Origin of the sequence: Psychrobacter sp. NPDC077938 (assembly GCF_044542635.1) — a bacterium.
Taxonomy (GTDB): domain Bacteria; phylum Pseudomonadota; class Gammaproteobacteria; order Pseudomonadales; family Moraxellaceae; genus Psychrobacter.
The window spans coordinates 57,672-115,342 of record NZ_JBITUW010000006.1 but is presented as its reverse complement, the minus strand read 5'-3'; the positions used below and the strand labels follow the sequence as shown (position 1 = coordinate 115,342).

Below are 57,671 nucleotides of genomic sequence, written 5' to 3'. Positions count from 1 at the left end.
CTCATGACACGATCGACATCGACTCGCGTTGAGCGCAACTCAAGGACGATACGGCAGGCATTTTCGTGATCTGATTCATCATGAATGTCGGTCACCCAAGGCAGCTTTTTATCGGTCATAAGCTTAGCAATTTGCTCTTGGATTTTGTTGCCCGAGACTTGGTAAGGAAGCGCGTCAATGATGACGAGATTTTTTTCTTTAGGGTCAACATGAAAGGTTGCACGCATCTTATAACTGCCGCGTCCAGACTCGTACATCGCTTGCAGATCTTTTTTGCTAGTGATGATTTCCGCTGGCGTTGGCAGATCAGGTGCGGGTATCGATTGGGTAAGCTGCTTAACTGATAGCTCTGGGTTTTTGAGCAAACGAATGGCCGCGCGTACCACTTCATTAAGGTTATGTGGCGGAATATCAGTTGCCATACCAACAGCAATACCTGTCGTACCGTTTAATAAAATATTAGGTAAGCGGGCAGGTAAGGTAGTTGGTTCTTGCATCGTACCATCAAAGTTATCTTGCCAGTCGACTGTACCTTGTCCCAATTCTGCGAGCAACGTATTGGCATAAGCCGACATTTTGGCTTCGGTATAACGCATCGCAGCAAAAGATTTCGGATCATCTGGGCTACCCCAGTTACCTTGACCAGTGATAAGCGGATAGCGATAACTGAACGGCTGTGCCATCAGTACCATGGCTTCATAACAAGCGCTATCACCATGCGGATGGTATTTACCCAATACGTCACCGACCGTACGCGCGGATTTCTTGGCCTTAGCAGAGGACTTTAGCCCAAGCTCGCTCATGGCATAGACGATGCGACGCTGGACAGGTTTTAGACCGTCAGCAATATTTGGCAGCGCCCGATCCATGATGACGTACATGGCATAGTTGAGGTAGGCCTGCTCAGTGAACTCTGCGACTGAACGAGTATCCATCGGCTCATTGGGAGTAATTGGGGCGATCGTATGATCAATAACATCAGACATAAAATAGGATTCACTTATCAGTTTTAATAGGTATAGATAATTGGTTCAAGCATACAAATAGGATAGTGCTATCGTAAAGGATATTGCACTAATTAAAAAGACGTATGTCAGAATATACGACATCTCGTGACGTGCTTAAAACAAGCGCTTATAAGGGTCTTTTATAGTGTGGTGATTCATAGCTTTTATAGATTAAGTTAAGTATAGTAAATCTAATATTTGTTTTTTATATGGTTAATAGATGTTTTAAGGTTGAATCCTTTTTATTTAAGATATTTTGTCTATCATCAATCCAAAAACAGTAGGTTGAGAATAGTTTTGATGCAAAATTAATAACTGAAAGTATGACAGCTAATAGACTAAATAAGGCGGCTGATTTGCCTATTTAAATAGCGTTAACCATATATTGACACGGACAAGTCGCTACTGAATATCTTACAATAAGGAGTTTCTGTTATGTCATTTGACCCTTTATCTAAAATTTCAGCCTCTACCATACTAAAAAACGAAAGTAAGTACCTAGGGAAAAACGCTACTAGAAATGTGCTGTTGATTACTGCTATAGCCAGTCTAGGATTGACAGCCTGTAGCCCCTCACAAATGAGCAAAACGCTACCAGCCGAGACAAGCAGCACAGTCAATCAAGATGCAGCAGTGGTGTCAGAGTCTATCATGGCGTCACCCAGTGTTAAGCCCTCAGTCATCAGCCAACAGATGATGATACGTTCTGCGGCGCAGACAGGTATCGTACGCCCATTACCGAGCATCATAGTCACGCCAGAGGCAAAAGACAACTATCAAAAAAACGCAGCCAATCCTGTACATCGAACTACGGATATGGCGGTATCCACTTTGTCTATCGATACCGATACGGGCAGCTACGCCAATGTGCGCCGCTATTTAAACGAGGGTCAACTACCACCTGTTAATGCCGTACGGGTAGAGGAATTGATTAATTATTTTAACTATCAATTTGATGATGGCAAACGCTTAGGTAGTGCCCCGTTTATTGTGTCAACTGAGGTAGTAGACTCACCTTGGGATAGAGCAGATCAGGATAATAAAATCGTCAAAGTCGGTATCAAAGCCGTTGATGGTAGCTGGTCGCAAAAAACAGACAAGCAATCTATGCCACCTGCCAATCTCGTATTTTTAGTAGATGTCTCAGGCTCTATGTCGTCGCGCGATAAGCTGCCACTGGCACAGTCTTCGCTTAAGCTGTTGACAGAGCAGATGCGCGCCCAAGACAGCATCAGTATCGTGACCTATTCAGGTCGTACTAGTGTGGCGTTGCCTGGGACCAATGGTGACCAAAAAGCAAAAATATTGGCTGCTATCGAGGAGTTGAATGCCTCAGGCTCAACCAATGGGGAAGACGCTCTGAAATTGGCCTACAGGCAAGCTGAACAAGGACTAAAAAAGAACGGTATCAATCGAATCATGATGTTAACGGATGGCGATTTTAACGTTGGTATTAGTGATGTCGATGAGATGCTTGATTTGGTCAAAGCCAATCGCGATCGCGGTATCTCTTTGTCTACCGTTGGCTTCGGTCGTGGTAATCTGAATGATCACATGATGGAACAGATGGCGGACAACGGCAATGGTAATTACAGCTATATTGACAGCTTAACTGAAGCAAAAAAAGTCTTTGGGGATGAATTAGCCGCGACATTTAACACCGTCGCTAAAGACGTAAAAGTCCAAGTTGAATTTAATCCTGATGTGGTGAGTGAGTGGCGCTTGATTGGTTATGAAAATCGCGTACTGGCTGAAGAAGACTTCAATAATGACAAAATTGATGCAGGTGAGCTTGGGGCAGGTAAAGCAGTTATCGCTTTGTTTGAAGTGACACCAAAAGGTCAAAAAGGGTTATATAGCGATCGCCGTTATGCTAATAGCAATACCAGTTCAGATAATAAACAGAACTCTAATGAGCTTGGCTATCTAAAAATTCGTTATAAAGCACCGACAGGTGATAGCTCCAAACTGATTAGCCAACCGATTAATAAAGTTAGCCGCGCTTTAAATAAAGCCAGTATCGATACTCAGTTTGCGATGGCAGTAGCAGGATTCGGCCAACGCTTGACTCAAAGCGATTATGTTAATGACTGGCAATACAGTGATAGCACTAAGCTTGCCAAAAGTAGTATCGCAGATAGTCCAAGTAGCGATACTGATGGTACTCGTCGCAACTTTGTGACGTTGACTGAGCTGGCGAGTGCGCTAAAAAATAGCCGATAGTGAACAGTTATCGTGTCGGGATGGTCATTAGGGAGCAGAAGTCAAGGGTCATATTTTCTAATAGCTTGACTGATATTTTATATCTAATATATTGATATTTATAGAGATATTGAGCGTCAAGCCTATTTGAGAACTGGTATAGCAATCTTTTGTATTGAGTACTATGTATAAAGTGTGTATGTTAATGAACAAAGGGCTATTTACCGCTATATTGTTCGCTCAGCACTATACAAATATGTCGCAGCCTTGCTTTTTATCATAACGATAGGCAAGACTCTGACGTTTTGTATATTTATCACACTGTGATTGGCGTGGGTTGACGGTAATGTATTATTACTAGGAGAGAAAAGATTATGGAAAATCAAGGAAACTTAACCCGTCGTGACGATAAAGTTTGGCTAAAAACGTATGAAGAACTTGGTCTGGAGTATGACATTGAGTTGCCAGCCGACAATACGTCACTTATCGATATTTTCGAAAAAAGCTTCGCTGAAAATGCTGATAAAACTGCCTATATCTGCATGGGTTCATCGTTAAGCTTCCAAGAAGTAGATTTATACAGCCGTCAAATGGCCGCTTATCTACAGTCATTAGGATTGGTCAAAGGCGATAAAGTTGCGGTCATGATGCCCAACATTTTGCAGTTACCAATCTCTGTCATCGCTGTACTACGTGCAGGCTTTACCTTAGTTAACGTCAATCCTCTGTACACTACCAGAGAGCTTGAGCATCAGTTGACTGATTCAGAAGCCAAAGTGCTAATCATGGTCGAAAACTTTGCCAAAACCTATCAAGACATCGGTCGCAATGTAGTCGATAAAGTCGTGATTACAGGTATGGGCGATTTGATGGGTACGCTCAAAGGCTTTATGGTCAATACGGTCGTCCGCCATGTCAAAAAAATGGTGCCAGACTACAGTATTTCTAATAGCATCAGCTTCAAAACGGCATTAAAGCAAGTCACCGCTAGTAAATATAAGCGCCCAACCAATATCACGCTTGATGATATCGCTGTCCTACAGTATACCGGTGGTACGACAGGTGTGGCGAAAGGTGCGATGCTAACGCACAAAAATTTGGTAGCAAACTTAATTCAGTCTAATACCTTTTTGGGCACCGCTTTTGATGATTTCGACCAAAGAGGTGAACAACCTGTAATTATGACGGCATTGCCGATGTATCATATTTTCTCATTCACCGTATGTGGCATGTTCGGTCTGTATCGCGGTTGTGTTGTATTATTGGTACCAAACCCACGCGATCTTGATAGCTTGTTAAAAGCATATAAAGCCAACCCACCAGCGTTTTTCCCAGCGGTCAACACGTTGTTCAACGCGCTTGCCAACAACGAAGAATTTATCGCGATGGATCATAGCAAGCTGCGTCAATCGATGGGCGGCGGCATGGCAGTACTAAGTCCAACAGCAGAGAAATGGCGTCAAGTCACTGGTAATATTATCATTCAAGGTTACGGCCTGTCTGAAACAGCACCAGTAGCGACTTCTAACCCTAGTAACAGCAAGACATTCACAGGTACCATTGGTGTACCGATGCCAGCAACAGATGTGGCAATTTTGGATGATGCAGGTAATGAAGTAGCACTTGGTGAGCGCGGTGAGATTAGTGTTCGTGGCCCACAGGTCATGAAAGGTTACTGGAACCGTGAAGATGCTACTGCCGAAGTTATGACAGCAGATGGATTCTTCCGTACTGGTGATATCGGTATCATGGCTGACAACGGATATGTAACCATCGTCGATCGCAAAAAAGATATGATTTTGGTGTCTGGTTTTAACGTTTATCCGAACGAAGTCGAAGAAGTCATGGCTGGCCATCCTAAGATTTTAGAATGTGGTGTCATCGGTATCGAAGACGAGAAAAGTGGTGAGATTCCTAAGATCTATGTTGTCCGTAACGATCCTAGTCTGACTACCGAAGAAGTTCTTGAGTATGGTAAAGAGAACCTAACAGGTTATAAGCGTCCTCGTCGTGTTGAGTTTATTGATGAGCTACCAAAATCGAACGTTGGTAAGATTTTGCGTAAAGATCTACGCGTACTTGAAGAAAAAAACCACGGTTAATTTACTGATACACGCACCTAGAGAGTTGTTTGATAGATGCGTGTATCAATCAAAGACGCATGTGAAAGTATCGCTCGATTAGATACTGTAGCAACTAAAGTAGTAACCAAAAATGATAAGGCTGCAACCATGCTGTCTTATCATTTTTTTGTCTTTATCGCTTTTGACATTTGTGGATGACAGCTACTATTAATAGAGAATATCTATTAAAACTGCTATAGTGCCCATCGACGTATTTTTGTTTTTATCCAAAAAATCGTACTGGTTTTACTTAAGGTAACTGGTGAAATCATGGTAGTAAATATCGTTTTCGACTGGTCGTGCTGAGTGGTAGTATTATTTATCATAGACCCAGTAACACACTTTAATTTGCAAAGCTTATGAATGACAAACCCGATTATACTTATCTATTTCTTATTCATAAGCTTCTGCTGTCAGCGATAATCATAAAAAATGGTGTTTCCATTAGCATATTCAATGTTTTTAACAGTAACATTTAGGGAAAATTATGACGGATAATATTAATAAAAAAACGACAGATAATAGCGCTGCAACTGATGATAAAGCCAATACTACTAACGACGTTTATCAAAGCAATGTGTTTCCTACTATGCCGACCATCGACAGTGATAGTCCGTGGCTGAGCGCTTATGAGCGCTATAGCATCGATGCTACTATCGAGATGCCAGAAGACAATACCTCTTTACTTGATGTGTTCGAGCGTAATTTTAGCCGTTATGGCCAAAAACCTGCCTATATCTGCATGGGCTCATCGATTACTTTTAAGCAATTAGATCTATATAGTCGCCAGATTGCTAGCTATTTGCAGTCAATAGGACTGGTCGCAGGCGATAAAGTTGGGGTCATGATGCCCAACGTCTTGCAGTATCCAGTAGTTGCTTTGGGTATCATTCGTGCAGGGATGGTGTTGGTCAATGTAAATCCTCTATACACAAGTCGTGAACTGTCACATCAATTGCATGACAGTGGTGCTAAAGCGCTATTTATCGTAGAAAACTTTGCCAAGACCTATCAAGAGGCCGAAGACAAAGGTCAGGTAGAGCATGTAGTGGTGTGTACCATTGGCGATATGCTAGGTACGATTAAAGGAGCCGTGGTCAACCTCGTGGCTCGTCATGTTAAAAAGATGATCCCTGCTTATAGCATACCGAATAGTGTGAGCTTCAAGCATGCTCTGAATGCGGAGTCAGCCAGTAAGTACCAGCGCCCTGAGTTGAACTTGAGCGATGTGGCCTTGCTGCAATATACCGGTGGTACGACAGGAGTAGCGAAAGGCGCGATGCTGTCTCACGGCAATCTAGTCGCCAACATGCTACAGGTCAGTGCGCTGATGAACAGTGCATTTGATGACGATATAGATGGTAGAGATGTGATTTTGACCGCACTGCCGCTATATCACGTATTCTCATTTATGGTCTGCGGTATGTGTAGTATGTATCAAGGTTATGCCTCGCTACTCATTCCGAATCCGCGCGATCTTGATGGGCTTATCAAAGAGATGGCCAAGTACAAGCCAGCGTTTATCCCTGCGGTGAATACTTTGTTTAATGGCTTAGTACACAAAGATAACTTTGCTGATTTGGACTTTTCTAATCTAAAAGCGTCTATCGGCGGCGGTATGTCAGTATTGCCTAGCGTAGCGAAAGAGTGGCACAAAATCACTGGCCTGCCTATCGTTGAAGGTTATGGTCTATCTGAGACTTCACCTGTTGTAGCATTTAATCCGATGACTATTGCGGAATTTACCGGAAAAATCGGTATTCCTGCGCCTAGTACGGATATCGTACTCATTGATGATGACGAAAATATAGTAGCCATGGGCGATCGCGGTGAAATCTGCGTAAAAGGTCCACAGGTTATGATTGGTTATCAGAATCGTCCGAAAGAAACTGCTGAATCCTTTACGGCTAGCGGTTACTTAAAAACGGGCGATATCGGCATCATGGACGAAAAAGGCTTTATCAAAATTGTCGATCGCAAAAAAGACATGATTTTGGTATCTGGTTTCAACGTCTATCCAAACGAAATCGAAGAAGCGATGAGTGAGCATCCAGCAGTCGTAGAATGCGGTGCTATTGGTGTTCCGAACGATGATCGCGGCGAAGAACCAAAACTGTTTGTGGTCAAAAAAGGCGACGTGACTGAAAAAGAGCTACTAGAATATGGCAAAAAACAACTGACTGGCTATAAGCGCCCACGTCATATACAGTTCGTTGACGAATTACCAAAGTCGAACGTTGGCAAAATCCTACGTAAGGAATTGCGTAAGATGGAAGGGTTAGAATAGTTTATATCTGACATTCTGTTGATAACGGTGGCGTAATGGCAGGTGCGAATCTTGCTATTGCGCCGTTGTCACGTTAGGATATCTTAAGATTTTAGTCGACTACATATCTATCAATGTGTTTACTAACGACTGATAGGTATTTTTATGACACTGCTTTTATAACATTGTACTAGGAATTTTTATGCGTATTGACAATCGTGAGCTTGACCAACTTCGCTCGATCAGCTTTGAGCGCCATTATACGAAGCATGCTGAAGGGTCAGTACTGGTAAGTTTTGGCGATACCAAAGTACTATGTACTGCCAGTGTAGAATCTGGTGTGCCGCGCTGGCTCAAAGGTAAAGGCAAAGGTTGGATCACAGCTGAGTATGGTATGTTGCCACGCGCGACCAACACGCGCAATCAGCGTGAAGCGGCTCGCGGCAAACAGTCAGGTCGTACGCAAGAGATTCAGCGTTTGATTGGTCGTAGCTTACGTGCCATGATTGATCTGAGTAAGCTTGGTGAAAACACTATCTATCTAGATTGCGATGTGTTGCAAGCGGATGGTGGTACTCGTACGGCGAGTATCACTGGTGCTGCAATTGCACTTATCGATGCGCTAGAGAGTATCCAAAAGGCCAAGAAACTTAAAGCAGATCCACTAATCGGATTGGTTGCTGCGGTTTCTGTTGGTATGAAAGATGGCGAAGCATATCTTGACCTAAACTACGAAGAAGACTCTAGCTGCGATACCGACTTGAACGTTGTGATGACCCAAAAAGGTGAGTACATTGAGCTGCAGGGTACTGCTGAAGAAAAGCCGTTCACTCGTGCTCAAGCAGATGCTATGCTGTCATTAGCTGAAAAAGGCATCGCTGAATTGATTGAAATGCAACAGACGGCGCTTGGCTGGTAGGCTACCATTTAGATACAACACACTGTCTTTGTTTTTAGTGTCAATAACTGCCTGTTAGCTGCTAATAGGCAGTTTTTTAATAGAAAATATTCGTACATTACGTAATAGGTAACAACACATGCTCAAGCTAACTGATGATGGCGCCAAAATCACCTTACAAGGGCAAGCAAATGCTGCTGATAATGGCATGTTTTGGTTTGGTTCTGCATTATTGATAGGGGCAGTCGCAGTCGCCATGGCGATGAGCTTGTTGCCTGAGCGTTTAGCCATCGGTGCACTTGCACTGCTTATCATTGGTAGCTTTATTTTTAATAAAAAGCGCCAACAGCATAAAAAAGCCATGAGCGGTATGATTAGCAGTGGCACATTGTGGGTAAGGGCTGGCGAGCTGGTACATGACAATCTAGGTAAGCGTGAACATATTCATTTAACGGATGGCGATAAGATAACGCTGATTGGCGAGCAATTACAGATTGTCGATAGCAGTGACGTTCGCAAATATCGTATTACTGGTTTCGAGAGTGCTCAAGAAGCAAAAGCTGCTAAAGCTATCTTAGAAGGGCAAGCGCTAACGAAACGCCATGTAAATATTAAAATGAAGAGTAATTAATATCTTTTCTTAATTTCATACTTTACCAAAGCATAGCTATTGTCTTCATATTATCTAAACTCCTAACTCAAGTGTCATTTTAAATTTCACTCGACGTGCCTCTCCAATATTGTCATCTATCAGTATATTTATACCGTCTATCATCTATCGCAGGCGAATAGTGCTTGCAGATTTGTGGCTAAATGGTTTATAAGTAGGATTATAAAATTTGTCTTTCTTATTATTGATACTGTCATTGAGATTTAGTTGACAAGGAGTTAGTCATGTCGCGTTTGTCTATACCGTCAGTCGCCGCGTCGTGCGGTTTTTTACTATTTACCTGCAGCATGGTAGGGCAAGCCCATGCAGATAGTATGAGCATGCTTATCGCCCAAAAATCTATTCAACCAACGACGAATACATCCTATCGTTATCCTGAGGTACAGCGTTCAGCACCTACAGTCTTACCAGCGTTTTTATCAGGCAACTATGACAATGTCGATAGCGAGTATCTACCGCTATTAAGCAATGCCGAGACGCAGAGTAGTATGGCAGCACGTGAGGTGGTTAGTACCGCCCGCAAAATGGCACTTAACGAGCGCACGATTATTCAAGGTGGCTGCTGGGACTATTTAAATGCTGTATTTAATCGGGCAGGGGTATCGCGTAATACCATACACAAAGGCACTTATGCGCAAGGGCCCTATGCTAGTAGCAGTGAGATTGAAGCAGGCGACTGGCTCTATTATATCAATCATGGTTACAATGGCGTCGAGCATAGTGGACTGTTTGTCGGTTGGGTCGATGAGCGTGCCAAGCAGGCATTGATACTGAGTTATGCTGGCGAAAATCGCCGTGAACCAGCTCGTTATCGCGTTTATGATTTAAGCAATGTTTATCAAATTATGCGTCCGAGCGTTTAGTGCTCTATATCTTCAGTTTGACAACACGGCCTATAATTGAATAAAAAAGCGTCCGCAACTCATTGAAGTTACGGACGCCTTTATTTTGCATGTCTAATTGGTTTTCTTATGCTAAAACGGTTTTACCACAACGAGAATGACGATAATCACTAAGGCGAAGACAGGCACTTCATTAAACCATCGCCAGAATTTATGCGTTTTATAATGTGGATTATCTATCAGCTTTTTACGATAAAAGCCGCAAGCGCCATGATAGCCTGACAGCAACACTACTAATAGCAATTTGACGTGTAGCCAGCCTTGGGTTTTATAGACATCCCAGCCCAACCCTAACATCCATAGACCAAAGATCCATGTCGCTATCATCGATGGGGTCATGATGCCGCGATACAGCTTGCGCTCCATAATGACAAAGCGCTCATGACTGATGCTATCGTCGCTCATCGCATGATAGACAAACAGGCGCGGCAAATAAAATATCGCCGCAAACCAGCAGACCATCGAGATAATGTGCGCCGCTTTAATCCAGTTAAAATAATCTGCCATCGTAGTTTCTCTTGCTTAACTTGTATTTTTTAGCTTTGGCTTAATCTGCCAATACAACTTGTGTTTGATGACCATTCATCGCATTCAATACAGGCAGTACTTTAGGTGCTCTTGGTGCGGCAAACTGTTTGGTTAGGCCAAGCTCACGCATGAGTCTATCGTCGCCTGATTGACTTGCATTACCAGTGGTAAGAAGCTTGTCACCATAAAAGAACGAGTTAGCGCCTGCCATAAATGCTAATGCTTGCTCAGAGTCAGATAGACTTTCGCGGCCAGCAGATAGACGCACGTAGCTAGTCGGGCAGCAAATACGGGCGACCGCAATAGTACGAATCCACTCAAGTACAGACAGCTGACCTTCAGCTAATACTTTGTCCCCAATCGGTGTACCTGCAATAGGCACCAGTAAGTTGACTGGTATTGATTCAGGCGCTTTTGGCATTTTTAGCAGCTCAAGTACCCAATCGATGCGGTCATCACGGCTTTCGCCCATACCAACGATATTACCGCTACAGACATTAATGCCAGAGTTACGCACGTTTTCTATCGTGTCTAAACGCTCATCATAGCTACGCGTGCTAACGACTTGTTCATAGTAACTGCGCGAAGTATCTAGGTTATGGTTGTAGTAATCTAACCCTGCATCGGCCAACTGTGTCGCTTGATTGGTATCGAGCATACCCAGTGTCATACAAGTCTCAAGTCCCAATGCTTTCACTTCTTTGATCAGCTCAACCACATAAGGCATGTCTTTAGCACTTGGGTGTTTCCACGCGGCACCCATGCAGAAGCGTGATGAGCCACTGTTTTTGGCGCGTTTGGCCGCTGCGATGACTTTATCAACTTCTATGCGCTTTTCTGCTTGTAGTTTGGTGGTGTCGCGATGATGGCCTGACTGTGAGCAGTAGCCGCAATCTTCAGGGCAGTTGCCCGTTTTGATAGAGAGTAGCGTGCTGATTTGCACTTCATTGGCAGTGAAATGCTTTCTATGGATGGTCTGTGCTTGTAACAGCAAGTCCATTAGAGGTAAGTCAAACAATTGCGCGATTTCTTCACGGCTATATGTCGTAGCTACTTTACTATCAGTCTGAGTCGCGTCTGTAGCTAGATTGGCCAAAAAATCACTGTTGGTAGTATCTGGCTGAGTGGCTATATCAGTTGGCTGGGTGGCGTCAGGTTCGGAGATGCTAAGCAATCCTGCCATAAGGTAAGTCCTTTTATAAGAATTAGAGGGTATTAAATAAAACCAATGTTTTTATCTATTGTCATTTATAAGGTAACAAAAAAGGTTGCCGTATAGTATACCGCAACCTTTTTAGAAAATCAGAACACTGCTAGACAGTATGTATAATTGTCACAGTAGCGCACATAAATAGTAACTATACGTTTGGCTATTTAGTTCTATATCATCCATTCTACCAATGACTACCGCTCAGTGCACTATTCTTTTTATTTACCAAGTTTATGCTTGGCAATACCAACCCAATGCTCAGCAAATTTCTGTGCTTTATAAGCGTAAGGTTTGGCTTTTTGGATATATGGTTTGCACTCTTCTGGGATAGCTGGAACGATATGCTTAGCAAGTTTGTTAAACCACATCATTAGGCTATAGTCGCCTTCGATGCTCAAGTTTCCTTCTTGTACAGCAGTCATAAAGGCAGGCAAGCTACCTTTGGTTAGCAGTCTAACGCCAGTCATAGAGTCTTTGAAAGTAATGGTTAAATCGGCTTCTTTTGCATGACCGCTTTGTTGACTAAACTGTCCATTATCAAAGCTCAAAGAACGGGCGATATCAGACTCAGTACTAGCAAACTCAATCGTAACTTGGCGATCAGCGAATAACGCTTTGACATCTTCGTTATCGCTATCAGCTAACATAGACAAACGATAGCCAACAACAGCCAATAAAGCATCTAATGGATCAGATTTAATATCTAATACAGGAACAGTAAACATAGCAGAACTCCTAAAGAAATGAGGCATAAAAATAAATCGTACTTTATACCAGTTTTTATGACAAATATATAACTGGATTATAAACTATCACAGTGCGTCAACTCTTTAGGAGTTAAGTAGAGAGCGTTAAGTATCTTGTAACATTCAATGTCACTGACGTAAGTAAGGTGTTGATATAGACAAATATAGGTATAAATAGGACGGTTTTAACGGAAACGTGGCTGATAGTTATCATCGTAGACAGGAGTGTGTTCGATATAGCGTGCGGCTTCTAGCTCACGTTGCTGGCTAACTGTCTGACTCACGTCATCATAGCGCAATGCTCGATACAGTACCCAAGCTGCCAACGGTAACCAACTGATACCCATAGCGATGATATAGCGATGCCATGATGATAGCTCCATCAACATAGGACGACCGGCTAATATATTTTGAATCAACTCAACGGTGAACCAGTAAGCCATACCGCCAAACAAATATAGCAGTAGCCAACGATATGACGACAAGGCGAGCACCACTACTAAACTGGCTAGCAGTCCATAACCAAGCCATGCCGCGCCGCTCCATGCCTCTACACCGATAAAAGAAAATATAGTTATTAACATCATTCATCTCGCTATTCATAAGGTGAATTCCAATGAGACTATTATGAGAGGTTATTGAGTAAAGCTGAAGAGGGTACAGGCGACTTTGCGACAACCGTTGACGTTTGGTTTTTTGGCTTGTTTTGCGATATTTGATGGCTAGATGTTAGGCTAAGCGCCGTGAGCAGTGGCGCTTATTTTGAGTGATACGGAAATGGTTTTTCTAGTCTAGGACGACGTTTATTAGCTAGCAAACCATGCCAAACTAGCAAATAGGACTGACAGTTCGTTGAATACTTAGACTCGATTGGTACGATTACCCCACCAAGATAATAGCGAAACTAAGATAGCACCGAGTAGCATAAGTCCTACTGTCGTTGACCACTGTGCGCCAGTAGGGTATTGCCACGGCATGACATTATGGACAGCTTCAGTGTTGAGCGAGCCTAGCGCATCTACTTTCCATGGCCATACTTTTATTAGAGAGCCTGCGATAAAGCCTGTCAGCAATGCTAAGGTAGCCTGATAATAATGCGAGAGTAGCCACTTAAGTGCGCGCGTGAATAGTAATAGCCCAGTCGCCATACCTGCAATGACTGTGAAAATGGCACTTAGATTCATCGTGTCGACCGCTTCTAATACCGCATCGTAAGCACCTAGCAATAGCAAAATAAACGACCCTGATATCCCTGGTAGGATCATGGCACAAATAGCAATTGCCCCTGCAAAAAACAGATACGGTAAGCTAGGCGTGGTCGTGAGTAACGGCATACTACTAATGACCACAGCGGCAATAAGCCCAGTCGCAAACAGTGCGACACGTCCTATATTCCAGCGCTTAATTTCACTAAGCAAGATAAATACCGTTGCGACTACCAGTCCAAAAAAGAACGACCAAATAAGCAAAGGTTGGTTGTCCAATAAATGCTTAATGATACCAGCTAAGGTCGCAAAGCTAGTGGCAATACCCAGTAGCAAACATAATAGAAATGTCGCGTCTACTTGTCGCCAAATTGCAGCGAATCCTTTGATGCCACCTTCTTGACGGAATATCGTCCAAAGATTGGGGCCGATACTACCAAGTGCGTTAATCAAGCGCTCGTAAATCCCTGCAATCAGCGCAATAGTGCCGCCAGAGACACCGGGCACGATATCAGCTGCTCCCATGGCCATTCCTCTGACATAAATACCTACCAGCTGTTTTGGGCTATCGGTACGTACAGGTACCGTATCTGGCTCTAATGGTGTTGGCGTTGGCGCTGACGGCTGAGTTGGCCGTGGAGATTGTGGTGCCGTCATGGGCATTCCTTTATCGTTTAAAAATAAATGTTATCTGAAAATAAGCATTAGATGAAAACAGGCGTGAGCTAAACATCAGCGTACATAGCAGATTTTATTAATTATCATCACGTACTAAGGCATGTCTTCAATTCATTTGTTAGTCGTTTAACTGAACTAAGAATGGCCAAATTTTACCAGACATCGTCAAATAGCTAGTTAATATATCGGTACTATCTACGCTACTTTTATGTTTTAAGCCATGCCCTAAAGCATAAAAGCCAGATTAATGATGAAACATTAACCTAGCTTATGAAATGGTATAAAGCGTTCTGCAATTACTCAGTAGGCACCAGTGCAGGATAGCCAAGAGCGTACAAAGTACCTTCAAGCCCTGTCACGTTGATAGCGGCATCAGCACGTGCTTGAACAATTGGTTTGGCATGATAGGCCACACCAAGATCGGCCAGTGCCATCATCGGTAAATCATTAGCACCGTCACCGACACAGACCACTTGTGACATCTCAATGCCTAAGCGCTCAGCGGTATGCTCAACGATAGCGGCTTTTTTGGCACCATTGACAATAGGCCACTGTACATGACCAGTGACTTCACCTTCCTCGATATCTAGAGCATTGGCATGCACTTCATCGATACCAAGCTGCTCAGCGATGTAACGAGCAAAATAAGTGAAGCCGCCTGATACTAGCACCGTATGATAGCCCAATGCTTTTAGCGCACTGATCGTCGTGCGCGCACCAGTCGATAACGTTAGACGACTACAGATATCATCCAGCACATCAGTAGAAGTGCCTTTTAGCAAGGCCACACGCTGAGCAAACGATTCATCAAAGTCAATCTCACCGCGCATTGCTGATTCAGTGATGGCTTCGACTTCTTCGCCAATCCCAGCCGTTTTTGCCAGCTCTACGATGACTTCTTGCTCGATCAAGGTCGAGTCCATATCAAAGCAGGCAAGTTTGTGTGTCCGCAGCATATGACCGACAGACAGGATATGACAGTCCACGACGTTTATGTTGCCTGTGCTATCTGCACTGCGTGTATTGTTATATTCTTCAGTTAGGTCACGACGCAGGCGAGCGGTCAGTTGATCATCAATGATGTGAGCGGCTGCGGTTTTTTTGCCAGGGTGCATTAGTGTGTCAGTGACTGGTACTAGCAGATAACGGTACACCTGAGTATGGGTAAAGGGTAGGCGCTGTGCGTCCGCTGCTGTAGGCTCTGTATCAGATACCGTGATATTGACGAAGCTAGCGTCAGTATCTTCGGCAACCGTCACTAGATGCCAGCTTGGCTGCTCATCGACCCACGACTGAACGTACTGATGAATATCTAATGCAGATACCTGAGTCGGCAGTACTACGATGAGCGCAAAAACAGGTAGCGACTGTAGCGCATCAAAGTCTTGCAAATTGGTATCTTCGGGTAATAATGCCGCAATAGAATCAACGGCTTGTTGCCATGCTTTGCTGTCTTTTGGTAACGAATAAGATGTATTTTTTGGCATGGCTCAATTGTCCCTTGTATGCTCATATAAGATTAGGAATAATAACAGTTTTACTGGGCAGCGCCTATAGATGACGCGCAAAGTAACAATGATGCTAAAAAACAGATTTTATGGCGTAAGAAGCCATAGAAAATGCAATAAAGTTATTATGATAAATTTATAAAGTGCTCACGCTATAAGGCTTATTATGGTGATATAGTAGATGAGATAAGCTGGCTGTTTATCAACGGTGCTTTCTTATTAACGATGCCTTCGCAAAAGATTGCGAAGCTGGCAACAATATTGGTACTGTCGATAGTCGTTAATAATCAGTACTGCTTTATCACTATGTGCGCACTACAATTGGCGCACATCACAATTGTTTAAAAATTAGCCAAAAAATGAGCAGTAGCCTCGTTTTTTAATTTCTTCTCTCCAAAAAAGTTTAACATATCATGACGTATTTAGCGCCGCGGCAAGGGTTGTTTGCCATTATTCTTCTGGTTAGTTTTTGTTTGCAGACGCTGTTATTGGTCATTAGTACTGACCAACAGCTGAGCAATAGTCGTGCGTTAAAAGGCGAGCAGATGGTCGCCCAGCTGATTGATGAAGCAAGGTTGTCTTTAGAAAATAAAGACCGTGTGAGTTTAAGCGTTATTGCCAACCGCTATACCAGCGAGCAAGACGTCACACGGATACTGATTAAGGACAACAACGATGATATCTTGGTGCCAGTAGGCAATGCGCCGATGCAGCAAGGTGACACCATTCGTCAAATCGCCACCAATGGCGATGCAGTCATCGGTAGCGTTGCACTGACTTTGAAAGACGTCAGCAAAGGCGAGATTATCGCCATGCAATGGCCGTTTGTCATCGGCACCATGCTGCTACATTTACTGCTTTGGTTGATTTATGGTTACCTCGCTCGTCCAACCAAAGAGCAAATCAATGCATTAAGTCGAGATATCCAAGAATTGTATCGTGACCAATACAGACCAGTCGATCAACGCGGCTATGACCGTGAACTTGAGCGCCAGTCAACGGGTCAGTCAGCGCCTCATTTAGCAGACAGTCAAGTAGCGACGGATAATACGGTTAATGCCACAGATGACGAAGTGACTAATGCCCGCAAGTTTAATGTGCATAATGAAGTGAACGAGTATCTTAGAACCCAGCAAAACCAAGAGACAGGTAACGATACTGACAATCTAGTGAGTGCAGGTGAAGGTAGCGAAATAGCGGATACAGACGGTGTTGCTTCTCAAGCTGCCAGTCATACGTCTAAACTGTCTGCCACACGGTCCGTTGATAGCGTCAAAGTTCAAATTGTATTCCATGATGAGTTCAATATGCTTGAACGCCTTGCACCTGCGCAGCGTCTTCCGTATTTAGCACTCTGCACTCAGCTGCTCAATCAAGCCGTGACTGAGCTACTAAGACAGCCATTGCTGTTGGGTGTGAGTGCGATGAATGAAGCGCATTTCGAAGATAATGGCGCAAGTGTGGTACTAAAGGCTGATAATAGCCATGCAAAAGTGGCACTCGCAGGCGTAATGCTTGCCAAGCTATATTTAATGCTCAACAAAATTATCCACGACAAGCACATTGAGCTGTCGCGCTTTGCTTTGCCAGCGAAAGCGGGCGTGAGTGATGACGCGCAATCGGAGCCAATGACCCATTTGCTCCAGAGTATCGGCAAAAAAGAGCAGCTATTAATATTATTGCCAAATGCCGGCCTCAAGCAAATCAGCAATCATGTACAAGTACATAACATCATGCGCCCAACCACTGTCTATGAGCGTGAGTGTGCGATATTTGATGGGGCTAACGACTCATTGATTCAGCGTTTGGCTGATGTGCGCAACGCGGTTCTGATGATTGAAGATGAAGATGAGCTACACATTTAATGCCGACTGTATTTGGTCATTTATATTACAATTGTCTGTTATATAGCCTACTGGACTATCTTAATCGTAGAGTTGAAATGTACCATATTGCGAAAAAGGATTGACAACATTCAATAGAGACTTTATAAGGCATATATATATTGATGTATTCTTAATACCCTTGCCTAAAAATGATAGGAGTTTGTCATGAGTGACGCTGATATTGACGACGATTTTGATGATGATTTTGTCGACGATGATGATGCAAAGATGGTTGAAGAAGCTGAGACGAGCGTACGTACACGTTTAAGTAGTCTTGAAAAACGTCGGCTAATCGATAACTTGCTAGAAGAAAAGCGTTTGGCTAAAGAGTTAAAAGACGATCTAGACGATATAGACAACTTCGATGAAGATGGCGATGATTGGGATGATGACGATTTTTAATTTATCGTCGTCAGTCTTTTAAGCGGACTAAAGTGCTTTAATGATGAACCATTAACTGGGTTGCCTGCTGTTTGGTGTTTTTTCTGCTCGCTCGCATCCAGTTATGTTCCATACTACTTACCTGATAGAGGTTGCTTAGCTTGAATGAGTTGAGCAGTCTTTACCCTCAAATTACCCGCCATCTGTCATTTAACCGATCGCTCATTGTGATTGACGACATCTATCTTTTAAGGAATACCAAATTATGAGTAACCAACTAAGTTTTGATGAATTACTGGACTATTTGGACAATCAAGAAAGCCAGTTCGTGCTAGATAGTGTCGCAGCGCATGGTTTTTTGACAGCGACAGTCATCGGTCGTCCATTGCCTAACTGGATGGATGCCCTGTTCGAAGGTCACGTGAGTGAGATTCCAGAAAACGTCATCGACGGTATCAAACGTTGGCGCGATTCAATCATGGCTGAGCTAAAGAACGAGACACCGATCGAATTACCGTTTGGTGAAGATGCTGGTAACGAAGAAGTGGCAGTTGATTTCTCTGACGAGTCAGACATCGTTGCTTGGTCAATCGGTTTTGTCGATGCCATGTATGGTGATGAAGCAAGCGACTGGTTCGAAGATCAAGAAACGGCAGAAGACGTAGCAGTATTGACATTGCCTATGATCGTACTTAGCGGTATCGATGATGAAGATCCAGAGCTGTCTGAGATGCGTAAAGACGAAGATAAAATGGTACAGATGGCCAATAGCATCGAAGGTAATTTGACTGAGCTGTTCTTATTGTTCCATACCAACGATTAGTAAGGCTAAGAAACAGCGTTGCTACTAGCAGTGCTGTTTCTGTCTTGTTTTGTCTATGCTGTATCGCAGCGCTTTGGTTTACTATATATTTTATAAGTCACCGATAAGGTCATCCTATGACTGTGCAACTCTCTAATCTTGAACACTTACCTAACTATCAAATTACCGAACGCCTAGACGTGGTGTACGGTAGTACTGTGCGCTCAAAGCATGTGGGTAAAGACTTGTTCGCTGGGTTAAAAAACATCGTTGGCGGCGAGCTGACGGCTTATACCGAGCTATTAGAAGAGTCACGCCAAGAAGCAATCGATCGCATGATTGTCAAAGCAGAGGCGCTAGGGGCTGATGCGGTGGTCGGTCTGCGTTTTTCAACTTCTAGTATTGCCCAAGGTGCCTCAGAGCTGTTTGTCTATGGTACAGCGGTCAAGGTCGCGCCGATATCACAGCAGCAGTATCAAAACCCGCCAAGCGATGGACACAACCATTCTAGTCAAAATGTGAGTACTCAGACCCAAGTCGCACCCGATGATTTACCGCGTTTCAATCCTTTTGGTTGATTCTATAATACTAAAAGCTAAAATACTAAAAACTACAATACCAAATCCTATAATGCTAAAAGCACCGATGCTTTTTATGATGAGAAACGTGCTATGAATGATTCACTCACGCAAGTGCTCATCAATTATGGGCCGTTTGTCTTCTTATTCGCGGCTGGCTGGTTCTTCGGGTCACGCCATGAGCGTCAGCATTTGGCACAGCTAAGCGTAGCAGAGCAAGCATTGGGCGATATCACTGTCTCAAGCGAACGTCTATACCGTCCCAAGTTAGCAGTGGGTAGTGAAGGCGAGCTGGTACTTGGTAGTGTCGTCATCGCTCAAGATTACTTCAAAATGATCATCGCTCGCGTATTAAGTGTCTTTGGCAAAAACTTAACCACCTATGAGACTTTGCTAGATCGTGCCCGCCGCGAGGCCATCGTTCGTATGCGGACTGAGGCAAAAGCCAAAGGCCACACGCATATCTACGGGTTACGTCTTGAGGTAACCAATGTCAATCAACTAGGCAGTATGGTCGAAGCCATTGCCTACGGTACGGCAGTGATTAGTATTGACCATATTAAACCTACATCTGCTGTAAATCACAAAATCCCCGCTTAAATCATTTCTACTTTTTTATCAAGTGTAAAAACCTATAATTGACTGACGAGTAGTCAGAAAAATCAAAACCATACACTTTTACAACGATATACTGAATTTTGCCGTTCCGTTATTATTTCGGTTCGTAGTAACCAGTTTTATCAAAAATTGTCGGTTTAAAAAACACGACTGTATGGAAAATTGTCATATAAAGAGCTGACAACGTCGGTGGCTTTTACCCAAGATATCAGCAGGATTGGCTGATTGAGCATGACGAGGTTGTCATAAACCTGCCCGTGTAAGGGCTCTATCTACAAGGATGTAGTTATGGAAGGTGTTGAGTTAGTCACGTTTATAAATGCAAAAGTCATTCCCATTAGTATCTTTTTGATTATGATGGGAATGGGATTGTCCTTAGTTACCAATGATTTTAAGAGAGTCGTCAAATACCCTAAAGCAGTCGCCATAGGCTTGACCAATCAGCTAATATTCTTACCGCTCGTAGGTTTTGCTTTGGCAACCACCATGTCTCTCGAGCCAGAGTATGCCGTTGGGGTCATGTTGCTGGTATTGTGTCCTGGTGGCACGACATCAAATCTATTTACCTATTTAGCCAAAGGTGACGTCGCTCTTTCGGTCACCATGACCGCTATTGCCAGTGTCATTACCGTATTTACCATTCCTATCGTCCTCAGTTTTTCGCTCGTATACTTCATGGGTGCTGGTAGTGAGTTTCAGTTGCCAGTGGTCAAGACCATGATTAGCCTAATTGCTCTGACTATCTTACCCGTCAGTATTGGTATGTTGATCAAACGCTACGCCCCTAATGCTGCAGACAAGGGACAGGTGATGGTGTCTCGTTTTGGCGTGATATTTTTGAGCTTCTTGGTACTTTTCTTAAGTTATGTGCAACGAGACATTATCGTTGAAGCGTTAATCGCTACTGGCCCTGTGGCATTGATATTGAACGTATCGACGATGGCGCTTGGTTATTACACCAGTAAATGGTTCGGTCTAAATCCTGCGCAAAGACGCTCGATTACTATGGAAGTCGGCCTGCAAAACAGTACGCTTTCAATGTTTATGGCACTGACGCTATTGGCCAATTATAAGATGTCAATGACGCCAGCCATTTATACGCTAATCATGTTCTTGACCGCTGGTATCATGGTCAGAGTATTTACTGCCCAGCACAATAAAGCCAAAAGAACCGAGATAGAAAACAGTGTATTGGCAGCACGTAGAATGTAAGAGGTTTAAGATAACCGTAGTAACGCATTGTTGCGCAGTTGAGACAGTACTTGGTAAAAAATCAACAGTGTATGGTTTAGTAAAAAAAGCCCGTAATCCGCTTTATATAATGAAGCGTGTTATGGGCTTTTGCGTTTAATGCTCGTTTTAACCCAAACCAGTTTAGCTCAAACCAGTTTTATCTCAAGTCTAAAATCTTCGTCTGTCCATTTTCGCTCTTGCCTCGGCAGCTTGCTCTTTCACTTTTTCAATTTCAAATAAGAACGTACGATTTTTGAGTACCGCGACGAATACAACGCCGCCAACCGTATTGCCCACCAGTACCACGACTAAAAATACCAAGTAGCGCCAGAGACTGACGGTATTGCCATATAGTAATGCTGAAAATACCTCGATATTGCCCACGATACTATGATGCAAGCCTAAAAACCCAATGCTACCAGTGATAAGCGTCACCAGTACGATACGGCTAAGCGTATCTCGTGCAGAGGTTACTAGCCATGCGGCCACGCCCATCATCCAGCCTGCCAGCACGGCGCTACCAAAGATAACCCACCACTCAAAGCCTAAGATATGCTCGGCATAAACATCAATAGCATGGTCTGTAAACAGATGCATATGCAGCCCCAGACCGATCATTAATGCTGCAAATATACAACCGCCAACGATATTACCAGCGATGACAATTCCCCATAGCCGCAGCAGTTTATGTAGCGGCTCAATTTTATTTAAGACAGGCAAGCTCAAGAGGGAAGTCTGCTCAGTAAATAATAACGATTGACCAATCACCACGATAATAAAGCCGATCGGATACAACAGTGACGACAGCACCATGGCATAGCGACTTGGCATCACGTCATTAAGTAAGGCAAACGCTGATAAAATCATAAAAAAGCTGATGCCAATCTCTAGCCCAGCCGTAAAAGCACTGGTAAATAGCGAGCCAAGTGAACGCTCAAAGGTTTCTTTGGCGTGGATAACTTGCTCGACTAAGATACTGGCGTAGCTTTTCGCTTGGCTTAGATTGTCGTCGCTGGCGACCTTTTTGATGGTTTCTTTGTCTTCGTCGCTGATTTCTTCTGGCAGGTCGTCATTTTCTAAGTCTTCGGTGGCTTTGATAGGTTCGTCTGCATCGTTGTCTGTAGTTTCATCTACGTCACTATTTGTAGTGTCGTCTGCTTCCTTTTCTACCTCAATGTCTTTAGAAGAATCGCTGCTTTTTTCTAGCGTATCGTCACCTTCAGGCACAGGAGGGGTGGTGCTCGCGTTCACACGCTCATCGTTTGGTCGATTAGCCTGAGAATCATGGTCATGCTCGGTATCTTGGGACACGGTTGGCTCGCTGGTTATAGGCTAATGATTTTGCTGCATAAGTAATCTCTATTATATTTCCCATTCTTCGGATTGCTGTTGTTAATTGATTAACAATTTGAGTAATAAATCGCCTTCAGGCTTTATAAATTGCCTTACCATCTAACAAAATCTGCCTATCTGCGTTAAAATCACACTATCAACTATTTTTCCTGTTTTTATAGCGTTTTGCGCTATCTCATTTTGACCACATTCATTATCAACAATAAGATCACCCTATTATGAGCAATCCTAATACCGATACCAGCATTGATAGCAATGCGAAAACCAATTTGACCCAGTCGATCCAAGCGGCGCTAAGCCAATTAGAGAGCGCCTATAATCCTGCGGAAGTTGAAGCAGGTATGTATCAAGGCTGGGAAGAAAGCGGCTATTTTCAGCCGACTTTTGATAAAGACGAGTCATTTTCTATTGCGCTGCCACCGCCAAACGTCACGGGCTCGCTACATATGGGTCACGGTTTTAACAACGCTATTATGGATGCGCTCACCCGTTATCACCGCATGGATGGCGACAATACGCTTTGGCAGCCAGGTACGGATCATGCGGGTATCGCCACCCAAATGGTCGTTGAACGTCGTCTAGAGGCGCAAGGTATCAAGCGCCGTGATATGACACGTGCAGATTTCATCGATAAAGTATGGGAATGGAAAGAAGAGTCAGGCGGCAATATCACTAGCCAGATTCGCCGTTTGGGTAGCTCGGTTGACTGGTCGCGTGAGCGTTTTACCATGGATGATGGTCTGTCTAACGCAGTAAAAGAAGTGTTCGTACGCCTGTTCGACGATGGTTTAATTTATCGTGGTAAGCGTTTGGTTAACTGGGATCCAAAGTTCCAAACCGCGCTATCTGACTTAGAAGTAGAAAACCACGACGAAAAAGGTAGCTTGTGGCATTTCCGCTACCATTTCACAGATAAAGACTTAACCACTCAAGACGGTAAAAACTATCTGGTCGTCGCCACCACACGTCCTGAGACTTTGCTTGGTGATACGGCTGTCGCTGTCAATCCTAGCGACGAGCGTTATGAACATTTAGTCGGCAAAACCATTACCTTGCCAATCACTGGTCGTGTTGTGCCTATCGTCGCTGATGATTATGTCGAAAAAGACTTCGGTACAGGCTGTGTCAAAATCACCCCAGCACATGATTTTAACGATTATGAATTGGGTCGTCGTCATAGCTTGCCATTGATTAATATCCTTGATGAGCGCGCCAATATCCTACCAGCGATGGAAGTCTATCCTGACTTGCAGACGCGTGAGCCAGAGCTAGAGACTACGCCTAGCGAGTACGCAGGACTTGAGCGTTTTGCCGCGCGTAAGTTCCTCGTTGAGCAAGCAGGCGAGCAGGGCTGGTTAGAAGATATCGAAGACTATGCGCTAAAAGCCCCGCGTGCTGAGCGTGGCGGTACGATCGTTGAGCCGTGGTTGACCGATCAATGGTATGTCGCGGTCAAAGAACTTGCCAAGCCTGCGATTGACGCGGTAGAAGACGGCAGCATTGAGTTCGTCCCTGCGCAGTACAAAAACATGTATATGGCGTGGATGACCGATCTACAAGACTGGTGTATCAGTCGTCAGCTGTGGTGGGGACATCGTATCCCTGCATGGTATGACGATGCGACAGGTGAAATCTATGTCGCCCGTGACGAAGCTGAAGTACGCACTAAATACAATCTAAGCGACGATGTAAAACTGCGCCAAGATGATGACGTACTCGATACGTGGTTCAGCTCTGGTCTATGGACATTCAGTACGCTTGACTGGGCAGACGTCAACGCCGATCCACGCGTGATGGACACTTTCCATCCGACCAGCGTGCTCGTGACAGGTTTTGACATTATCTTCTTTTGGGTTGCCCGCATGATTATGATGACCATGCACTTTGTGAAAAACGAAGACGGCACGCCGCAAGTACCGTTTAAGACAGTTTATGTGCATGGTCTGGTACGTGATGGCAATGGTCAAAAAATGTCAAAATCGAAAGGTAACGTCTTAGATCCGATTGACCTAATCGACGGTATTGAGCTAGAAGCGTTGGTCGAAAAACGCACCAGCAATATGATGAATCCAAAAGACGCGGCCAAGATTGAGAAGCAAACGCGTAAAGAGTTCCCAGAAGGTATCCCAGCGTATGGTACGGATGCACTGCGCTTTACCTTTACCTCACTAGCCAGTACTGGTCGCGATATCAACTTTGATCTAAAGCGTGTCGAGGGCTATCGCAACTTCTGTAATAAAATCTGGAACGCTAGCCGCTTTGTACTGATGAACTGTGTCGATGGCGAAGGTAGTGCCAAGCCTATCGACCAAGCGGCAAACCCTGATGTATGGGAACTACCAGAAAAATGGATTATGAGTCGTCTGAACTCTACCATTACTGATATCCATCAGCATTTCGCTCAGTATCGTCTCGATATGGTCAGCCAAGATATTTATGAGTTTATCTGGAACGAATACTGTGATTGGTACGTTGAGCTTGCCAAAGCCAGCCTAAATGATGACTCGGTATCGGATGAGCGTAAAGCGCAAATCCGCTATGTGCTACTGCACGTACTAGAGACGGCGCTACGCTTCACCCATCCAATCATGCCGTATCTGACCGAGCAAATCTGGCAGACCATCGCGCCGCTACTAGGTCGCAAAAACACCGACAGCATCGTGGTCGCTGACTATCCACAGACCGATGCCAGCCAAATCAGTGAGCAGACTGAAGCGGATATGGCATGGCTACAAGAGCTCATCGCGAGCGTCCGTAACATCCGTGGTGAGATGAAACTGGGTAATGCGGTACGTCTGCCAGTGCTACTACAGAATGTCTCTGCCGATGAAGAAGAGCGTCTATCTCGTATCAAAAACCAGTTCAAAGCGCTTGCCAAAGTCGAGAGCTTAGAGATCGTCAAAGAAGGCGATGAAGTACCATTATCGTCATCAAGCATGGTTGGTCAGCTGCGCGTACTTGTACCAATGAAAGGACTAATCGATCCAACGGCTGAGCTGGCGCGTTTAGGTAAGTCATATGATAAGTTGAAAGGTCAATCCGAAGGCATCGCGCGTAAACTCGGTAATGAAGGCTTTGTTAGTAAAGCACCTGCGGAAGTGGTCGATGCTGAAAAGGCTAAACTGGCTGAGTTAGAAGGGCAGTTGACGGCGATGACGGCGCAGATGGAGCAGTTGAAGGCGTTGTAAGTAAAGCAAAAGCTTAAAGAGCATAGCCTCAGCATCGGAGTCCTTTAATAAGGGGCAAATATGCGATGCATGGGACGGTGCTCTTTAATAGCTTAGCTCAGCGCTCGTCCCTCGCGCAAAAGTAAATAACAAGAAATACACTGCCATTTTTATGGTGGTGTATTTTTTTATATGTAAGCTCATTTTGTATATAAGTGCCAATTGTTTCTTGTAATAATATAATAAAGTTGAACTTACTTAAAACGAGATAGTCTTATGAAGGTTTGCACCGTTTATCTAGACCAAAACGTTCTGACTGAACTGCGAGTCTCTAAGATAAGAGAAATAGGTTCTAATTTCGCAAGTTTACTTGAAGTATTGAAGAGACCAGACTTCCAAGTTATTTACTCTGAATATACACTTATAGAAATCAGTAAAGTAAAAAGCGAAGAGTTTGTTGTTGAGCATTTGAATGTTTTAAATATGCTCAACGCAATATATTGGAATAATCAGTTTCCACATAAATCCCCTGATTCAAAAATAGTCTATAAGGATTATTTTGAATCGAAGAATTCTTCTTTATCTCAAAGGCTTGATTACAAAAATAAAAAGCTTATTCAGAGCTTGAATGGCATCGATACAGGAGCTACGGCTCAAAAAAGATTTGATTCGCTTATTGATGAGCTTGTTTCAACACCGTTTTCTTTGTTATCAAAGAAGTTACCTATTCTAAAACGACCTATAGATAAAATTGGTGAAAAGGTTTCTCAGTATGCCAGTAAAAAACTTAATCCCTTGAATGAAATCGAAGGTTATTCAGTCTTAAATCTAATTCCCGATTTACGAGAAATTATAAATGATTCAAGTTATGAGAGTATTGAATCATACTCACCTAAAGAGGTCTTTAAAGAGGTTGAACGCCGATTGTTCAATCATGATCCTAACCTTCCGGTTTTACTGTCTCATAATGTGGCGGGTATCGAGAACAAAATTGAATTTCTATTTCTACTTTTAAATTGGGTAGCTTATTTTCCTGATAGGTTTCAAAATATAACTAATAAAAAAGGTTTGCATAATGCCTCTATGCTGGATGCTAAACATGCCTCATTAGCTTGGCATTTCGATTTCATTATATCTACTGATGAAAAGTTCAGAAAGAAGGCGCTAGCTTGCTACTATTTTAGAGGCTCTAAAGCTCAGGTTTTATCTGTAGAAGAGTTCTTAAAAGTATTTATATAGATAACATTATTAAAATTTATATAATATGTATAAATAATTAAGTAGCTATAAAACAAATAGAGATAACCATGAAAACTGATGACATCATAAAGTTTATAAAAAATAAGACATTTGATGATAAAGTACTTATTCCTAGTGAAATAAATGCTTATGAAATAATGAATATTTCAGATATGAGTATTCTAAAAGAGATAGCAAAACATATTGATAAATTTGAGGTTCTCAAAAAGACTGAAACGTGGCCAAAAGACAGTTCAAGGCAATACATCTTAGGTTCAATGGATAAGCTTAATACTTTTCTAAATGATATTGCTGAAGGTGTTTGTCGATGTTCAAAATATCGATATGTTAAATCTACACCAGAAGGGCAAGAAAGTCTGGGACTGATAGAGATATTACAGAAAGTCCAGCATGTTTCTTATCCTGAAACTAACTATGAATGTCGATGTACGCTATGCCAGACTGTTTATATCTGTCATGCTCATGAAGTTAGGTTTGGAATAGGTTATTATTGGATGAAAAAGAAACATTCGGGCTAATTAGTTATCTAATATGGGAATAAAGTATTGTGCAAATTCGCATAATATCTGTAAAATATTTTCGATTAGATGGTTATTCATTCTTAGTAAATAGCATTAAGTTGCCTGCTTAGCTAAAATAAAAAACCGCTTCCGCACTGGCTTTAGCGGTTTTTTAATGTCAGTAATTAGTCTATTATCTTTAAAAGAATAAAACTCTCATGTAAGGAACACCATGAACCATCTCACCGTCGGACAACGCGCACCTTTAAGCAATCTTGCTATTGATGATACCGCACCCATCACGCTTAAGTTCACTCGTCAAAGTCCGATAGAAATGGACATCAGCTGCTTTGCCTTAGACGCAGCGGGCAAACTGATCAATGATGATTATATGGTGTTCTATAATCAGCCGACCTCACCGTGCGGGCAAATCAAGCTCACCCATTACGAGTCGCAAACAACGGCAAATAAAGGCATCCAAGCCGAATTTGAAGTGAATTTATCCAAACTGTCTGCGAACATAGACAGCTTGTTTTTTGTATTATCAGCCGACACGCCGCTCAATCAAATTCAATCGTTAGAGATTGGCATTTGGCAGCAATCGCAAAAGGCACAGGCAGAATATCAAGCAGTAGATTTTGCCCAACAGCAGGCCAGTATGCTCATGCAGCTTTATCGTAAGAGTGGCGTTTGGCGAGTCTCCAACGTCGCGCAAGGCTTTAATGGAGGACTTGCCGCCATCGTGCAGCATTTCGGTGGCGATGTAGAAGAGGGCAGCCCACAAGCAGTAGAGGCGACCGTCACGCCAGTGCAAGCAAAACCATCGCTAGAAAAGGTCATGCTAGACAAAGCGCCAAAACTGGTCAATCTGGCCAAAAAAGCCACGATATCGCTTGAGAAACGCCAGTTGCAGCAATTAACCGCAAAAGTGGCGTTGGTGCTAGATGCTTCAGGCTCAATGAACAGACAGTACAAAAAAGGCCGCGTGCAAGAGGTAGTCAATCGCATATTGCCATTGGCAGTGAGCTTCGATGATGACCAAGCGCTAGACTGTTGGGCGTTTGCCCGAGATCCGCAGTATTTGGGCGAGATTGGGCTGAGTAACTATGACGGTTTTATCAATAACGCTCATGGTGGCTGGCGCAAATGGGCACTTGGCCCGCGCATCAACAATGAAGCAGAGGTCATGAAAGCCGTGACGGAGTTTTACCAAAAAGACGGCTTAGATGTGCCTATCTACGTGCTATTTATCAGTGATGGCGGGGTGAATGACAATCGCGGTATCACGAAAGTCATGACGGAAGCCGCGAAACTACCGATATTTTGGCAGTTCGTGGGCTTGGGTGGTCGTGGTTATGGCATCCTAAAAAAACTAGACGATATGACAGGGCGCGTGATTGATAATTGTGACTTTTTTGAACTTGATGACTTGGATGACATTAGCGAAGAAGCTTTGTATGAAAACATGCTAGAAGAGTTTCCAATGTGGCTAAAAGAAGCCAAGCAGCTTGGTATCGTGCAGTAATAACCTTGTCAGTCTATTAACCATAAAAAACCGCCACAGCAAATACTATGGCGGTTTTTTATTATTCAAAATAGTTTATTTCTAAATTCTCTACAGTTCCCACAGCGATTGATACTGCTCATCAGTCAAGGTCACGATATCGATCTCGGCTAGCATATCACGCAGTTCTTCCCACTTATTTGCATCAGGCTTGATCGGTGTGATCAATCTGCCCAGCGTATTATCAATGATCGCATCCATCAACGCATCGGCCTCGGTTTTACTATAGTCATAATACATACGATGAGCAGTCTCTGGCTCGTTTTTGCACAGTTCTGTCATCTGGTTGGTCACTTGGATAAAGGTCTCTATCGCGTCCTTTTTCGCGCTATAGATCTCATCTGTCGTCAGAATCTCTAAAGCCGAAAAGTTCGGATAAGGTGACAGGTGTTGATCGATAAATTCAAAGTCCAACTCTTCATGAGTCGCTTCAACGCCTTCAAAGTTACAAAAGCATAGCCATGCACCATCTAGGCTTGGGTCTTCTTGCAGGTTTTTTATATGATAAAAGTCTTTTTGCACAAAAGTCACATTATCACGGCTGATACTAAAGCCGTTTTTTTTGGCATAGCGCGTCAATATCTCAAAGCCAATACGATTGGTTTTTTCTTTAGCAGCAGGGGTACAGATGCGAATCGGTTGATTGTTTTTTAATTTATCCATGCTAGCGCGTTGCATCAATATGCCGCCATCGGTCTCAAAAAAGCAGCCTAGCGCACGTAGATTAGGCGCGTAATGTTCAAACAGATGGATAGGCTCATTCACATGCAGGTCGATACTTTGGTTTTGTAATTCGGCAAAGCCATCATAGTGGTCATCTGGCTCGATAATGGTGATATCAAGCCCTGCCTGCTCATATGCGCTCGTGGTCACACCCGCGATAAAAGGCAGATGATCAGGGTTTAAAAACCATTCGAGGGTCAGAGTAAGTTTGGTGGTCGGTTGCATGGTTGTTTCCTTTTTAGGTATGGAAAACAATCAGACTGATACTATTAAGGTAAAACAAGAAAGGCCAAATAAGAAAGGTCAGGTCTCGATGCTAACTGTCAGATGCTCAGCGTTTAAGATGGTTATCACCAGTACATCGTCTATAGACTGCTCTTATTTATAGACCTCTGAGGGTATGTCACGCTTGTTTCCTACGTCAGTGCTAACTGCTTCAGGTTCACGGGTGTGTCTCAGCGATGATGTGGGCTGTGTCTACAGCGTTAAATCAAAGCACCCCGACAAGATTGATTGGTATTATATTATTTTCGATCAGTACTGCTAATGAATCCGTACTGCTAATGGCTACTATCGATAGCTACTGCGTCATCATAGACGACTTACAAGATGGGATGCAAGCATATCGGGAATGACGATGGCAGATGATGACTGATGTTCGATAGTCGCTCTTTATGATAGCTGTTATTTATCACGGCTACTGATAGTTATTTCTAGCGACGGATTAATAAAAAAGTGCAGCATTTGTCATTGGTACTTACCCAATTACTAACCAAACATACCTATCAATAGCAAAAACCTTATATAAATAGTCTTGTGCACAGACGAGTGATATTGCATGATTAGCCTTCTATGCCGCTGCTTATATAATAGGCGCTACTCTAAACAATTGACAATCGACATTTGGCATAACTGACAACTTACACGACCGACAATTTATATGACCGATAATAAAAAAGCGTTCTATTACCGACCTAAGACCGATCAATCCAACAGCCCAATGCTGCGTTGGACCTTTGTGACGCTTGGTTGGCTGTTTTTTATCTTGGGTATTATCGGTATATTGTTGCCAGTGATGCCCACCGCGCCTTTTATCTTGCTAGCAGCAGGTTGCTGGGCACGCAGTTCTCGACGTTTTCATTTTTGGCTGATTAATCATAAATATTTTGGCAAATTTGTCCGTGATTGGGAAGAAAATCATGCCGTTCCGCTTTATGCCAAGTGTTTAGCGACGGTTATGATGGCAGCATCAACAATTATGTTATTTTATCGTTTGCCTGCCGATATGATGTGGATGGCATGGGCGGTAGCCGCTGTCTGTAGTGGGGTAGCGATATATTTGTTCCGTTTACCAAATGCCTAAATCCGTTGCAATTTGCGCCAAAATCAGCCAATAAACGGCTCTGGTTACACGAAACATGAGATAAGACTTGCGATACTGGGATGTACCCCTTATAATACGCCCAAGCTTAAGAGCAGTTCTGCACCAAATCATTACCTCGTAGTATTAGTTATAATCCTTCGTTTTAATATTTATCGTTCAGTAGCTATTTGCAAGCGTTACCGGTCACTAGACCATTAATAAATTTAAAAGTAGGATTATACTATGTCAGACGTTCAAAAAGGTACAGTTAAGTGGTTCAACGAAGCTAAAGGCTTTGGTTTTATCGCTCCAGAAACTGGCGCAGACGTTTTTGCTCATTACAGCGAAATCACTGGTTCAGGTTTCAAAACTTTGGCTGAAGGCCAAGAAGTTGAGTTCACTGTAACTCAAGGCCAAAAAGGCCCACAAGCACATAACATCGTTGCTATCTAATTTGTCTTTATAGACAGATAGATGAATAGATGTAGAAAAGCGAACCTTCGGGTTCGTTTTTTTTCGTCTGCGATTTAATATTTAGAGACTTAGTGCTTAAAGCATTAGTACTTGAGAGGCTGATATTTAAGGTACTGGTACTAAAGTTAGTACTAGTCCAAGATTAAAAGTTTTAGCCAATCATGTTAGATTAAATGACAGATGTAAAAAGGCCTCCGACTATAGATAGTTGGAGGCCTTTTATATTGTGCAATGACATCAGCAGTTAAGAATGGACATTTAGCTTATTATATAAAGCTAATGCCGATATTAATCAGACCACCGCCCAGTATTAACCAGCCAAACATAATGGCACCCAAAATAAGCGGTCTAACGCCAGCTTGCTTGATCGCACTTAGATGCGTGGTCAGACCTAGCGCAAACATGGCCATCGTCAGTAACACATCATCTAGCATCACCATATTGCGTACGACACTCTCAGACATCGGCACCCAAGTATGTATCAACACAATGCCGATAAAGATAAACGCAAACCATGGCACTTTGACTTGTTTAACACGAGTCATAAATGACGCTGTCTCGTTTTTACTGCTTTTATCTTCTATAGCGGTATTGTTTACGGTGCACTCTTTGGTTAGCGCAAAAGACAACACGAGTAAGAAAGGCGCGAGCATCATGACGCGTATCATCTTGGTCACGACCGCAGTATCGCCAATCTCAGTATTGATTGCATTACCTGCGACCACGACTTGCGCCACTTCATGAACGGTTGAGCCAGTGTACATGCCGTATTGTTGGGCGCTTAGCCAAGGCTGTAACCAACCGAGATGATAGAGAAAAGGATATAGTAGCATCGCGATAGTGCCAAACACCACCACAGTTGCCACGGCGATAGTGACCTTGTGAGCTTGCGCGTTGACGACTGGCTCTGCAGCAATGACGGCAGCAGCCCCGCAAATACTTGCGCCTGAGCCAATCAAGATAACCGTTTCTTTATCGACTTTTAACCATTTAGTACCCAACCAATAGGTCAGCAAGAAGGTTGACGTCAATACGAGCGCGTCAGTCATAATCGCTGGCATACCGACGCTCGCAACTTGTGTCATGGTCAGCTTAAATCCATAAAATATAATCGCAAGTCGCAATATCTGACCTTTGGCAAAGCAAACACCGCCGTTCAAACGTTCAGTGAACTTGGGATAGATGGTATTGCCTAATATCATGCCTAGCAATATCGCGAGCGTTAAAGAGGATAGTCCAACGATACGGCCGTTTGACCATACATCCAAACTGCTGTCCAACCATAAGCAAAACAAACTACCAATCAGAACGACTACCAATCCCGCTAAGTGACGGTGATTGGGGGTATAGTTATGAACGGAGTTGCTGACTGATTGGACGAGTGTGTGCATGACGCGGCATCCTATTACTTATATTAAGATAAGCATAAGCTTATGAATAGACAGTATATTCCCGCCACATTTATAATAAAAACAGATTAATAAGATATAAGCTATCGATTTTTTAGGTTAGAGATTATGATAGAAGTCGATATACCGCGCATGAGTATCAAAAAAGACAAACATCACGAATAAAACAGCGCAAAAACTGACATAAGGCATCATTGATAATATGAAAAAATCTGTGCAGACAATGCCAAAGATTACGCTTAAGCAGCTTGCTGTTTTTGTCAGTATTTATCAGACAGGCAGCACCAGTCGCGCCAGTGAGGAGCTGCATTTATCACAATCAGCAGTCAGCAGTGCATTGACAGAGTTAGAGTCTAGACTACAGATGCCGCTATTTGAGCGCGTCGGCCGTCGGCTCAATCAACACCCCAATGCTCATCCCATTTATATACAGGCACAGGCTATCTTGGGTCAGTCGCTCACGCTTGAGCATTATCATCAGTATCAAGCAGGACAGATTCATATCGGTGCTAGTACCACTATCGGCAACTACGTGCTGCCGTCATTGCTTGGCAAGCTATATGAGACGCTACCCGATGCCAATGTCGATATGTATATTGCCAATACTCAAGAGGTAGTGAGCGAGGTTGAGCAACTAAATATCGACATCGCACTGGTAGAAGGTAGGCCGCGTCCGGTAGATATGAAAGTTATTGAGCAGCGTGAATGGCGTACCGATACGCTAGTGATATTTGCCAAGCATGATAGCAAGTGGCTAAAGAATGTGGCTACCTATAGCGAAGATGAGGACTGCTATCAGCTGAGTATTAATCAGTTGGCGCAGTTGCCGTTACTAGTACGTGAGGCAGGGTCAGGCACACGGCAGATTATCGATGAGCAATTGCTTAAGTATCTACCTAATGCAGAAGTGGTAAAGGCGATACATCAATCCGAGGCCATCAAGCACATGGTGAGTGCAGATATTGGTCTTGGCTGCCTATCGCAGCATGTGATTGAGACAGAATTGGCAACAGGTGAGCTGGTACAAGTGAACGTGGCGGGAATTGATCTATCAAGGACATGGTGGCTAGTCTGGCACAAAGCTCGACACCAAAGTCCTATTTGGCAAACCTTTATAGATATTATCCAACAGGGTTAAGCGATGAGTCTGGATGAACCTAAAATCTATCAGCCATAAAAAAGCGCAGCGTCAAAAGTTACGCTGCGCTTTTCTGTTTAAGAGATTCTTTAATAATATAAGACAATCAAAGCATATTGTTATGCTGAAACAGGCTTGTCTAGTCGCACTACAAAGCTGTCGCAAGGTACATTAGGCAGGATATTATCCGCAGTTGCGCCACTGATCCATGCAGCGATACCAGTACGCTTATGACGACCGATGACCAATAGATCGACATCGTGTTTATGACAGTAGCTGACGATACCCTCACTGCTAGAGATGGCAGTCGTGACTTCCGACGTTGCTGCATTTAGCTGATTGCGTTCAAGGAATTGTGCTAGCTTTGCACGCGCTTCTTGGCAGCGTTCATCATCAATCTCATCGTATAGGCTAGAGGCAGGCACCAGCTCATAGCCGAAGCCAACCATGGTGTCTTTGACAATATGCAAAACAGATAGCTTAGAGCCTGGACGGTTTTCGACGATGCGCTTGGCCTTTTGTGCGACTATATCTGCATCAGAGAGTAAGTCGGTGACCAGTAAAATATGTTCGTAACTCATAGCGTCTTCCTCATGTCAGATAGTATTTACTATAGCACTACTCTAGGGCGCTGTTAAGTAAAGCTTGTCGTCTTTAGCAGCGGATGGGAGCGATGCCAATTATTCCAAGACAGGCTGATCAAGTTTCACCACTAAGCTGTCGCAAGGGACATTTGGCAAGATACTATCGGCAGTGGCTCCAACCAACCAAGCAGCGATACCATGGCGCTCATGGCGTCCAATGATAAGTAAATCGACGTCTTTTTCACGGCAGTAGTTAATGATACCTTTGCTACTAGAGATGGCAGCGGTGACCTCAGAGTTGATCGCTTCTAATTCGTTACGTGCCAAAAATTGCGTTAATTTAGCCCGTGCTTCTTGCCACTTTTCACTATCGACATCACCCGAGAGGCTAGAGGCAGGCACGAGCTCATAACCGAAGCGTACCATGTCATCTTTGACTATATGCAAGACGGACAGTCTGGCTTCAGGAGAGCCTGCGAGGATACGCTTGGCTTTTAGCGCCACTTTGTCCGCATCGGATAGTAAGTCAGTGACCAGTAAAACGTGTTGGTAGCTCATAAGATACTCCACTCCTGTTAATAGTTAACTTTATAGTAGCAGTGCAGGCCGTCTTTGTTAAGTAATAAAACCATAACAAAATTGTGGATATTTATAAATTTGTAACTATAAGGGATTAATAGTTAAAGCTGATAGCCGCGTAGATTATGTGGTGGATTATTGCATGGCTGTTGCCTTGACTTATCCATGTCGCAGCCCCACTAATAGCGCTAAGCCAACTCTTTTTTAGCCAATTTATTACTCTATTTTCCCTGACAGTCAGGGCACTATACGCATAATAAGCGATAAGGATAACTATGACGGACACGCCATTTACTGCTGATTTAACCTTGCATCCAGCATTTGAGCTGATTGAGCATCGCCATATTGAGGCGCTATCGATGGATGTGCTGATCAGTCAGCATGTAAAAACAGGAGCGATGCATTATCATCTGGCACACCCAAGTGATGAAAATGCGTTTTTGGTCGGCTTTCGCACCCAGCCAATGGATTCAAAAGGCGAGGCGCATGTCTTAGAGCACGTGGCATTGTGTGGTTCGAACAAATTCCCAGTGCGTGATCCGTTCTTTTCAATGATTAAGCGCTCATTAAACACGTTTATGAATGCGATGACCGCAGCTGATTGGACGGCCTATCCGTATGCGACGCAAAACAAAAACGACTATTTTAACTTGCTTGCTGTCTATCTAGATGCGTCGTTTTTCCCGAATATCCATCCGCTCGATTTTGCTCAAGAAGGCATTCGCGTGGAATTGGACGAAAATGATAAGCCGCAGTTTAAAGGTATCGTTTTTAATGAGATGAAAGGCGCGATGAGTGGCGAGATTGATCAGCTATATCATACGGTTGCTCATCATCTGTTCCCAACGACGACCTATCATTATAATTCAGGCGGCGATCCTGCCGATATTCCTGACTTGACGCACACTGAGCTGACCGAGTTTCACCAGAGCCATTATCATCCGTCAAATAGTGTGATCATGAGTTTTGGTAATATACCCGTTGCCGAGACGCAAGCGAAAATACACGAAGATGCCTTGATTCAGTTTGAAGCAGGTAAAAAGCATGTATCGCGTCCTGAGCAGCGTTTGTCTGCACCAATCAGTGCGGTTGATACTTATACTGCTGACGAAGCCGGCCCAGATCAAACGCATCATGTGGTTGCTTGGTTATTGCCATCGATTACCGATCCTAAGCAGCGCTTAGCATTGCGTCTATTAGAAGGCGTATTGATTGAGCATGCAGGCTCGCCATTGCGTGCTTATCTTGACAGCCATCCACTGGGTAAAGCGCCAAGTCCACTATTGGGTCTTGATGACAGTCATTATGAGATGGTCTTTTATACGGGACTGCGCGGCTCTAACCCTGAACATGCCGAAGCGGTCGAGCAGGGCATCATTGACTTGCTGACCGAAGTGGCCAATTCACCAGTTGATGATGAGACAATCGAAACCATTCTGCATCAGATTGAGATTGATCAGCGTCACATTGGCGGCGATAGCATTCCTTATGGTCTAAACCTTATGCTAGAGGGCTTTAGTACCGCCATTCATGATGGCAACCCTATCGACGTGTGGGAAGTAGATGAGCATCTACAGTGGCTACGTGAGCAAGTCGTCGATCCGCAGTGGCTACCGAACTTGATTAAAACGCATCTGTTGGACAATCAGCATCGTGTACGCGTAACGATGACCCCTGATAGCGAAAAAACAGCCCGTTTGGCAGCAGCTGAGCAGACTCGTTTGGATACTATCGCGATGGATTTGACTGTTGATGATAAAGCTATTTTAAAGCAACAAGCCTTAGATTTGGCTGCACGTCAAGCCGCGCCAGATGATTTAAGCTTGTTACCAAAGGTAGGTCTAGAAGACGTACCAACGGATATTAGCTTTAAAGAAGGCACGCAAAAGCAGGTGCGTTTGAGCGGGCAAGACAGCACGCTATTTGAGTATGAAGCGGGCACCAATGGTATTTATTACTATCAAGTGATTGTTCCGCTCACTGAGGCAATCGCTAAAGCGAGCGCAGATGCGCTACCAGTTAATGATGTGATTAATCATCCATTACTACCTATTTATTTAAGTCTATTGTCTGAGCTAGGTACGGACACGCTTAGCGCTCATGAGATGCAAGCCAAGCAGGCAGCGCATTCTTCTGGTGTGACTGCTCGTATTAGCCAGCGTACCAACGTCGATGATAGCCAAGCGATTAGCAGCTACTTTGTCGTGGCAACGCGTGCGCTTAACCGTAAGCCTGAAGCGATTGATTTGCTCAAAGAAGTCATGGAACACAGTATCTTCTCTGAGCATGACCGTATCAAAGAAATCTTGCAGCAGCGTCAAGCAGGTTGGCAGTCAAATCTAGCAGGATCTGGTCACTCTTATGCCATGCAAACAGCCAGTCGTGGCATGAGTCGCCAAGCGCAGTTGGAATATGTGCGCAGCGGCCTACCAGCATTGAACGCGCTTAAGGATTTCTTGGCACATGCTAGCACTGACGACGCGCAATGGAATCAACTGGCTACGAGCTTGATGGATTTACATCAACGTCTGATCAGTTTGCCTAAGCATGCTGTTATTATCTGTGAGGCAGAGCAAACCGAACGCTTGAGTAACTTAATCGTCGATAGCTGGAAAGACAGCCAAGCGACGACCGCTTCTAATGATTTAACGAACGCAGCAGCAAATATCCCAAGCGAGTTTGCAAACCTGCAATTAGATACTGCATTGAATGGTGCGACTGATACAGTCAAAACATTAGAGAGTGGCGACGATGTTAAAAACGACGTGCTAGATGTTGCAGATCTAGCATGGCTAGTACCAACCAATGTCTATCACAATGCCAGTGCCTATACTGTACCTGCTGCTGACCATCCTGATACCGCTGCACTTATGGTATTGGCGCCTTACTTACGTAACGGTTATTTGCACAGTGCGATTCGTGAGCGCGGCGGTGCCTATGGTGGCGGTGCGGGCTATGATGCCAATGCTTGTGCGTTTAAATTCTTTAGCTATCGTGATCCGCAATGTGCTGAGACCTTTGCGCACTTTGAAGCCAGTATCGAGTGGTTATTAAACGAGCCACAGACCGATGAGCAGTTGGAAGAAGCTATCTTAGGTATTATTTCAGGTATGGATAAGCCGGGCTCTCCTGCAGGCGAAGCAATCAAAGCCTGCTTTGCAAATCTACATCATCGCGGTGTTGACTGGCAGCGCAAAATGCGTGCGTCAATATTGGCCGTCACGGTCGCTGATTTGCAGCGCGTTGCCAAGCAATATCTGAAAGGTCAAAAGCATGTACGTGCAGTGCTAGCGCCTTACGACAAAGAAGAGGCAGTAAAAGGCCTTGGTTTTGAAGTTTGTAGAATAAAGAGCTAAGACAATTAGGTTTGTTTTTGATTAAAAGTTAAGCACAAAAAAGCCAAGCATCATGCTTGGCTTTTTGCGGTTAGGTAATTGACTAATATCGTTTGATACTCAAATCTTTGCCAATTTTGTCTTGATGAATCGGAAATTCTGACAACTCGTTATACTGCTTACGATCAGCAAAATAGCTTTTTAAAGTACGGCGAATGGCTTCAAACGCCAGTGTATCCCACGGGATATCTTCTTCGCTAAATAATGCACAGTCCAGACTTTCTGAGCCAATACCATACGCGCCATCTTTTAGATCGGCCAGATAGATAGAGTAGATCTGCCCAATATCTGGTAAGTCATAAATGCAGTATAGATGCGGATTCAGTACGATGGCATCTGCTTCTTCATAGCTCTCGCGTGCTGCGCCTTCAGCCATGGTCTCGCCATTTTCCATAAAACCTGCAGGTATCGTCCATAGCCCATATTGTGGCTCAATGGCACGGCGGCAGAGTAGTACTCTATTTTTATGTACCACCAGCGAGCCACAGATAACTTTTGGGTTTTCGTAGTGGATATAGTGGCAATTGGGGCATACCAAACGCGGCATATTGTCCGTAGGTGGGATTTTTCGTTCTGCTTCATGACCGCATTGGAGGCAATAGCGCATATCAACTACCTTGTTATAAAAGTTATTGTGTATGATGTTTTTTATAGGTTATAAGACCTACATTCTGAAGTGCTGCTGTCATCGTTTCGAGATAAGTTAGACATAAGGACGGTGAGACAAGTACCACAAGCAGTAAACTGAGTGAACCTGACGATAAACCTAACTTAAACGTACCTGACTTATATAAGATCGACTATATAAGATATTATTCTAAAGAGCAGCTATCGTCTTAAGATAGCACATATTATCGACGGACAGAATCACGATAACAGTAACGCATCATTTCACAGATAGGCTGACTATTATTAGTTAATAGGGCCGTTATTGAGCATTGATAAGCAATGAATCAGTCACATAAATAGCATGCAGCCACTATTATATTGCGCTAGTCTAGTGAGTGTTCAGTAATTATTGATATCAAAGCCGCTAATAAATTGAGCGGTCGAAAACAATAGATAGATAGATTGTTGGTTTTATTTATTAGTCGCGATTTTAATAATAGAAAATAAGAAAGATGCTGTTTGTACCGCTTAATAACGATAAAAATATAGGGCAATTATAATGTTATTCCCACCGGAGGCTGTGAGCTTCGATAACCTGTCAGTTGCTGTACCTACTTTTATTCGTCATCCTACACTCAGAAAACTGGCCGAGCGAGTACAGCACGAGACATTGAACGCGCTGACAAGTCCGGCGATGTACGAGGCTCATAACGCCTCTCATAGTAGCCGTGTGTTAGACAGCTTATATCGGACACCGATTGCCGATGCATCGATATTGGTTGCGATTACTCATGAGCGCAGGCCTAAATTATTATTAACACGCCGTGCCGCCCATATGAATAGTCATGCGGGTGAGGTGTCTTGTGTGGGTGGTAAACATGATCGAGGCGATGGCAATAATGTCGTTACCGCATTGCGTGAAGCCTGTGAAGAAACAGCGCTACCGCCCAATAAAGTCCAATTACTTGGTCAGCTACCGATCCAAACTTCAAAAAGTGGTATGAGCGTACGTCCAATCGTGGCACTCATCGCCCCAGGCCTGGTACTCGTACCTGAAGCGGGAGAAATATCGCGTATCTTTTGGGCAGATTTAGAGTCATTAGTCACTCAACCAACGGTAGAGTATGAAATTGAGTATAAGATGCAGGAGCAAATGGCTACCATACTGACGCCGAGCTGGCAGGTCGATGGTGAGACAGTATGGGGACTAACAGGACGGGTAATTGCTAACCTATTAGAAACAGGGTTTGATCGACAGCTCGAATGGTATTACCGCGTAGAAAATAAACGCTAATAAATGTCATCTATTAATAATATAGTCGATTCAATTTAAAAGTAGTACAAGGCAACCGAGTGTAGATGTATATGTGATACTTCAAACAAGGTTAACGCAGTAATGATTTTATAGTGGAATGACTATGGTCATCTACTTATAATAATCATCGTTCTTTTTAAGCCACCAGTTCATATTGTCTTGGCGCTTGGCACGGAATGCTTCTAGCTTGTGGGCTACGGACGCATTATGCTGCCGTGCAGTATCGAGCGCAAAAAGAATCGGTACTGAAGACAACACGCCAAAGCGTATCTTTGATTTTGGTAAGTCTAGCCCATCACCAATATCATCACCGACCAAAGTGCGAGTGACACTTGCGTTGACCATTTCCACAAAACGTCCACGGCGATTGTCTTCACCCATGAGCTGACGCGGTAAATCATGCAATGCTTTTGCCAATGGCTGACCCATCTTAAAGTCTAGCTGCTGTATCGATAGATAGGTATAGAGCCATTCCCAACATGCGGCCTCATCTTTTGGCAGACGATCTAAATCAACACCCATCCAATAACTGGCAAGGTTCCATAGATGTAAGATACCTTCAGCTTCTTCTGTACTAATACGTGCGCCTAGTAATCTTAGACCGCGCATAATCAATAACGAGAACTGTAAGTGGGTGGCAATCATATCGGTTTGATTGATAGGGATGCCCCAATAGTCAGTATTCCAACTGCCGTCAGGGTTATGATGTTGCTCGGCGTTTGGTATCACGCCTGTAGCAGCATTGCCTTTCCCTTTGAGTAAGTTTTGCCGTACCAAAGTATGTATTTGACGTACTTGGATCGATTGTCGCCAGCCCTCAGAGCCAATGGCCAATACTTGATCAATAGGTTTGTTTTGATTGCGTGTGCTCATATTAGATGAGGGGTCTTCAGACACGGCCAAGATATAAGCATAAGTACGCATCAATCGAGGTAGCGCATCGTGCATCAGTGCACCTGTCTGAATGAGCGGCAGTGATAAGGCAGGAATGCTATAGCCTGCCATTAGAGCAACATTACGCAGTAGCCAAATGAGCATCAATGGATAGCGCCGATAGGTAACCGCACCTATCTGAGCAAGCTTTGGGTCGAACCAATCAGGATGGCTGCTAAATTGCTCAGTGAGCGCTTTAAATGATGAATTGGTTGCAAGGTCATTGTTTACAAGATAATTACTTGCAGAATTATTGTTTGAACTATCGCTAAGAATATTATGCTGTAAAGGCTTCGCAAATTTTATGCTTTGAGCGGCTAGCGCGTCTGCAATCGGATCGCCAATATCGTAACCTGCCACGATCTCATCAAGTAGAGCAGGCGAGATCGTAAAGTCTTTTGGTAATAGATAACGTTTAATTCGTTTTAAAACCTGCAAATTGCTATGGTCATCGATAGCAGTGGTACGTCCATGACGCTGATAAGTGTTCGATGATTGAGCATTCGGTGATGGAAAGTCAGGTTTGTCAGTTGGAGTACTTGCCGTATTGATGATTTTCTTATCCATAGTTATCAAGTACCGTTTTCAGAGTGAGGACATGCCTTAGAACGTAAAACTTGCATTGCGATAGCTTCGCATCACAATCATTCGTAAAAATTACTGGATTGGTTCAATGAATCTAATTGCTGCTGTGTTGTTCGGATACGGCGTTTGATATCGCGAATCTCATCAGATAGAGATAGCAGCCGTGCACGAGCTTCTTTTTCATTAGCAAAATCTAGCATGTCACCATTTTCCAGCTTATCGAATTCTGATTGATAAGTATCTAAGAGGCGATTATCTTTGTCTAATTGACTGTCTAAGGCGTAATAATCTAGCCCTTTTTGATTAGCCGCTTGCAATGTGTTGGCCATAGTGATCGGGCAAACGTTGTTCAACTGACGACCACGTCTACCAATGTTATAGGCATTATTGATGGTGCAGTACTGTTGCAGGCCAAGTTTACGACCGCGTTCCCATGCCTGATAGTCAGGCGCGACACTGGCTTTGGCACAAGCTTTTGTATGAGATGCTAAGCGGTCTGAATGATAACCTGCCACGCCATCGTTATAGCCGATAGCTTGCCAGTCACCGACGAGACATTCTTGCTTAGAGAGTGTTGCACAGCCTGCTAGCAGATAAATACTACCGAACACAGATAACCCTAATGCCAGTTGACGTACAACGCGGTGTATAGGTCGGTACATGGTTAGCTCCGATAGCTATGATAACTATGATAACGATAATAACTATGAACACAAATAAATGATGCTAGCAATCAATCACATTATGCAGACTTGTCATTAATTGCTAAGTCACTTATAAATATCTCGATAACGTACATACAAATAAAATAGAGCAGCTTATAAGTGGTGGTGTGTCTTAGTAGTACCATTATAAACTGCTCTACATCTCACAGCATTCATCAATCATTAATGCGGGCGAGTCAAGTCGACCGATGTACCACTAGCATTGTCTTTTAAGCTCATTTTTAGCATGATGTAACCAGCAATACCAGAGACGATTGAACCCATGATAATACCTAAGCGCTCATCAAACATAGTAGTGTCGCCAGCGAACGCCAAGCCACCGATGAACAAACTCATGGTAAAACCAACACCGCACAATAGAGCTGCGCCGTAGATTTGCTTATAGTCCATACCTTTTGGCATGGTTGAGATACCAAGTTTAAAGATTAGCCAGCACATGAACATGACGCCTAACTGCTTACCAATAAACAAACCAGCGGCAATACCTAGCGGCACTGAGTGGAATAACTCAGCAAAACCTGCGCCTTCGAGCGAGATACCTGAGTTGGCAAAAGCAAAGATTGGCAAAATACCAAAGGCGACGGTATTGTGTAGATCGTGCTCTAGCTCTTCAAGCGGAGAGTGCTCAGGATCAGTGCGGTCGAACATCGGGATGAACAGTGCTAATACCACACCTGCCAATGTTGCATGGATACCAGACTTGAGTACGGCAATCCACATGATCAGACCAATGAGCAGATATGGCGTGATGTTGGTGACGTTACGGCGATTAAGAACATATAAGAACGGCAAACATAAACCAGCTACTGCCAATGACTCTAATGACAACTCACTGGTATAAAACAAAGCGATAATCAGAATCGCGCCAATGTCATCAAAAATAGCAATAGAGACCAAAAACACTTTTAGCGAGTTTGGTACGCGATTACCTAAGAGACTCAAAATACCGAGTGCAAAGGCAATATCTGTCGCCGCAGGAATGGCCCAACCTTTCCAAAACTCAGGCTCATTGTAGTTAAAGAGCAGATAGACAATCGCCGGCATAATCATACCGCCGAGTGCAGCCCCTGCAGGCAGTATTATTTGCTTGACGTTGGACAGCTCACCGATGAGTACTTCACGCTTCAGCTCTAATCCAACCAAGAAAAAGAAAACCGCCATTAGACCATCGTTGATCCAGTGATGAGCATCTTTGGCAATTGCAAACTCACCAATCTGAATGGCGACTGGTGCATGAATAAAACCTTCATACCAAACATTAAGAGGGGAGTTGGCAATGATCATTGCAGCAATGGCAGCCAATGCTAAGACGATACCGCCTGCTGCCTCAAATTCAAAAAATGCTTTAATCCTTCGTATTGCCATATCATCCTCATTCGCTAAATACAATTTACTAAATAACCTCAAATATCCATCAATGTCTGCGCTACCTATAATATGGGGGTAGCAAATAGACAGAAACAGTTTCTCATACTCTTATCAATATAGACAACAAAATACGTTGAGCCATTGCCAACGGTCTACTTTTTTATATTCACAATAGCAATATTATAAAGAGGATTTGACGAGCACAATAGTTGTAAGTCGTTACATCTTTTTAATAAGTCGCTATTCGGCTGAGTATATTCGGAATGTTATTAGACAAATTTAGCAGACTTTGTTACGTTTTTGGCTTTTTTTACGGTTTTATCTTTATAATGAGCAGCGCTGTGCGACGTGTCATTATTTCTTTTGCTAGCACTGGTAAGCTGTCAGCTTATCGATAACGATATTTTAGCCTTATCTCAGAACTCCTTTTCTCTTCTTATCATATTTTGCAGGTCAGTGTCATGGACTTAACTTTCTCGTTAGAGATTATTTTAATGCTTACTGCGGTGGCCGCATTGGCAGGATTTATTGATGCTATCGCTGGCGGCGGCGGGTTGTTGACTATCCCTGCCATGCTACTGGCTAATATCCCACCAGTATTGACGCTCGGTACCAATAAACTGCAAGCGGCATCAGGCGCACTAGCGGCGTCTATTACTATGATTAGAAAAGGGGTGGTCAAACCGCAACGAATCAAAGTGGCTATTATCGCCGCTTTTATTGGCTCCGTTATCGGTACCATCGCTGTACAAATGTCACCACCTGACTTGCTCGAAAAGGTGATTCCATTTTTGATCGCGGCTATCGGTATCTATACATTATTTGCTCCTAGATTGGGTGAAGTAGAGGCGGCACCGCGTATCTCAGAGAGCAAATGGCAAAAAATTGTGGCACCGTTGATTGGTTTTTATGATGGTTATATTGGTCCAGGTACGGGTATGTTTTTCGCGCTTGGCAATGTAGCATTACGTGGTCGTCAAATTATCGAAGCAACAGGCGCGGCAAAAGTATTGAATTTATCGACCAATATAGGCTCGTTAATCTTCTTTATTTTGGGTGGTAACGTACTGTGGAAAGTAGGGCTAGCGATGATGGTTGGGCAAACCATCGGTGCCTATTTTGGCTCACATATGGTGGTTAAAGGCGGTAGCAAATTGATTCGTCCAGTAATTGTATTGGTCTGTCTGGCGATGTTGACCAAGTATGTGTTTGGCTAATTAGTTGTTGATAGAACCGTATTAACCATTATCATTTACTGGTTATTGATCATAAAAAAACCTCAGCCAATTCGACTGAGGTTTTTTATTTTATGCACTTCTATCTAGCAGGAGTGGGTTAGCGGCGACGATCAACATCATCGTATTCACTACCCATGATGCCATCACTAAAGACTTCAGAGAACTCACGCTCATTGTCTTCATCGATATGACCATCAAATACATCTTTTGCACCAGCGTTAGGATCGTTGTAAATAGCCAGATCCATTTTGCCTTCTGATTTTGCCACGATAGTAGTAACAGCAGCATCACCACCGACGTTTACAGCAGTACGTAGCATATCAAGGATACGATCCACACCCAAGATTAGGCCGATGCCTTCGATTGGTAGACCCACTTGAGCAAATACCATAGACAGCATGATTAGACCAACACCAGGTACACCAGCCGTACCAACAGATGCCAGTACTGACATCAAGATGACGGTTAAGTATTCGGTCACGCCCAAATCAATGCCGTAAATGTTGGCAATAAAGATGGTCGCAGTACCCTGCATGATAGCCGTACCATCCATATTGATGGTAGCACCAAAAGGAACAGTGAACGACGCAACTGAGTTGTTCACACCCATACGCTTGGTAACCGTACGCAAGGTAATAGGAATCGTCGCGTTCGAGCTTGAGGTACTAAAAGCAAAGATCTGTACTTCACGCATTTTTGCCAAGAACGTCTTGATAGACAGACCTGAAGACACTTTTAGTACAATCATCATGGTGACAAAGAAGTGGAAGGCCAATGAACCGACCAATACCGCGACATAACCCAGTAGTGACCAAATCAAGTCTAAACCTAGCTCTGCCATTGCTTTGGTTAATAGCGCAAATACACCATATGGTGCAAGGTTCATGATGATCGTGACCATCTTTAAGATGACTTCGTTGATCAGCTCTAGGCTCTGCACTAAGCCTTTGGCAGGTTTACCTACCATCAAGATACTGACACCGATCAAAATAGCAAAGAAGATGATCGATAACATATCGCCATTTGCCATCGCGCTGATGGGGTTCGATGGGATAATGTTAGAGAATACATCAAGTAGAGGCGGCGCTGACGCAGCTTCAAACTCGGCTTCCGTTCCGATATTCATGCCTTTACCGATACCGAATAGCGAGCCAAGACCAATCGCAGTCGCAATAGCGAGTGCAGTGGTTATCATATAAATAATGAACGTTTTGGTACCAATACGTCCAAGTAGGCGAATATCACCAATACCGCATACACCGCAAATCAGTGAGATAAGCACCAAAGGTACGACCAACATTTTTAGCGAGTTGACAAATAGTTTACCAACAATGGCAAGGAAGCCATTGGTGATGTAAGTGTTAACAAAGCCACCTTCGCCGTTCAATCCTGAGTAGTTTAGAAATAGGCCCAGTCCAATACCGAGCACCATGGCAACAATGATCTTGCCCGTCAGTCCCAAATTCTTCCACATAATTCATATCCTTTGTGTGCATAACAGCTTTATAGTAAGTGTTCATTAGCCAACATGATTGTACTTATCAGCCTTACTACAAAGCTTGTTATGACTATTAAGTTCCCGTGATTGTCGCTTGATGTCACATTTTCGTGGACAATATAAAAGAATAGCTAAGGGCACTGCAAGATTTTTTTCTGTTTTTATTCTAAATGTACATTCCTCGTTACAACTATGTGCCCATAATATAGTCAATATTTATTCTAAACGGTTTGTTTCCCATATGAAACAAAATATTCATGAAAGAGTTTTTAGGGTAAGTGAATATGTCAAACTATTGATACTGAACCATTGATTTGAAATTATCGAAATGTAAAGAAAAGAATACGGTTAATTAAGCTTAAAATTTCTAATAGGCCAAAAAAAGCCAGACTATCGTTTATAGATAGTCTGGCTATTAAGAAGTGAAATTTTTACTATAAAATCTAATAATACTCAGTTTTTAATACTAATATCAAAAACAGCATAGACCATTAAACCTTATCATCTTCTTCGCGTGATAAAGGTGATTGGCGTTCTAAAGGTTTGATATCATTATCACTTACTTCAGTATTTATCTCATCAGATGGTGCAATATGACGATTGTGATTATTGCCCATACGCTCGTTAAGATGTGATTCAGCATCACGATGGCGATGATCGAGTGCCTCTATCTCAGGCTCTGACTCTTCAAAATCTGTCTGCGAATTTACTTCTTTGATAGTATCTTGCTCACTGACCAACTCTACATCGCCATCACTTTTATAACCATGATTAGGATTGGCATCGCCAGTATGGTTTTCTGTATTTGCAGGACTGTCTAGATCATTAATAGTTGGTTCGTTAGTGGCTAGCTCATCAACGGCAGATGCATCGGTATCCACAGCGATACCGTTTTTACTCTGAGCTTGTCTTTTTAGCTGTGCGTAATCAGTCAGTTGATGAACCGCATTTTCAAGCGCATGCGGATTGTCACGTTCTAGCGCTTCCGATAGATGCTCGTCAAACGTATCAGTCAATAATGAATCAAAACGCATGGCGTTATATTGAATCAGAACTTCTGCTTCTTCTTCAGTAATGCCGCCATTTTGACTGGCGTGTACCACATGGTCTTCAAAGGTTAGACCTTCAAAGCTGTCTTGATGCTCTGCCTTTTTGAACTTCTGCCACAATGGTTCGATTTCGACCAACGTCTGATAAGCATGTTCCATACGACCAGTTACATCGTCTGCATCAGTATTGTAATAAACCATGGTTTTCAGATAATCGCGGAACGGGTTGGCTGCAAAATCATCCATGAAAGTATCACCCAACTGGCGTTTTAGCTCGTCGCTTGCTGGGGTAAAGATACGTCCACTTGGGAAGGTTACAAAGCTAACCACATTGGCTGCCATACGATTCGGAAAGTTGGCAAAGAATGAAACAAAGGCTTCTTGAATCGTATACAAGCTGTTTTGTAGCGCAACTTCGGCATGTAAGCGCTCAGACTCTGATTTACTACCATGTTCATAGAACTGCAAGATAGCAGTCGCAATAAATAGATGACTATGAATATCTGCTAAACGACCAGAGAGCATCTCTTTACGCTTTAAGTCCCCTGCTAGTAGTCCTAATGCCATATCAGCAGTTAGGGCAAAGCTCGCACTTAGACGGTTAATATGTTTGTAATAGGGACGGGTAAAGGCGTCTGCGAAACTCGGGGCCTTATCGCTACCACCGATGTAACCTGCGACAAAGGCTTTGGCGCCACGGTTAAACGTGTAACCCAAATGTTTGAAGAAAAGGGTATCAAATTTTTCAGTGGCAGCCGCTTTATCTTCGCTCTGTAGTAACTGAAGCTCGTCGAATAAATAAGGATGACAACGCATCGCACCTTGACCAAAGATCATGAGTGAGCGGGTCAAAATGTTGGCGCCTTCGACAGTGATAGAAACAGGGATCGCCTGATAAGGTGTCGCTAAGAAGTTGCGTGGACCCATTTGCACAGCACGACCACCGACCACATCCATACCGTCGTTGACGACGCTACGCATGGTTTCAGTCGCATAGTATTTTGCCATGGCCGTCATAACAGATGGCGTGCCACCTTGGTTTAATCCGCAAGTGACCAAATGACGGAACGCTTCTAACATATAAGTGTTACTCGCCATACGGCTAGTAGCGTCCTGCACACCTTCAAACTTACCTACGGATATCTTGAACTGTTCGCGAACTTTGGCGAATGCGCCGACAGATAGATAGGTCATTTCACTGGCTGATGTCGATAGAGCTGGTAGAGAAATACCACGTCCAACGCCCAAGCATTCCATCAGCATACGCCAGCCGCGACCAGCGTTTTCGACACCACCGATGATGTAATCTAATGGAATAAAGATATCTTTACCATCGACCGTACCATTCATAAATGGTGAGCCGATTGGATTGTGACGTGGCCCTGTTACGACACCTCTGTGGTTAGCTGGAACGAGGGCACAAGTAATGCCATAATCGGTTTTTTTAGGATTACCAAGCAGACCTTCAGGGTCGTGCATTTTGAATGCTAAGCCAACAACAGTAGCGACAGGTGCTAGGGTAATCCAGCGCTTAGAGAAGTTCATGCGCAGGCCAAGCACTTGCTCGCCTTCGTGCATACCGTAGCAAACTACACCTGTATCAGGAATCGCGCCCGCATCAGAGCCGGCTTCGGGCCCAGTTAAACCAAAACAAGGCACTTCATCACCTTTCGCAAGACCTGGCAACCAGCGCTGCTTTTGCTCGTCCGTACCATAATGCATCAGTAGCTCACCAGGGCCGAGCGAGTTGGGAACCATACAGGTCACAGCAGCAGTTGGCGAGCGCGAAGCGATTTTACTCATCACACGACTTTGCGCGTAAGAGCTAAATTCTAAGCCGCCAAATTCTTTTGGAATGATTAAACCTAAGAAACCATTACTTTTGATAAATTGCCATGCTTCAGGTGATAAATCTTTATCTTTATGCTGAATTTGCCATTCATCAAGCATGGCACATAAGGTTTCTACTTCATTATCGATGAAACTTTGCTCTTCTTCTGAGAGCTGCGGATAAGGATAATTGGCAAAGGTATCCCAGTTCGGCGCACCCATGAACAGCTCTTTTTCCCACCAGCTAGTACCCGCATCAAGCGCTTCACGCTCTGTATCACTCATACTCGGCATCGCACCGCCCAACGCCTTATAAACAGGCTTAGTGATTAACGATTGGCGAAGCGGTGCAACGAGTAAGACCAAGCACAGTAGTGCCATTGGTATACCCAAAATGAGCGACCATGGGCTGATAATTGCGGTGACGATAACTGTAATCAGGGCGACGATGCTACCGGTGACCCGTGATAAGGACAACAAAAAGATGGCCAAGACCACGGCTAACTGAATGATGACTGCCAAAATAAACAAGCCAATTGCCATGACTATCTCCTTTAAAACGCTGAATAAGAAATGCGAAAAGTACGTAAGTGAATAAGCTAACTATAATTATTTTTTGTCTTGCCACTTGCCGTCTTATAAATATGTCGAATGATTTGTTAATCCATAAATGCTCGGTTCTACGTCTTTTAAATACCAGTATTAATGGTCTAGTAAGTAATTGACAAATAAATGACAAGAATGGCTACTAATATGAAACAGTTGTCGATAACTATCAAGAGCCAAAATGCTACGCTCTGTCGATGATATGTATCAAACATAATTGTTTGCAGGTTAATCATATGTCTAGTTGGAACACGTAGCCAGCTATTATCGAAAACTTGTCAAAGAGCTAACCAAAAGGGGCAAGGCAGCTTTCGGCATAAGACAAAGTGTCGTTACGTCCGACGATAATGTGATCGACAAGCGAGATATCTAACAGGACACAGGCTTTTTTTAGCTCATAGGTCAGTAAGTTATCTGCCGTTGATGGCTTGGCATCGGTATGAGGATGATTATGCGCGATGATAAGTTGGCTAGCAGCATGGCTTAGTGCATGTCGAAGTACGTGCTTGATGCATACCGAGCATGATGAGATGCCACCCGTGAATAATATCTCGAAGTTTAAAAGGTTTAGAGCATTGTCTAGACAGAGTACCGCAAATACTTCCCGGTGCTCACCGCGCAACTGGGTACTGATATAGTCTTTGACCGCTTGTGAGCGGCCGAGTGCTTGCCCAGTTTTGAGTTGACTGTCCAGATAGCGCGTACCCATCTCAAGTGAGGCTAATATTTGGGCGTACTTTGCAGGGCCAATACCATGGCAGGCAAGAACTGTCTGTTGAGGGGCGGCTAATAGCTCGGCTAAGCTACCAAACTGATCAATCAAATGCCGCGCTAATTCAATCGCTGATTGAGACTGAGTACCCGTGCGCAAAAATATGGCTAGTATCTCGGCATCAGACAAATGAGCTGCACCAAACTTTAAAAGTTTTTCGCGTGGCCTGTCATCCTCGTGCCAGTCTTTGATCGCCATTGTCACTCCTTGAAAATGGGTTGATACTCGTTATCTGAGATAGATACGGAAAATCTTACCCAATTTATCTCATAATTGTTACTATAAGCGCAATTTTATCTTTTCACTTTTTTGTTGATGCCACGCTTATGTCCAATATTGTGCTTGCTATTACTGGCGGTATCGCCGCTTATAAATCTGCTATATTTGCCCGCTTGTTAGTTAAGGCAGGCTTTGATGTGCGCGTTATCATGACGACAGGCGCACAAGCATTTATCACACCGCTGACGCTACAAGCATTGACGGGTAATGAGGTGCATGTCTCGTTGCTCGATGAGCAAGCCGAGGCAGGCATGGGGCATATTGAGCTGGCCAAGTGGGCCGACTTAATCGTGATTGCACCTGCTTCAGCCAATACGCTTGCGCGTCTGGCCATGGGTATGGCTGATGACTTATTGACCACAGTGTGTCTTGCCACTACAGCGCCTGTCATTATTGCTCCTGCCATGAATCAGCAGATGTGGGCGCATCCAGCAGTCAACCTAAACGTGCAAACATTGCGCGATATGAATTACCAAATTATCCAACCAGCTAGCGGTGAGCAAGCGTGCGGTGATGTCGGGGCAGGGCGATTGCCTGAGCCTGAGCAGTTATTGGATGAGGTGTTACTGTTCATAGCGATGAATACGACGCCGCAATTACTGGCAGGCAAAAGAGTGGTCATTACCGCAGGTCCAACAGTAGAAGCGATTGACCCTGTGCGTTATTTGTCTAATCACTCTTCAGGAAAAATGGGCTTTGCATTGGCGCGCGCCTGTGTGGCTGCTGGTGCAGACGTTGTCTTAATCGCTGGTGGTAAAGTGGCATTGGCCACGCCGCTTAATGTCACACGGATCGATGTGCTGTCTGCCGAAGATATGCTGATAGCGGCGCAGCAATGTGTGGAAGGTACGCATAGCGAGCTTCAACTAGATTTTGAAGATGAGCATGACCATTCTTATGAGCACGATCACTCTCATAACCATTCTCACGAGCATCATCATGGCGACTGTGGTTGCGGTGATGATGATGTAAGCGACCATAATGACCATAATGACTCGCTACAGTCTTATGATGACAACCAATATGTGAAAGCAGATATCTTTATTGCCACTGCAGCCGTGGCAGATTATCGTACGGAAGAAGCGGCACCGCAAAAAATTAAAAAGACACAAGATGCCATGACGCTCAGTCTGGTTAAAAACCCTGATATTCTAGCGACGATTTCTCTTGCGCATCCAGAGCTATTTGTCGTTGGTTTTGCCGCAGAAACGCAAGATGTCGAGCGTTATGCCCGTGGTAAGTTGGTCGCAAAAGATTTGGATATGATTGCTTGCAATGATGTCTCACGTGCAGATATCGGTTTTGCTAGTGATGACAATGCGATGCAGGTGTTTTTCTCTGAGCGCTATGAGCGTGACGCGGTAACACTTGAGAAGGCCAGTAAAGATAAAATTGCTGAGCAACTAGCTAGCATCATCGGTCAAGCAATTGGTCAACGTAAAGATAGTTAGAGCTACAGGCGCTAAATCTGATAGATAGCATGTAGATAGTGTGTAGATACAGACGCTGAGACTCAAATGGTGTGACCGATATGATGAATATAGCTGGTAACGATAGCACTCAGATGCTAGTGCTGACGATCATTTTTGCGCTTGCTTCACTGCTACATGGTATTAGCGGACTTGGCGCAACGCTAGTAACGACCACTGCGCTTGCTAGTATGTACCCATTGCAACACGCCATTGTACTAGTGATTTTCCCCTCGCTAGTCGTTAATGTGATGACCTGGCTAGTAGGCGGTGAGCGAACCATTTGGCAAAACTTTATTTACTACGGCAGACGCTATTGGTTGCTTGCACTTACCAGCCTGCTAGGTAGTATTTTAGGTGCGAAACTATTGCTATGGGTCGATAGCGCTTATATTCTCTTATTGTTGGCCGCGGTCATTGCCTTCTACGTTGTGAGTAGTTTACTCGGTAAGCAAATCCGTCTACCAAACACCAAGCCTATGTTAATTGCCGTTGGCTTTGGTGCAGGCGTCATCGGCGGCTCGACCAATGCGATGTCGACCATCCTGATGATGTATCTGCTGTCTGCCAGTGATGATAAAAACACCATCGCTAAAGTCGGTAACATGTGCTATTTCTTAGGAAAGATTGCTCAAATTATCGTGTTGCGTGAGCCTATCATGGCACTGAGCAGTGGTGAGTGGCAGCTGATTACTTTTTTGAGTGTACTGTCTATAGTGACTCTTTTGGTTGGAATCCGTTTGCGTCGTTATTTACCGCAAGCGCGTTTTCGTCAGCTTATTTTATTAATCTTAATCGTGCTTGGAATACGTGTCGGTTGGCAAGGCATTACCGCACTGTTATAGCTAGGGTATATGAGCCATTCCAACTCTGGAATCGTCTTCACCTTTCAGCGATATGTTATTAGACCAATTCTTCAAAAAATATCTGCTGTGCCAATCGAAACGTATTGCAGTGCGCTTCAACCACGTCTTCGATATCTTCTGAGTAGCCGCCACCCATCACGATAGCGACAGGGATATTGGCGGCTTTTGCTTGCTGCAGGACATATTCATCACGCGCCTTGCATCCTGCTTGTGTCAATCCAAGTTTGCCGAGCTTGTCGGTGGCGAGCACGTCGACAGCAGACTGATAAAAAATCATATCTGGTGCAACCTCAGCGATTAAGCGTGGCAGCGTGTCTTCTAATATCTGTAAATACCTAGCATCACCAGTATCGTTGTCTAGCTCAATGTCTAAGTCTGATACTTGCTTACGAAATGGATAGTTCTTTGCACCATGCATGCTAAAGACAAAAACACGTGGTTCATTTGCCATGATACTGGCGTTACCATTGCCTTGATGAACATCCAAATCGATAACTAAAATTTTCTTTGCCTGTCCACGAGTTAGTAGTAAATTGCTAGCGATACAGACATCATTGAATACGCAAAAGCCTTCTCCATGACCAGCAAAAGAGTGATGGGTGCCGCCCGCGACGTTCATTGCCACGCCATATTGCTGAGCATATAGCGCGCACTCATACGTTGCATGGGCAATATAACGACCGCGCTCCACCAACTGCGGTGTCATCTCAAATCCGATCGCACGAGCAGCCTTGCGCGGCAGTGTTTGGGTTTTAAGCTGATACCAGTACTCTGCGGTATGGGTGGTCAAAATCTCATCTTCGCTCAAGCGAGCAGGGGCAAAGAAGTTATCTTGGCTAATAGTGCCTTCTGCCAGCAAACGCTCAGGAATCATAATGTATTTTTGCATAGGGAAGCGGTGCTTTTCTGGCACGGAGTAGCGAAAGACGTCAGAGTAGGCGATTTTTAGCATAAGATTTCTAGCTTAGTATTGATGGTTTTTTGGATAGAAAAAGAAGCAAGTATTAGGGCGTGTCCTCAATTCAAACGAGTGTCCTCTAAATGGGCTAAAAACAGCTAAATTTTGCCAAACATCGTCAAATAGTTGGTCAATATCTCGATATTATCTGCACTATTTTCCTCGTTTGACGGCAATTTATCTCATTTTTATCACCATTTTTATCACCATTTTTAAAATGAGGACACGCCCTAGCTATTGTAGATTATGGCTTGATTAAACAACCAGTTTATCGAATGAACTTAATTATCGAACGGACTGAACTATTGAACAAACTGAGTCGGTAAAAAGAACGTGCGGGCGTCTGTCTGTTGACGTAGCTCGACAAGTAGCGTTTGCATGTCTTCGGCAGGGTCTTGGTTATTAACTAAGTTGCCAAATAGCTCGTTAGCGACCGTGGTCATCGCAACCACGCTTTGTAGTAAATGCTCAATGATCTCATTATCTAGACCAACCGCTTCGACATCGATAGCATTTTTGTAGCGTATCTCACCATCGTTGACATCCATCTCTAGATTACCGACTAGCATGTCATAGTTGATTTGGGTGATGAGTAGCATCGCGGCACTTTGATGACTTTCTGGTATCAAAAATGGCAAGATGCCGTAGATGGCCAATAGTTTGTTTTTTTCTTGCACCCGAAACAGATAGCCACAGTTTATTTGCTTATGACGCATTCTCAAGGATAAGTGATGCGACTTTTGGCTGTCATTGGTTTTGGGTCGATAATGCGTGTAGTGCCATTGTTTGTCATTGAAGTATTGCTTTAAACAGTCGACGATAGGCGTATCACTTTGGTTTTTAGATTCTGCATTTGTGCTATCGGTTTTTAAGTTATCGGTTTTGAGTTGAGATGTATTTGTTTGCGCTTGCGCTTGAGGGTTATTCTGTTCGCTGCCCTGATTCGCCTCTAACTCATGAGAGATATCAGCTGATATATTTTTTGTATTATTAATTTCGCTGTCAGCAAGTGATGCAGGCCTTTGCTCGCTTGCACCATCGATGACTGACTGCGGCGCGGCAGCAGTCAGTAACCGTTTGATCTTTTGCCACAAGCTGAGTTTATTGCGTTGACTCATAATAGTATGCTGACAAGTAAGAGTTATAAATTAATCGTGATTAAATGCCAAACCTTCTTTGATAGCAGGCTGTGCATAGAACGCTTCTAGCATTTCACGAATATGAGCCGTCAACCAAGGCGTCTCAAGAGCATCGTACACGATAGGCAGTAGAGCCGTACTACATTGCTTCATGGCCGCTTCGTCAATATGCAAACTCGCTGCAATGGTCGCCATCGTGTCAGTCTGATGATTGGCATACCAAGTATCGATGCTTGCCGAAACTAAGCTGTGCAGATATGGTGACAGTCGCAGGCGGTCATAGCTTTGTTGGATACTGGCTTCGATATGGTCAATGCTACTATTACCGGGCTCATCGCTTAAATAGGTTTGTAGCTCACTAATGGGTTGGTCTTTGATACGATCCCAGCCCATAACCATCAGACGCGCCACTTCTTCATTTGATAAGTGTTCCTGCGCATTGGCTTCGGCTTTGCGCGTCAAATCTTTGATATTGCGATGCAGGTAGGTTTGCAGTTTTTCATCGAGGTTTCTGTTGGTCGCCTTTTCAAAAGAGCTACGCCCAAGCTTCATCAATTTACCAACGCCACCTGCTTTATCGAGCGTGCTTTCCATAAAGTCATTGATAGCGTGATAAAGTGTTTGGGTCAATAAATCTGCGAAGGTTTCGTTACCGACCAGCGTATGAATCAATATGTTGCGCTGCTGCTCATGGCTACCGATATAGTTGGCCAGCGTTTCAACTTGGGCATCATCGATCAGCTCAGACAAAGGCACGTTGTCATTGACTGGGTGATAAATAATGGTGTGTAAAATATCACGGATATCGGTACGCATCACCTCAGTCATCTGCTGATTTAACAGCCAGTCTTTCATCAGCTGCTGTAAATGGTCACAGGTAATATATTTGCTTAAAGGCTGCGCACCAAACCATTGCCAAGCTTCTATCGCTAGTGGCTCAGCTTGATTGTGCAACCACCGTTGCATAAAGTTGACTTGAGCATCGATCAAGCTATCTACTGTCAAGTGGCTGACTGATTGCTCTTTTGACAAGTTAGTGTCTGCGTTGTCAGTCTCTGTATCAGGCATTTGTGTTTGGCTATCTTGTGAAGTCGGCATAGGTTTTGAAGTCATATTTTAAAGTCATATTTTTTTGAGGTCGTACTTTTTGAAGTCAGAGTAATCGACAATTTGTTATACTGTGTGTTTGTAGCGAGCATAGGGTATTATGCCATGAACATTGCCTTTGTTTGTGATGAATATTGATTGCTGCTTGATAAATAACCAGGGGTTTTGATGACGGTTTTGGATACGCCTTTGCTTGCACTTGAGGAGCTGACAGTTCAGCGCGGTGAGATACCGCTGTGCGAAGGAGTTGCGTTGCAGCTATCTGCGGGTAGTATTTGCCATCTCATCGGGGCAAACGGGACGGGCAAGACCACGTTACTCATGCAGTTGGCTGGATTGTTACCTGTTTTGTCAGGTGAAGTTACTTATCAAGGC

47 protein-coding genes and 1 riboswitch (2 of these 48 cut by a window edge) are annotated in these 57,671 nt (G+C 43.8%); of the genes, 25 read left to right on the top strand and 22 right to left on the bottom strand.

All coding sequences use genetic code 11. From position 1 onward, the window contains the following. Positions 1-986: the 5' portion of a DNA topoisomerase IV subunit A gene (gene parC / locus ACIGBM_RS11135; protein ID WP_397477793.1), read on the bottom strand. 1,321 nt of this gene lie to the left of the window's left edge; only the first 986 of its 2,307 coding nucleotides appear in the window; its start codon is at positions 984-986; the stop codon falls past the left edge of the window. A 456-nt stretch (positions 987-1,442) separates the two neighbouring features. Here parC and ACIGBM_RS11130 point away from each other — a divergent pair, with 456 nt between their 5' ends. The 6 genes from ACIGBM_RS11130 (at position 1,443) to ACIGBM_RS11105 (ending at position 10,029) form a co-directional block, all read left to right on the top strand. Further along, positions 1,443-3,230, top strand: a complete 1,788-nt coding sequence (locus ACIGBM_RS11130; RefSeq protein ID WP_397477792.1) for a von Willebrand factor type A domain-containing protein — start codon at positions 1,443-1,445, stop codon at positions 3,228-3,230. A 353-nt stretch (positions 3,231-3,583) separates the two neighbouring features. Further along, positions 3,584-5,311 (top strand): AMP-binding protein, encoded by a 1,728-nt coding sequence (locus ACIGBM_RS11125; RefSeq protein ID WP_201568665.1) that lies wholly within the window; start codon positions 3,584-3,586, stop codon positions 5,309-5,311. Between the two features lie 508 nt (positions 5,312-5,819). Then, positions 5,820-7,619, top strand: a complete 1,800-nt coding sequence (locus ACIGBM_RS11120) for an AMP-binding protein (protein ID WP_397477791.1) — start codon at positions 5,820-5,822, stop codon at positions 7,617-7,619. A 181-nt stretch (positions 7,620-7,800) separates the two neighbouring features. Beyond that, a complete protein-coding gene (rph, locus tag ACIGBM_RS11115; RefSeq protein ID WP_394124765.1) occupies positions 7,801-8,517 on the top strand; it encodes a ribonuclease PH in 717 nt (238 codons plus the stop codon). 118 nt (positions 8,518-8,635) lie between these two features. Beyond that, a complete protein-coding gene (locus tag ACIGBM_RS11110; protein ID WP_394124766.1) occupies positions 8,636-9,127 on the top strand; it encodes a hypothetical protein in 492 nt (163 codons plus the stop codon). 263 nt (positions 9,128-9,390) lie between these two features. Further along, on the top strand, positions 9,391-10,029 hold the full coding sequence (locus ACIGBM_RS11105) for a hypothetical protein (protein WP_394124767.1): 639 nt from the start codon (positions 9,391-9,393) through the stop codon (positions 10,027-10,029). A 111-nt stretch (positions 10,030-10,140) separates the two neighbouring features. Here ACIGBM_RS11105 and hemJ read toward each other — a convergent pair whose 3' ends face one another. From hemJ to serB, 6 genes are all read right to left on the bottom strand, one after another. After that, positions 10,141-10,575, bottom strand: a complete 435-nt coding sequence (hemJ, locus tag ACIGBM_RS11100) for a protoporphyrinogen oxidase HemJ (protein WP_397477790.1) — start codon at positions 10,573-10,575, stop codon at positions 10,141-10,143. A 40-nt stretch (positions 10,576-10,615) separates the two neighbouring features. Beyond that, complete coding sequence (gene bioB, locus ACIGBM_RS11095) at positions 10,616-11,779, bottom strand: biotin synthase BioB (RefSeq protein WP_397477789.1); 1,164 nt, start codon at positions 11,777-11,779, stop codon at positions 10,616-10,618. A gap of 245 nt (positions 11,780-12,024) precedes the next feature. Next, positions 12,025-12,531 carry an SCP2 sterol-binding domain-containing protein gene (locus ACIGBM_RS11090; protein ID WP_397477788.1) on the bottom strand — a complete coding sequence of 169 codons (507 nt, stop codon included), beginning with the start codon at positions 12,529-12,531 and terminating at the stop codon, positions 12,025-12,027. Positions 12,532-12,737: 206 nt separating this feature from the next. Beyond that, entirely contained in the window at positions 12,738-13,139 is a 402-nt protein-coding gene (aciT, locus tag ACIGBM_RS11085; RefSeq protein WP_397477787.1) for an AciT family ciprofloxacin tolerance protein, read from the bottom strand. Between the two features lie 273 nt (positions 13,140-13,412). Then, positions 13,413-14,414, bottom strand: a complete 1,002-nt coding sequence (locus tag ACIGBM_RS11080) for a DUF368 domain-containing protein (RefSeq protein WP_397477786.1) — start codon at positions 14,412-14,414, stop codon at positions 13,413-13,415. 317 nt (positions 14,415-14,731) lie between these two features. Continuing rightward, a complete protein-coding gene (serB, locus tag ACIGBM_RS11075) occupies positions 14,732-15,922 on the bottom strand; it encodes a phosphoserine phosphatase SerB (RefSeq protein ID WP_397477785.1) in 1,191 nt (396 codons plus the stop codon). Between the two features lie 434 nt (positions 15,923-16,356). On the opposite strand from serB, the gene ACIGBM_RS11070 reads away from it, so the two are divergent. The 6 genes from ACIGBM_RS11070 (at position 16,357) to ACIGBM_RS11045 (ending at position 21,420) form a co-directional block, all read left to right on the top strand. Then, positions 16,357-17,808, top strand: a complete 1,452-nt coding sequence (locus tag ACIGBM_RS11070) for a hypothetical protein (RefSeq protein WP_397477784.1) — start codon at positions 16,357-16,359, stop codon at positions 17,806-17,808. Positions 17,809-17,994: 186 nt separating this feature from the next. Continuing rightward, a complete protein-coding gene (locus tag ACIGBM_RS11065) occupies positions 17,995-18,231 on the top strand; it encodes a PA3496 family putative envelope integrity protein (RefSeq protein WP_057761656.1) in 237 nt (78 codons plus the stop codon). Positions 18,232-18,475: 244 nt separating this feature from the next. Further along, a complete protein-coding gene (locus tag ACIGBM_RS11060; protein WP_057761653.1) occupies positions 18,476-19,033 on the top strand; it encodes a YecA family protein in 558 nt (185 codons plus the stop codon). Between the two features lie 116 nt (positions 19,034-19,149). Next, positions 19,150-19,590, top strand: coding sequence for a YbjQ family protein (locus ACIGBM_RS11055; protein WP_298811209.1), 441 nt, complete (start codon positions 19,150-19,152; stop codon positions 19,588-19,590). Positions 19,591-19,683: 93 nt separating this feature from the next. After that, complete coding sequence (locus tag ACIGBM_RS11050) at positions 19,684-20,190, top strand: YbjQ family protein (protein WP_397477783.1); 507 nt, start codon at positions 19,684-19,686, stop codon at positions 20,188-20,190. A gap of 306 nt (positions 20,191-20,496) precedes the next feature. Further along, on the top strand, positions 20,497-21,420 hold the full coding sequence (locus tag ACIGBM_RS11045) for a bile acid:sodium symporter family protein (protein ID WP_179799341.1): 924 nt from the start codon (positions 20,497-20,499) through the stop codon (positions 21,418-21,420). A gap of 189 nt (positions 21,421-21,609) precedes the next feature. On the opposite strand, the gene ACIGBM_RS11040 is transcribed toward ACIGBM_RS11045, so the two are convergent. Continuing rightward, positions 21,610-22,752: a formate/nitrite transporter family protein gene (locus ACIGBM_RS11040; RefSeq protein WP_397477782.1), complete on the bottom strand. Its 1,143-nt coding sequence runs from the start codon at positions 22,750-22,752 to the stop codon at positions 21,610-21,612. A 260-nt stretch (positions 22,753-23,012) separates the two neighbouring features. Here ACIGBM_RS11040 and ACIGBM_RS11035 point away from each other — a divergent pair, with 260 nt between their 5' ends. The 4 genes from ACIGBM_RS11035 to ACIGBM_RS11020 all read left to right on the top strand — a co-directional run bounded on the left by ACIGBM_RS11035 (position 23,013) and on the right by ACIGBM_RS11020 (position 29,246). Beyond that, complete coding sequence (locus tag ACIGBM_RS11035) at positions 23,013-25,982, top strand: valine--tRNA ligase (protein ID WP_397477781.1); 2,970 nt, start codon at positions 23,013-23,015, stop codon at positions 25,980-25,982. A gap of 255 nt (positions 25,983-26,237) precedes the next feature. Continuing rightward, positions 26,238-27,200 carry a hypothetical protein gene (locus ACIGBM_RS11030; protein WP_397477780.1) on the top strand — a complete coding sequence of 321 codons (963 nt, stop codon included), beginning with the start codon at positions 26,238-26,240 and terminating at the stop codon, positions 27,198-27,200. A gap of 68 nt (positions 27,201-27,268) precedes the next feature. Further along, complete coding sequence (locus ACIGBM_RS11025) at positions 27,269-27,739, top strand: hypothetical protein (RefSeq protein WP_397477779.1); 471 nt, start codon at positions 27,269-27,271, stop codon at positions 27,737-27,739. A 214-nt stretch (positions 27,740-27,953) separates the two neighbouring features. Then, the gene (locus tag ACIGBM_RS11020) at positions 27,954-29,246 is read left to right on the top strand and encodes a VWA domain-containing protein (protein ID WP_397477778.1); all 1,293 of its coding nucleotides are present in this window, start codon (positions 27,954-27,956) and stop codon (positions 29,244-29,246) included. Between the two features lie 90 nt (positions 29,247-29,336). Here ACIGBM_RS11020 and ACIGBM_RS11015 read toward each other — a convergent pair whose 3' ends face one another. Continuing rightward, positions 29,337-30,233 carry an ABC transporter substrate-binding protein gene (locus ACIGBM_RS11015; protein ID WP_397477777.1) on the bottom strand — a complete coding sequence of 299 codons (897 nt, stop codon included), beginning with the start codon at positions 30,231-30,233 and terminating at the stop codon, positions 29,337-29,339. A 171-nt stretch (positions 30,234-30,404) separates the two neighbouring features. Beyond that, a riboswitch (TPP riboswitch) is annotated at positions 30,405-30,521 on the bottom strand. Between the two features lie 427 nt (positions 30,522-30,948). Here ACIGBM_RS11015 and ACIGBM_RS11010 point away from each other — a divergent pair. Further along, entirely contained in the window at positions 30,949-31,371 is a 423-nt protein-coding gene (locus tag ACIGBM_RS11010; RefSeq protein WP_102094045.1) for a YbaN family protein, read from the top strand. Between the two features lie 243 nt (positions 31,372-31,614). Beyond that, entirely contained in the window at positions 31,615-31,824 is a 210-nt protein-coding gene (locus ACIGBM_RS11005) for a cold-shock protein (protein WP_045453470.1), read from the top strand. A 287-nt stretch (positions 31,825-32,111) separates the two neighbouring features. Here ACIGBM_RS11005 and ACIGBM_RS11000 read toward each other — a convergent pair whose 3' ends face one another. Further along, entirely contained in the window at positions 32,112-33,236 is a 1,125-nt protein-coding gene (locus ACIGBM_RS11000; protein WP_397477776.1) for a YeiH family protein, read from the bottom strand. 220 nt (positions 33,237-33,456) lie between these two features. Here ACIGBM_RS11000 and ACIGBM_RS10995 point away from each other — a divergent pair, with 220 nt between their 5' ends. Further along, positions 33,457-34,392 carry a LysR substrate-binding domain-containing protein gene (locus ACIGBM_RS10995; RefSeq protein ID WP_397477775.1) on the top strand — a complete coding sequence of 312 codons (936 nt, stop codon included), beginning with the start codon at positions 33,457-33,459 and terminating at the stop codon, positions 34,390-34,392. A gap of 119 nt (positions 34,393-34,511) precedes the next feature. Here the strand turns inward: ACIGBM_RS10995 and ACIGBM_RS10990 are convergent, their stop codons facing one another. Both ACIGBM_RS10990 and ACIGBM_RS10985 read right to left on the bottom strand, forming a co-directional pair. Further along, positions 34,512-34,973: a universal stress protein gene (locus ACIGBM_RS10990; protein WP_057761630.1), complete on the bottom strand. Its 462-nt coding sequence runs from the start codon at positions 34,971-34,973 to the stop codon at positions 34,512-34,514. A gap of 99 nt (positions 34,974-35,072) precedes the next feature. Continuing rightward, positions 35,073-35,534, bottom strand: a complete 462-nt coding sequence (locus ACIGBM_RS10985; RefSeq protein WP_397477774.1) for a universal stress protein — start codon at positions 35,532-35,534, stop codon at positions 35,073-35,075. Positions 35,535-35,830: 296 nt separating this feature from the next. Here ACIGBM_RS10985 and ACIGBM_RS10980 point away from each other — a divergent pair, with 296 nt between their 5' ends. After that, a complete protein-coding gene (locus tag ACIGBM_RS10980; RefSeq protein ID WP_397477773.1) occupies positions 35,831-38,911 on the top strand; it encodes an insulinase family protein in 3,081 nt (1,026 codons plus the stop codon). An 82-nt stretch (positions 38,912-38,993) separates the two neighbouring features. Here the strand turns inward: ACIGBM_RS10980 and ACIGBM_RS10975 are convergent, their stop codons facing one another. Next, complete coding sequence (locus tag ACIGBM_RS10975) at positions 38,994-39,557, bottom strand: NUDIX hydrolase (RefSeq protein WP_397477772.1); 564 nt, start codon at positions 39,555-39,557, stop codon at positions 38,994-38,996. Between the two features lie 561 nt (positions 39,558-40,118). Here ACIGBM_RS10975 and ACIGBM_RS10970 point away from each other — a divergent pair. Next, on the top strand, positions 40,119-40,853 hold the full coding sequence (locus tag ACIGBM_RS10970; protein WP_397477771.1) for an NUDIX hydrolase: 735 nt from the start codon (positions 40,119-40,121) through the stop codon (positions 40,851-40,853). 132 nt (positions 40,854-40,985) lie between these two features. Here the strand turns inward: ACIGBM_RS10970 and ACIGBM_RS10965 are convergent, their stop codons facing one another. From ACIGBM_RS10965 to nhaA, 3 genes are all read right to left on the bottom strand, one after another. Beyond that, a complete protein-coding gene (locus ACIGBM_RS10965; RefSeq protein WP_397477770.1) occupies positions 40,986-42,374 on the bottom strand; it encodes an oxygenase MpaB family protein in 1,389 nt (462 codons plus the stop codon). A gap of 77 nt (positions 42,375-42,451) precedes the next feature. Then, positions 42,452-43,054 (bottom strand): DUF2799 domain-containing protein, encoded by a 603-nt coding sequence (locus ACIGBM_RS10960; protein WP_397477769.1) that lies wholly within the window; start codon positions 43,052-43,054, stop codon positions 42,452-42,454. 225 nt (positions 43,055-43,279) lie between these two features. Beyond that, a complete protein-coding gene (gene nhaA, locus ACIGBM_RS10955) occupies positions 43,280-44,482 on the bottom strand; it encodes a Na+/H+ antiporter NhaA (protein ID WP_102091810.1) in 1,203 nt (400 codons plus the stop codon). A gap of 464 nt (positions 44,483-44,946) precedes the next feature. Here nhaA and ACIGBM_RS10950 point away from each other — a divergent pair, with 464 nt between their 5' ends. Continuing rightward, positions 44,947-45,702, top strand: coding sequence for a TSUP family transporter (locus tag ACIGBM_RS10950; RefSeq protein WP_201579136.1), 756 nt, complete (start codon positions 44,947-44,949; stop codon positions 45,700-45,702). Positions 45,703-45,820: 118 nt separating this feature from the next. Here ACIGBM_RS10950 and ACIGBM_RS10945 read toward each other — a convergent pair whose 3' ends face one another. The 3 genes from ACIGBM_RS10945 to radC form a co-directional block, all read right to left on the bottom strand. Next, a complete protein-coding gene (locus ACIGBM_RS10945; RefSeq protein ID WP_057761609.1) occupies positions 45,821-47,197 on the bottom strand; it encodes a dicarboxylate/amino acid:cation symporter in 1,377 nt (458 codons plus the stop codon). A gap of 515 nt (positions 47,198-47,712) precedes the next feature. Next, positions 47,713-50,643: an acyl-CoA dehydrogenase gene (locus tag ACIGBM_RS10940; RefSeq protein ID WP_397477768.1), complete on the bottom strand. Its 2,931-nt coding sequence runs from the start codon at positions 50,641-50,643 to the stop codon at positions 47,713-47,715. Positions 50,644-50,992: 349 nt separating this feature from the next. Beyond that, entirely contained in the window at positions 50,993-51,676 is a 684-nt protein-coding gene (gene radC, locus ACIGBM_RS10935) for a DNA repair protein RadC (protein WP_397477767.1), read from the bottom strand. A 128-nt stretch (positions 51,677-51,804) separates the two neighbouring features. On the opposite strand from radC, the gene coaBC reads away from it, so the two are divergent. Then, complete coding sequence (gene coaBC, locus ACIGBM_RS10930; RefSeq protein ID WP_397477766.1) at positions 51,805-53,208, top strand: bifunctional phosphopantothenoylcysteine decarboxylase/phosphopantothenate--cysteine ligase CoaBC; 1,404 nt, start codon at positions 51,805-51,807, stop codon at positions 53,206-53,208. An 80-nt stretch (positions 53,209-53,288) separates the two neighbouring features. After that, a complete protein-coding gene (locus ACIGBM_RS10925; RefSeq protein WP_101206033.1) occupies positions 53,289-54,071 on the top strand; it encodes a sulfite exporter TauE/SafE family protein in 783 nt (260 codons plus the stop codon). A 58-nt stretch (positions 54,072-54,129) separates the two neighbouring features. Here ACIGBM_RS10925 and ACIGBM_RS10920 read toward each other — a convergent pair whose 3' ends face one another. The 3 genes from ACIGBM_RS10920 to ACIGBM_RS10910 all read right to left on the bottom strand — a co-directional run bounded on the left by ACIGBM_RS10920 (position 54,130) and on the right by ACIGBM_RS10910 (position 57,302). Beyond that, positions 54,130-55,044 carry a histone deacetylase gene (locus tag ACIGBM_RS10920; protein ID WP_397477765.1) on the bottom strand — a complete coding sequence of 305 codons (915 nt, stop codon included), beginning with the start codon at positions 55,042-55,044 and terminating at the stop codon, positions 54,130-54,132. Positions 55,045-55,352: 308 nt separating this feature from the next. After that, positions 55,353-56,168, bottom strand: coding sequence for a hypothetical protein (locus ACIGBM_RS10915; RefSeq protein ID WP_397477764.1), 816 nt, complete (start codon positions 56,166-56,168; stop codon positions 55,353-55,355). 30 nt (positions 56,169-56,198) lie between these two features. Then, a complete protein-coding gene (locus ACIGBM_RS10910; RefSeq protein WP_397477763.1) occupies positions 56,199-57,302 on the bottom strand; it encodes a hypothetical protein in 1,104 nt (367 codons plus the stop codon). Positions 57,303-57,464: 162 nt separating this feature from the next. Between ACIGBM_RS10910 and ccmA the strand changes: the two genes are divergently transcribed. Beyond that, positions 57,465-57,671 carry the beginning of a heme ABC exporter ATP-binding protein CcmA gene (gene ccmA, locus ACIGBM_RS10905; protein ID WP_397477762.1) on the top strand. The gene runs 423 nt beyond the window's last position, so 207 of the gene's 630 nt are visible here — the first part of the coding sequence; the start codon lies at positions 57,465-57,467; the stop codon falls past the right edge of the window.

Coding starts and splice junctions, on each gene's coding strand:
- ACIGBM_RS10915 (WP_397477764.1), bottom strand. CDS start 56,168: ATGAGTCAACGCAATAAACTCAGCTTGTGGCAAAAGATCAAACGGTTA.
- ACIGBM_RS11060 (WP_057761653.1), top strand. CDS start 18,476: ATGAGTAACCAACTAAGTTTTGATGAATTACTGGACTATTTGGACAAT.
- ACIGBM_RS11070 (WP_397477784.1), top strand. CDS start 16,357: ATGACGTATTTAGCGCCGCGGCAAGGGTTGTTTGCCATTATTCTTCTG.
- ACIGBM_RS10925 (WP_101206033.1), top strand. CDS start 53,289: ATGATGAATATAGCTGGTAACGATAGCACTCAGATGCTAGTGCTGACG.
- aciT (WP_397477787.1), bottom strand. CDS start 13,139: ATGATGTTAATAACTATATTTTCTTTTATCGGTGTAGAGGCATGGAGC.
- ACIGBM_RS10950 (WP_201579136.1), top strand. CDS start 44,947: ATGGACTTAACTTTCTCGTTAGAGATTATTTTAATGCTTACTGCGGTG.
- nhaA (WP_102091810.1), bottom strand. CDS start 44,482: ATGGCAATACGAAGGATTAAAGCATTTTTTGAATTTGAGGCAGCAGGC.
- ACIGBM_RS11055 (WP_298811209.1), top strand. CDS start 19,150: ATGACTGTGCAACTCTCTAATCTTGAACACTTACCTAACTATCAAATT.
- ACIGBM_RS11030 (WP_397477780.1), top strand. CDS start 26,238: ATGAAGGTTTGCACCGTTTATCTAGACCAAAACGTTCTGACTGAACTG.
- ACIGBM_RS11045 (WP_179799341.1), top strand. CDS start 20,497: ATGGAAGGTGTTGAGTTAGTCACGTTTATAAATGCAAAAGTCATTCCC.
- ACIGBM_RS10945 (WP_057761609.1), bottom strand. CDS start 47,197: ATGTGGAAGAATTTGGGACTGACGGGCAAGATCATTGTTGCCATGGTG.
- ACIGBM_RS11000 (WP_397477776.1), bottom strand. CDS start 33,236: ATGCACACACTCGTCCAATCAGTCAGCAACTCCGTTCATAACTATACC.
- ACIGBM_RS11130 (WP_397477792.1), top strand. CDS start 1,443: ATGTCATTTGACCCTTTATCTAAAATTTCAGCCTCTACCATACTAAAA.
- ACIGBM_RS11015 (WP_397477777.1), bottom strand. CDS start 30,233: ATGCAACCGACCACCAAACTTACTCTGACCCTCGAATGGTTTTTAAAC.
- ACIGBM_RS10975 (WP_397477772.1), bottom strand. CDS start 39,557: ATGCGCTATTGCCTCCAATGCGGTCATGAAGCAGAACGAAAAATCCCA.
- ACIGBM_RS11090 (WP_397477788.1), bottom strand. CDS start 12,531: ATGTTTACTGTTCCTGTATTAGATATTAAATCTGATCCATTAGATGCT.
- ACIGBM_RS11005 (WP_045453470.1), top strand. CDS start 31,615: ATGTCAGACGTTCAAAAAGGTACAGTTAAGTGGTTCAACGAAGCTAAA.
- ACIGBM_RS11065 (WP_057761656.1), top strand. CDS start 17,995: ATGAGTGACGCTGATATTGACGACGATTTTGATGATGATTTTGTCGAC.
- ACIGBM_RS11125 (WP_201568665.1), top strand. CDS start 3,584: ATGGAAAATCAAGGAAACTTAACCCGTCGTGACGATAAAGTTTGGCTA.
- ACIGBM_RS11105 (WP_394124767.1), top strand. CDS start 9,391: ATGTCGCGTTTGTCTATACCGTCAGTCGCCGCGTCGTGCGGTTTTTTA.
- ACIGBM_RS10970 (WP_397477771.1), top strand. CDS start 40,119: ATGTTATTCCCACCGGAGGCTGTGAGCTTCGATAACCTGTCAGTTGCT.
- ACIGBM_RS10995 (WP_397477775.1), top strand. CDS start 33,457: ATGAAAAAATCTGTGCAGACAATGCCAAAGATTACGCTTAAGCAGCTT.
- ACIGBM_RS11080 (WP_397477786.1), bottom strand. CDS start 14,414: ATGACGGCACCACAATCTCCACGGCCAACTCAGCCGTCAGCGCCAACG.
- ACIGBM_RS11050 (WP_397477783.1), top strand. CDS start 19,684: ATGAATGATTCACTCACGCAAGTGCTCATCAATTATGGGCCGTTTGTC.
- ACIGBM_RS11010 (WP_102094045.1), top strand. CDS start 30,949: ATGACCGATAATAAAAAAGCGTTCTATTACCGACCTAAGACCGATCAA.
- ACIGBM_RS11120 (WP_397477791.1), top strand. CDS start 5,820: ATGACGGATAATATTAATAAAAAAACGACAGATAATAGCGCTGCAACT.
- ACIGBM_RS10910 (WP_397477763.1), bottom strand. CDS start 57,302: ATGACTTCAAAACCTATGCCGACTTCACAAGATAGCCAAACACAAATG.
- coaBC (WP_397477766.1), top strand. CDS start 51,805: ATGTCCAATATTGTGCTTGCTATTACTGGCGGTATCGCCGCTTATAAA.
- ACIGBM_RS11025 (WP_397477779.1), top strand. CDS start 27,269: ATGAAAACTGATGACATCATAAAGTTTATAAAAAATAAGACATTTGAT.
- ACIGBM_RS10965 (WP_397477770.1), bottom strand. CDS start 42,374: ATGGATAAGAAAATCATCAATACGGCAAGTACTCCAACTGACAAACCT.
- rph (WP_394124765.1), top strand. CDS start 7,801: ATGCGTATTGACAATCGTGAGCTTGACCAACTTCGCTCGATCAGCTTT.
- bioB (WP_397477789.1), bottom strand. CDS start 11,779: ATGGCAGGATTGCTTAGCATCTCCGAACCTGACGCCACCCAGCCAACT.
- radC (WP_397477767.1), bottom strand. CDS start 51,676: ATGGCGATCAAAGACTGGCACGAGGATGACAGGCCACGCGAAAAACTT.
- ACIGBM_RS10940 (WP_397477768.1), bottom strand. CDS start 50,643: ATGGCAATTGGCTTGTTTATTTTGGCAGTCATCATTCAGTTAGCCGTG.
- ACIGBM_RS11035 (WP_397477781.1), top strand. CDS start 23,013: ATGAGCAATCCTAATACCGATACCAGCATTGATAGCAATGCGAAAACC.
- ACIGBM_RS10960 (WP_397477769.1), bottom strand. CDS start 43,054: ATGTACCGACCTATACACCGCGTTGTACGTCAACTGGCATTAGGGTTA.
- ACIGBM_RS10920 (WP_397477765.1), bottom strand. CDS start 55,044: ATGCTAAAAATCGCCTACTCTGACGTCTTTCGCTACTCCGTGCCAGAA.
- ACIGBM_RS10980 (WP_397477773.1), top strand. CDS start 35,831: ATGACGGACACGCCATTTACTGCTGATTTAACCTTGCATCCAGCATTT.
- ACIGBM_RS10985 (WP_397477774.1), bottom strand. CDS start 35,534: ATGAGCTACCAACACGTTTTACTGGTCACTGACTTACTATCCGATGCG.
- ACIGBM_RS11020 (WP_397477778.1), top strand. CDS start 27,954: ATGAACCATCTCACCGTCGGACAACGCGCACCTTTAAGCAATCTTGCT.
- ACIGBM_RS10990 (WP_057761630.1), bottom strand. CDS start 34,973: ATGAGTTACGAACATATTTTACTGGTCACCGACTTACTCTCTGATGCA.
- ACIGBM_RS11110 (WP_394124766.1), top strand. CDS start 8,636: ATGCTCAAGCTAACTGATGATGGCGCCAAAATCACCTTACAAGGGCAA.
- serB (WP_397477785.1), bottom strand. CDS start 15,922: ATGCCAAAAAATACATCTTATTCGTTACCAAAAGACAGCAAAGCATGG.
- hemJ (WP_397477790.1), bottom strand. CDS start 10,575: ATGGCAGATTATTTTAACTGGATTAAAGCGGCGCACATTATCTCGATG.